The following is a 55069-nucleotide window of genomic DNA, read 5'->3' on the forward strand; positions in this document are numbered from 1 at the left end:
AGAGGAAGACGTGCTCTTTCCTCCCGCGCTCATCGCGCAGACCTGCCGGGCCGTTCGAGGCTCGAACCTGATATGCGTGCCCCAGGCGGGGCATTCGGCATACTTCGAAGCCCCGGAGGCCTTCAACCGCGAGGTCGGCGACTGGCTGCGCGCGCACATCGGCAGTTGAGGCGCCCTCCTACCACCACTGACCCATCCGGAGTTTTCTATTGGAACCCGTTCCCTTTCATTTGGCGTTTCCCGTCCGGGATCTCGCGGAGGCCCGGCACTTCTACGGCGAGGTGCTCGGCTGCCTCGAAGGCCGCAGCACGGACCACTGGATCGATTTCTCGCTCTATGGCAACCAGATCGTTGCCCATCTGTGCGAATCGGCAGGCGCATCCTCGCGCAGCGATGTCGATGGGCATGGCGTGCCTGTTCCGCATTTCGGAGTGGTCCTGTCCATGGGAGCTTTCGACGAACTGGCCGAGCGGGTGCGCCGGGCGGGCATCCGCTTCGAGCTCGAGCCGCAGGTCCGCTTCAAGGGACTGGCAGGCGAACAGGCGACCATGTTTTTCAAGGATCCCTCCGGCAACGCGCTGGAGTTCAAGGCGCTTGCCGACATGGGCCGGCTCTTTGCCAAATAGCCGCCAGAATATGGAAATACTTTTTGCAATGAAAGGGGTGGAGACGCAAACGTGGCTGTCGGCGCTGCGCACCGCCCTGCCTGCGGCCCGCATCCGGGTCTGGGCCGAGGGCGACGACGCGCCCGCGGACTACATCCTGTTCTGGAAGGAACACCCTGGTGCGCTGGCGCCGCGTCCCGGCGTCAAGGCGATTTTCAATATGGGCGCGGGCGTCGATGCATTGATACGGCTGCATCGCGAGCACGGTGACGCCATCATGCGCGACGTGCCGATCGTGCGCCTCGAAGATGCCGGCATGGCCAGGCAAATGGCGCAATGCGCCGCATACTATGCCCTGCGCTATCTGCGCCGGTTCGACCTATATGACGAACAGGCGCGGCGCGCCTTGTGGCAGCCGCTCGACGCGCCATCCGCCGACACGTTCATCATCGGCGTCCTGGGCGCGGGCAAGCTCGGCCTGCCCGTGGCCCGGACATTGGCCGACATGGGCTTTCCCGTGCGCTTGTACAGCCGCACCGAAAAAAGCCTGCCGGGCATCGCCACCTATGCGGGCACCGCCAGCCTGGAGGCCTTCGCCACCGGCGCGACGATGCTCGTCAACCTGCTGCCGCATACGCCGGACACCGAAGGCATTCTGAACGCCAGCCTCTTCTCGCGCATGGCCGATGGCGGCTACCTGCTCAATCTGGCGCGCGGAGATCACCTGGTCGAATCCGATCTTCTCGACGCGCTCGCGCGCGGCAAGCTCGCCCGCGCGGCACTCGACGTGTTCAGAACGGAGCCGCTTCCCAAGGAGCATCCATTCTGGCGGCATCCCCGCCTCGACCTGACGCCGCACATCTCGGCCCGCACCTTGATCAGCGAAAGCGTTGCCCAGGTTGCGGACAAGATCCGGCGCAGCCAGCACGGCGAAGCGCTGGACGGGCTCGATCTACAACGAGGCTATTGAATCGTTCTCGCCCGTCTGTCCGGCCGTCTCGCTCCGCGGCGCGGCCACGTGCGGCGCGGCGGCTCCCGTGGCCTGTGAAAGCAGCCAGTCGCGCAGGGCGGCGACTGCAGGGTCGCCCTGCGCGGAGGTCCGCACCAGCAGATGATATTCGCCGGCGCTGACGACCGGAGCGTCCACCGGACAGATGAGGCCGTCGCTTTCCGGCAGGTTGTCGCATATCACGCTGGGCACCAGCGCCACGCCTTTTCCTTCCTTCGCCGCCTGCAGGGTCATGAAGAAGTGGCCGTAGTCGAGCATCTCGCCATCCTCCGGCAAGCTTATGCCATGGCAGAAGAACCAGTCTTTCCAGGCATTCTTGCGGGTGGCGTTGTTGAGCAGCCGGAACTGGAGCAGATCGCGGGGGTGGCGCACCGGGCCGGCCTGTTCGGCGAGCGCCCTCGACAAGACGGGCACCAGGATATCGTCGAACAAAGGGTAGGCCTCGACTTCGTTCCAGCTCGCCGCCAGTTCCAGGTCGATGCGTGGGCAAAGCGGGCCGTATCTCTTGCCGGGAAAGCGGCCGACGCGGATGGCCATGTCCGCGCCTCTGTTCTTCAGGTTCGCCGGCTCGATGGACGAAATGACGTGGACCTCGACGTCGGGATGCAGCTCATTGAAATGCGCCAGGCGCGGCATCAGCCAGTAGGCGCCGAGCGTGGGCAGTACGTCTATCGTCAGGATCCGGTGCGATTCGGCCAGGCATTTCCTGGTCGCATCCGCGACGATGCCCAGCGCTTGCTGGATCGATTCCAGGTACTTGCTGCCCGCCTCGGTCAGCTCCACGCGCCGGGTCAAACGGATGAACAGCTTCTGCTTGAGGAAGTCTTCCAGCAGGCGGACCTGGCGTGAGATGGCGCCTTGCGTCAGATGCAGTTCCTGGGCCGCGAGCGTGAAGGAAAGCAGGCGTCCGGCGGCTTCAAAGGCGCGTAGCGCCAACAATGGGGGCAGGCGTTGCGGCATGGGGAGCTGAAATGAGTTGGCGGCGGGAGCTTGCCGATTCTCCCATCTTCCATGAGTGAAATTCAAGCGTGCAAGCAGGATAAATGGTTTGTCGCCGAATACCCGCGTCTTTAGGATGAGCACTCCCGCTTACCTGCCGCGCCCCTTGTGGAACAGCGGCACAGCTTTGGCCACAGGTACTATTCATATGAACGATGGGCAAGAACTGAGAGTCGGCATTGCCGTGCTGGGCACGATTGGCAAAGCGCTTGCCAAGGCGATCGATGCCGGAATTCCGGGAGTGCGGCTAGCCGCCGTGGCGGCGCGCAACCAGGCCGCCGCGGAGGATTGGCTGGCATCGTTGCGCCACAGCCCGCCCGTGGTGTCGTTCGACGCAATGGCCGAGCTCTGCGACGTCGTCGTGGAATGCGCTCCCGCCGCCTTGCTCGGCGACATCGCCGCCCCCGTTCTCAAGGCCGGAAAGACCATCATCGTCCTGAGCTGCGGCGCCTTACTCGAGAAGCAGGAGCTGGTCGAGCTGGCGCGTGTCCACGGCGGCCACATCCACGTTCCCACGGGCGCCTTGCTGGGCCTGGACGCGGTCATTGCCGCCGCGGAAGGTCACATCCGATCCGTGCGCATGATTACGCGCAAACCGGTGCGCGGACTGCTGGGCGCCCCGTATCTGGCAGAGCACGGCATCGACATCGACGCGATCGAAGAACCGCTGAGGATTTTTTCAGGAACCGCCCGCGAGGCCGCAACCGGCTTTCCGGCGAACCTGAACGTCGCGGTCGCCTTGTCTCTTGCGGGAGTCGGGCCGGACGACACCCATCTGGAGATCTGGGCGGATCCCGCGCTCACTCGCAATACCCATTCGATCGTCGTCGATTCCGACGCGGCCCGGCTGGAAATGACGATAGAGAACATTCCCAGCGAGAACCCGAAAACCGGACGCATCACCGCGCAAAGCGTGGTGGCCCTGCTGCGCAAATTCGGGGCGCCCCTGCGCATGGGCACATAACAGAAATGGCGCGTTACTCAACGTCGGAGCACACCATGATGAACGTCAAGACTTTCTCGAAGGCTGCCTTTACAACGATGGCGCTGGTTCTGGGCGTCTGTGCGCACGCCGAATGGCCGGAGCGCCCGATCACCCTGGTGGTGCCCTGGCCGCCGGGCGGCGGGGTGGACGCCGCGGCCAGGCTGGCGGCTCCCTTGATGTCGAAAGCGCTGGGGCAGCAGGTCGTCGTGACGAACAAGGCAGGCGCGACCGGCAATATCGGCGCCGAGTCGGTTGCCACGTCCGCGCCGGACGGCTACACGCTGCTCTGGAGTTCGCTCAGCAGCCACGCCATCAATGCATCGCTCTACCAGAACATCCCGTTCGACCTGGAGAAGAGCTTCGCGCCGATCTCCGTATTCGGCCGCATTCCGTTTGCCATCATGGTCAACCCGAGCGTGCCGGCCAACTCCGTTCAGGAACTGATCGCGCTGGCCAAGGCCAAGCCCGGTTCGCTCTCCTTCGGCTCGAGCGGAAACGGCTCGACCTCGCACCTGTTCGGCGAGATGTTCCAGCGCGCCACGGGCGTCAGCCTGCTGCACGTTCCCTACAAAGGCATCGCGCCCGAGATCGTCGACCTGGTCGGCGGCCAGATCAATATGAGCATCGAAAGCGTTTCCGCGACCCTGCCCCACTTCCGCAGCCAGAAACTGCGCCCCCTGGCGGTCGCCACGCCCGAACGCATCTCGCTGCTGCCGGACGTGCCCACCACGGACGAGGCCGGACTCAAGGGCTACCGGGCCAGCGCCACGCTCGTTGCCGCGGCTCCCGCCGGGACGCCCGCCCCTATCGTGGAAAAGCTGAACGGCGTCATCAACCGGGCGCTTGCCGACAAGTCCATCCAGGAGCAATTGCTGGGTTTGTCCATCATTACGATCAACCCGTCGCCTGCCGAGTCCGCGAAAATGATCCACGACGAGATCAGCACCTTCAGGACGGTCATCCGCGAGGCGAATATCCAGCCTTGAGGGGCCAGCTCGCGCCCTCTGCAAGACACCCGCCCCGTCCCGCTCGCGGACGAGGGCCGGTGTCGAGGAGCTCCCTCGGATCTCCTTTCGTATTCACGCGCGTCGGCCTTGCCGTCGGCGCGCTTCGACTCATCCCGCTCACTCCTGCTGCCCTGGCAACCGCTGCCAGATCTCGAAATCGAGGGTACGATTCTTCACAAGACGGGGATGCGTGAGCCGACGTCGAGAGGGCTCCGGACGTCGAGCAAACGATCGCGGCAGCCAGACGATCCCGCCGCTCCGGACGAGGACCGGCGCTCGCGGGACCATGTTGCCTGAGCGAACGGGACGATGAATCTACGCTTTTTGGAAACCTTCATCTGGCTGGCGCGGCTCCGCAATTTCCGCATGACGGCGGAGAAGCTGCACACGACGCAGGCGGCCGTGTCGAATCGCATCAGCACCCTGGAGCGGGACTTCGGCGTGCGGTTGTTCGAACGCGGCACGCGCGGCGTCACCCTGACGCAGGAAGGCACGCGCGCGCTGGCGCATGCCGAGCGCATCCTCAAGCTGGCGCAACGGATGCAGAACGACGTGGCCGACCGCAGCACGCTGTCGGGCATCATCCGCATCGGCGTCGTCGAGTCGGTCGTGCATACCTGGCTGCCCGACTTCCTGCGACGGCTCGGCGAGCTCTATCCGCGCGTCATCATCGAGTTGACCAGCGACACGGCCCTGCCACTGTGCGAACAACTGCTCAATGGCAGCCTGGACCTGAGCCTGCAAACGGTGCCAGTCGCCGGCGACGAGATCGTCAATAGCGAACTTGGCCGCTATGCCATGCAATGGGTCGCAAGCCCCGCACTGGCGCTGCCGCCCGGGCCGCTAGACCTCCCAAGCCTCGCCGCTTTCCCCATCATCAGCTTCCCGCGCAATTCGGTCGGCCATCGCGCAATGGAAGAGTTGTTCGCGGAGGTTTCCGTCGACATCGTCCGCATCAACTGCATCGCCTCGGTGGCGGCGATGATCCGCCTGGCCCAGAGCGGCTTCGGCGTGGCCGCGCTGCCGCCGGCCGTGATCCTGCGCGAACTGGAGGAAGGGACGCTGCGGCTGTTGCCGGTGGAGCAGGCGTTCCCGGAGTTCTCGCTGATCGCGTCCTGCCGAAGCGGGCCCGAGCATCTGCTGCTGGATGCCATCGTGCGCCTGGTGCGCGAAGTGTTCCGCGACTATGCCGCCGGCGCCCCGGCCGGGTTCGTGTTGCCGCCGGCCGCCGGCTGGTCCTGACCGCCGTGCCGCGCAATCGCCCACAAGAATTATCGATGGGCGGCGGACAAATTAACTTGTTGGACACCCGGGACGCGACTTCCTATTCTGACCCGGCGTATTCGTTCCTGCGAAGCCACGGGGCCCGCATGGCGATGCGCCGACATCGAATAGGAGGCGCCGAATGGGTGCAAGGCGGTTTCACGAGCAGAAATGGCTGATCGACAGCGTAATCGCGACGGTCGGCCTGGACTGGGACCAATTACGGATGGCCGTTACGGTTGCGCCCACCGGGTTCGAGGGGATGGGCGACTGGAACGTCATGGCCAAGACCGTCCACCGCTATGACGAAATCACGCCCTGCTTCATCGACGGCGCCGAACGCCGCGAAGTGCGGGCGCGTCAGGCACTGGCGCGCCGGGACCTGGTCACGGCGCGGGAATCCTTCCTCGTGGCGTCTCTCTACTTCGGGCTTGCCCAATGGCCCATCGATAGCGTGTCGCCGCTCAACATCGAGCTGGGCCGCCGCAAAGTCGATTGCTACGCCCAATTCGCGGCGCTGGCCAACCGGCGCATCGAACGCGTCGAGATCCCGATGGGCGATCACACGCTGCCCGGCTGGCTGCACCTGCCGCCCGGGGTCGAAGGGCCGTGCCCGGTCGTCATCATGCTGCCCGGCATGGATACGCTCAAGGAACAGCTGGCCTGGGCTTACGGCGACAAGATTCTCGAACGGGGAATGGCAGCGCTGGCGATCGACGGCCCGGGCCAGTACGAAGCGCGGCTCAGCGGCCTGACCGTCACCGCCGACAACTTCGGCGACGCCGGGAAGGCTTGCGTGGCATGGATAGACCGGCGCCCGGATCTGGACTCCGACCGCATCGGCGTGTTCGGCCGAAGCTTCGGCTCCTATGCCGGCACCGTGATGGGCAACGCCATCGCCGACCGCGTGCGCGGCGTGGCGGTAGGACTGCCCTGCCACGAACCCGGGTTCTTCACCATCTTCGAAGAAGCCTCTCCCACCTTCAAGAACCGCTTCATGTTCATGGCGGGCTATGAAGACGAGGCGCAGTTCGATGCCTTCATCAGGGGGTTCGACCTGCGCGCCAAAGTGGGTTCGCTCACCTGCCCCTACCTGGTCGTGGGCGGCGATCTGGACGAACTCTCGCCGATCAAGCACACCTACGAGCTGGCGCGCCACGTGCCAGGTCCGGTGGAGCTGGTCATCTACCAGAACGAACGGCATGCGCCCGGCCGCGCGCCTTCCGCCCAGCTCGGTCCGCACTGGTACTCGATGATGGCGGACTGGCTGGCGGCGCGCGTGCGGGACGGCAGCCCGCAAGCCGACAGCCGCTTCCTGTACGTCAAGTCTTCGGGCGAAACCGAGGAACGGCCCCTCCCCTGACGTTCAATGTTCTGGAGTACATGCATATGGCAATCAAGCAAGTGATCGTGGCCGGCGCCGGACCGGTGGGCATGCTTTGCGCGTTCCGGCTCGCCCGCGCCGGCATCCCGGTGACGGTGTTGGAACGTGGAACCGATCTGGCTGAAGATCTGCGCGCCTCGACCTGGCATCCACCTACCCTCGACATGATGGAAGAACTGGGCCTGGCGGACGACATCATCCGCATGGGCCTGATCGCGCGGTACGTCCAGTACCGGGATCGCCGCTCGGGAACGGTTGCCGAGTTCGACATGGATCTGCTGCGCGGCGAGACCGGACATCCCTATCGCGTGCAGTGCGAGCAGTTCAAATTCACCCGCCTGGTCTACGAACGGCTGTCTGCGTTTCCCCATTGCCGGGTACTGTTCGGCGCGCGCCTGACAGGCTTCGAGCAGGATGCCGATAAGGTGACGGTAATCATGGATCGTGGCAACGGCTCCGAAAGGCTGGAGGCGGACTACCTGATCGGTGCCGACGGCGCGTGGAGCACGGTGCGCCGCGTCGCCGACATCGAGTTCGAGGGCATGACCTATCCGGAGCGCTTCTATGTGGCCACCACCGCCTTCGAGTTCGCGGACGTCCTGCCGCGCCTGTCCTACGTCAACTACGTGGCCGATACCGAAGAATGGTTCCTGCTGTTGAAGGTGCCGGGATCGTGGCGCTGCCTGTTCCCGACCAGGGTCGACGAGACGGACGAAGAGGTCGTTTCCGATGCCCGGACGCAGGCGCGTCTGCAAGGCGTGCACCCGCGCAACGAACCCTACCGGACGCTGCACCGAACGATCTATGCCGTGCACCAGCGCGTGGCGCGCAAGTACCGGCAGGGACGCGTCGTACTGGCCGGCGACGCCGCGCACATCAACAACCCATTGGGCGGCATGGGCATGAATGGCGGGCTGCATGACGCGATGAGCCTGTGCACCGCCCTGGAACGGATAGACCGCGCCGAGGCGGACGAGTCGGCGCTGGACGGCTATGAGCGGCAGCGCAGGCCGATCGCGATCGAATACATCAACGCCAGCACCCAGCGCAACAAGAAGGTGATGGAAGAGCGCGACCCCGAGGCTCGCCGCCGCAGTCAGGAAGAGATGTGCCGCCAGGCGGAGGACTCCGTCCGGGCCAAGGAATTCTTGAAGAAAAGTTCGATGATCGACGCCCTGCGCGCCGCGGGGCAGCTTCGCTAGCTTCACCCGTTTCCTATCTTTGCGACATTGGAGAAGTCCATGAACGTGCTGAAAACGATGTTCGCCGTCTGCCTCATGATGTTGGCGCCGCAATTGCATGCGCAGTCCTGGCCCACGCGGCCCGTGCGGGTCATCGTCCCGTTCGCGGCCGGCGGCAATACGGATTCGATCGCCCGCCTGACCGCCGAACGGCTGTCGAAGATCTTCAACCAGCAATTCATAGTGGAAAATCGCGCCGGCGCCGGCGGCGCTATCGCTGCCGAGACCGTGGCCCGGGCCGAACCCGACGGCTATACGCTGTTTCTGTCGTCGATCACTCAGGTCTCGGTGCTGCCCTTTCTTCAGAAAGTCAGCTACGACTCGGTGAAAGATTTCGCGCCGGTCAGCATCATCGGCAGCAACGGCCTGATCCTTGGCATCTCGGCCTCGCTGCCCGTCAGCACCTTTCCGGAACTGATCGAGTACATCCGCAAGCAGCCGACCCGCTTTCCCTATGCGACCGCCGGCGTAGGCGCGCTGTCCCATCTCGCGGTGGTCGAACTGGCGCGCCGGGCAAAGCTCGAGGTGCAGGACGTCAACTACAAGGGCGGCGCGCTGGCGATGGCCGACGTGCTGAGCGGCCAGGTGCCCCTGTACTTCGGCAACCTGTCCGACTACATGGGCCATGCCGGCAATCCGAGGCTCAAGCTGCTGGCGACGTCGTCCAGCCGGCGCACCCCCAAGTTTCCCGAGTTGCCGACCGTGGCGGAGGCCGGCTACCCCGGTTATGAAGTCGTGACGTGGAACGGCCTGCTCGCGCCGGCCCACACCCCCGCCCCGATCATCGACCGGCTCGCGCGCGAGATCCAGGCGCTGACCCGCGAGCCGGAATTCATCGCCGGCCTGGACAAACTGGGCGTCGATCCGGTCGGCAACACGCCGGCGCAGTTCGCCGAAACCATCCGCGCCGACATGAAGCTCTACCAGACGCTGCTGCAGCCGGCAGGCAACTGATTCAGGGAGACTCGCATGCCGGTCAACAAACACCACGACGAGTTCCATACGCTTGACATGTCGACGGGGTGGGAGATCCCGCCCGGCTACCCGGCGGGAATGGAGCAGAAAATCATCTCCGGCGCTCTCGACGAAGCAAAACGTCGCGGCACGCGTACGCGGCTCCTGCGCTTCGCGCCGGGCGTATTCACGACTGCGCCGTTCGTTCACGACTACTGGGAAGAGGTCTATCTGCTCAGCGGCGACCTGACCGTCGGCAGCGATGCGAACGGGGAAGGAGGAACGCCGTTCGCCCCGAATACCTATGCCTGCCGCCCGCCCGGCGCCTATCACGGGCCGTTCAAGTCTCATGGAGGCTGCATGCTTATCGAGATCCATTACTACGACCCGGTCTGACCGGACCTTCATCGAAATGCTTATTCCGCACACACTCGAAAGCCTGGCCGCCGCGCTCGCTCGCGGAACGCTGCGCAGCCGGGATCTGGTCGAGGATTGCCTGGCGCGCGCGGCCGATCCCGACGGCGAAGGCGCCCGCGCCTACGTGCGCCTTAACCCCGAACAGGCGCGGCGTGCCGCCGACGAGGCCGATCGCCGCCGCCGTATCGGCTCGCCGTCTGAGCCGTACGCCGGCATCCCGATTTCGGTGAAGGACTTGTTCGACGTCGAGGGCGAGGTCACCATGGCGGGTTCCGTCGTGCTGCGAGGCCAGGCGCCCGCCCGCGCCGATGCGCCGAGCGTGGCGCGATTGCGGCGTGCCGGCTTCATCATTCTCGGACGCAGCAACATGACGGAGTTCGCCTACTCCGGACTCGGGCTGAACCCCCACTACGGCACACCGCGCAATCCCTACGACCGCCGAAGAGGGCGCATCCCGGGTGGGTCGTCCTCCGGCGCGGCCGTATCCGTGGCCGACGACATGGCGGCTATCGGACTGGGCACGGATACCGGCGGATCGTGCAGGATTCCCGCGGCGCTGTGCGGCCTGACAGGCTTCAAGCCGACCTCGGCGCGCATTCCCCTGGACGGCGTATTGCCGCTTTCTCCCAGCCTGGACAGCGTCGGAACCATAGGCCGCTCGGTCGACTGTTGCGCGGCCGCCGACGCCATCCTGGCCGGCGGCGCGGTCCCTCCCATTGGCATCGCGCCGCTGGCCGGCCTGCGCATCGGCGTGCCCCGGACCATCGTCCTGGATGACCTCGATGCCGACGTCGCGGCGGCGTTCGATCGCGTGCTGCGCCGCTTGGGCCGGGCCGGCGCGATCGTGGTCGACGCAGCTTTCGGCGAATTCGCCGAGCTGGCCGCGATCAATGCCAACGGGGGCCTGCCGGCGATCGAGTCGTATGCGATGCACGGCGCCCAGATGCAGCGCGACGGCGACCGATACGATCCTCGCGTCCGCGCGCGCATCGAACTCGGCGCGGGACAGGACGCCGGGGCCTACCGCGCCCTGCAAGACCGGCGCGCCGACTGGCAGCGGCGGGTAGGCCGGCGCATGGCCGATTTCAACGTCATCGCGATGCCGACCGTGCCCACAGTGGCGCCGGCTTTCGACGAAGTGGCGGAGGATGGCGATTACACGCGCATCAACCTGCGCATGCTGCGCAATCCGGCGATCGTGAACTTCCTCGACGGCTGCGCCATTTCGCTGCCGTGCCATCGCGCCGGCGACGCGCCGGTAGGCTTCACGATAGCGGCACGGGCCGGCCAGGACCTCCGCTTGTTCGCCATCGCGCGGGCGGTGGAATCGTTGCTGAGAGACTGAGCCGCTACGCAGCGGCCAAGCACTATGCGGCCAGGCCGCCCCCTTTCCTCCGGAGCCTCCCATGCGTTTTACCGTACAAACCCAGGCAGGACCGCGGTCGCTCGATATCGACATCGACCGCCTCGTCATCGCCGGCTGGACCGGCCGCGACGTCCAGGCCATGGAACACCACATCCAGGAACTCGAAGCGCTGGGCATCCCGCGCCCGGCGCGCACGCCCATGTTCTACCGGGTCGCCGCCGCCCGCCTGGGCGTCTTCGACAGCGTACAGAGTCCAGGCGAAGCCAGCAGCGGCGAAGTGGAATTCATGCTGCTGCGCCATGCCGGCCGCGTCTACGTCGGCGTGGCCTCGGATCACACCGATCGCGAGGTCGAAGCCTACAGCGTCACCGTATCCAAGCAGATGTGCGACAAACCATGCGCCGACACCCTCTGGCCTTTGGAAGAAGTCCACGCGCATTGGGACCGTCTGCTGTTGCATTCGTGGATCCGCGAGCACGGACGGATGACTCGCTACCAGAGCGGACCGGCCACCACGATGCTGGATCCCGCCGCGCTGCTCGAGGACATGGCCGGCTTCGAGCCGTTCGAGAACGGCACGGCGGTTCTGGGCGGCACGCTGGCGGCCATCGGCGGCGTGCGGCCCAGCGAGCGGTTCGAGTTCGAGCTGGAAGACCCGCTGCTGAAGCGAAGTATCCGGGGCGGCTACGACATCGTCCCATTGCCCTTGAGGGGATGAGCGACCCGCTCATAGCCCGTTCTCGACCATGCGCAGCAGCCGCCCGCCCAGCGCTCCGCGCACGGCTGGCGGCGCACGGCGCAGCGGCCCGTCGATGATCAGCAGCGCCAGGCCATGCACCGACGACCAGGCCAGGAACTCGGCGCCCGGCCGCCGGTCCGCGGGCAGCACGCCGGCCTGCACCATCGCGTCCAGCGCGTAGCTCAGCAACTCGAAAGGGTTGAGTCCCTTCTCGGCGGTGCGCGCCGGATCCGCCGGCACTTCCACGTCGAATGCGCCGAACGCGAATGCCGTGCGAAACCACCCCGTCTCCGTCTGCGCGAACCCCAGGTAGCCACGCCCCACGCCGGCCAGCATGGCGCGTGCGCGCTCGGCGGGGTCGTGCAATGCCTCGGCCTTCCGCAACTCCTCCTCGATCGCCTGCGCCAGCGCGCCCAAGGTAGCGGCGCGCACCGCCTCGAACAGCGCCTGATGGCTGGCGAAATGGCGGTATGCCGCGTTCGGCGCCACACCTGCGCGGCGCGTGGCCTCGCGCAGCACCACCGCCTGCGGCCCGCCTTCTCGCGCCAGCGCCAAGCCTGCTTCGACCAGCGCGGCGCGCAAGTCGCCATGGTGATAGGTCTTGCGGGGACCGGGCGAGGCGGGAGAGGCGGTGGCCATGGATGTTCCGGATACGAGTAACTACTTACAAAGAAAGCAGGCTTTCGATGTGGACAGCGTCCATTTTAGCCTCTAGGATATGTGAACATTGTCCACATATCCACCCAGGGGGGTGCGGCGCGTGATCGGACCGGCCGCCCGTCAGCAGGAGACGCCCATGCAATTCGTTCCCTACTTGAACTTCGACGGCGATTGCGCCGAGGCCATGGCTTTCTACGCCGAACTGTTCGGCGGCCGGGTCGTGCACCAGTCCACCTTCGGCGAGATACCGCCCGGCTCGGGCATGCCGCCGCTGCCGGAAGCCGCCAAGAACCGCCTCATGCACGCCCAGCTGCAGGTGGGCCAGCAGACCATCATGGCCTCGGACACCCTGCCCGCCACACCGGAGCAGCCTGCCGAGGCATGCGCGGGCGGCTACCTGAAGCCGCAGGGCATGTGGGTGTCCATCTGCGTGGACAGCGCCGCGGAAGGCCAGCGCGTCTTCGACGGCCTGGCCCGCGGCGGCCAGGTGGCCATGCCGTTCCAGGCCACGTTCTGGTCATCCGGCTTCGGTATGGTTACCGACCGCTTCGGCACGCCGTGGATGGTCAACGTCGCCGTTCAGGCCTGAAGATCAAGGAGACCCACATGTCCACCGGAACCATCCATCTCCATCGCGTGCTGCGCACCACGCCCGACAAGCTCTACCGCGCCTTCGTGAATGGCGCGGCCCTGACCAAGTGGCTGCCGCCCTACGGCTTCGTCTGCCACGTCCATCAGTTCGACGCCCGCGTCGGCGGGGGCTTCAAGATGTCGTTCGAGAATTTCACGACCGGCCACAGCCACTCCTTCGGCGGCCGATACCAGACTCTGGAACCGGGCAAGCTCGTCCAGTACACCGACACCTTCGACGACCCCAACCTGCCCGGCGACATGCATGTGACGGTGAAGCTGCGCGAGGTTTCCTGCGGCACGGAAATCCACATCGAGCAATCCGGCATTCCCGAAGCCATTCCCGTCGAGGCGTGCTATCTCGGCTGGCAGGAATCGCTCGCGCAGCTCGCCCACCTCGTCGAACCCGATATTCCCGAATAAAGGAGATCCCCATGCACTACGTCGATGGTTTCGTCGTGCCGGTGCCCCGCGCCAATCTGGACGCCTATCGCGCGCTCGCGCAAAAAGCGGGCGAGGTATGGCTGGAGCACGGTGCCTTGCAGTACTTCGAATGCGTGGGCGACGACGTGCCGGCCGGCAAACAGACCTCCTTCCCCCAGGCCGTACAGCTCAAGGACGACGAGGTGGCCGTGTTCGCGTGGATCGTCTACGCGTCGCGCACGGAGCGCGACCGCATCAACGCGCTGGTGATGCAGGATGCGCGTATCGCCTGCCCGCCCGAGAACCTGCCCTTCGACGGCATGCGCATGTTCTGGGGCGGCTTCACCGGGCTGGTCGAGCTGGGCTGGGGCAGCGCGCCGGACGCCTGAACGCCCCGTGGGAAATGCCATGAGCCACCCCTATCGCTGGGTCATTGTCGCGGTCGGGGGCCTGCTGGGCTGCGTCGCCGCCGGCGCGATGTTCTCGCTCCCCGTTTTCCTGCGGCCGATGGCGCAGGACACCGGCTGGTCCGTCACCGGCATATCGACCGCGATGACCATCGCTTTCCTCGCCATGGGCGCGGCCAGCCTGGCCTGGGGCAGCCTGTCCGACCGCTACGGCCCCCGCCCGGTGGTGCTGGCGGGATCGGTCGTGCTGGCGGCGAGCCTGGCGCTCGCCAGCCGGGCGACGTCGCTGGGCGGGTTCCAGCTTCTGTTCGGCCTGTTGGTGGGCGGATCGATCGCCGCGATCTTCGCGCCGATGATGGCATGCGTCACCGGCTGGTTCGACACGCAGCGCAGCCTGGCCGTCTCGCTGGTTTCTGCCGGCATGGGCATGGCGCCGATGACCATGGCCCCGCTCGCCGCCTGGCTGGTTACCGCCCAGGGCTGGCGCGGCGCGATGCTGGCCATCGCCGGCATCGTGGCGGCGCTGATGATCCCCGCCGCGCTGCTGGTGCGCCGGCCGCCGGCCCTGGAGGCCGCGCAGGCCGGAATGGCCGTGGACGAGCGGCCGGCGGACATGGCCGTCGCCCACGCGGTGCGCTCGCGGCAGTTCGTCCTCCTGATGCTGGCGAACTTCTTCTGCTGCGCCACGCATTCGGGGCCGATCTTCCACACGGTGAGCTATGCCGTGACCTGCGGCATCCCGATGATCGCCGCCGTCTCGATCTACAGCATCGAGGGGCTGGCCGGCATGTTCGGCCGCATCGGCTTCGGCCTCGCGGGCGACCGCTTCGGCGCGCAGCGCGTGCTCGTCGTCGGCCTGCTGGCGCAGGCCTTCGCCGTGCTGGCTTACGTGTCCGTCAGCCGGCTCGGCGGCTTCTATGCGGTAGCCGCGGTGGTCGGTTTCATCTATGCCGGCACGATGCCGCTCTATGCCGTGATCATCCGCGAGAATTTCCCGATGAAGATGATGGGCACCATCATCGGCGCCTCGGCGATGGCCGGCAGCCTCGGCATGTCCACGGGGCCGCTGCTCGGCGGCTTGATCTATGACCGCATGAGCAGCTACACGCTGATGTACGTCGGCTCGTGGGGCATGGGGCTGGCGGCGATGCTGGTCCTGATGGCGTTCCGGCCTTTTTCGAGGAGCAGGAGCGCGGCGGTGGGCGCTGGATAAGGCTTGGTGCGGAAGCGCCCAGGCCGGCGCGATCAACGCGCCGGGCTCACCGGAAACGACGCGAAGAAACGCTTGCCGGCCGGGTCCTCGTAGGCATTCACCGTGTAGCCCGTCTTGGTGTCGGTGATCGCGGCGCCCAGCAGCCGGCCCTGCGGCTGTCCGGTGGCGGGATCGCGGGCCACCGCGCCGTCGATCTCCACATACGATACGAAAGACGCGGCAGCCAGATCGTCGGTCACCGCCACGCCGTGGTCCTGGCTGGGCACGGTGAACACGGCGCCCGGCGGATTGGCGGCGGGCTGGTTGCCTGACCCGCCCGGGTTGTAGACGGCGGCATAGGCGCCCGACGAGGGCAGCCGAACCTCGAAGATCCGCGCCATGGCCGCCAAGTCGCCGGACAGGATGACGTCGTACTGGTTGTCGTGGTCTTCCACGTAGCCGGCATCGTAGCGCTCCTGCCGCAAACCGGTATCCGCCAGCCCGACCACGCGCACCGTGCCGTAGCCGTCTATCGCATAGCTTTTGTCCACCTCCGCCAGCTCCACCACATTGCCGGACCGGTCTCTGGCCTTCAACAGGAAAAAACGGCCGTAGTCGTCGGGCCGGATGCTGGCAATGCCGTCGGGCGAAAAACCGGCGCTCGTATAAATGCGCACACGGTATTCGGCCTGCTCGCCGTAGAGATCCTCGCCGCTGTTCGCGGCGGAGTTGGGCTGCGACTGCGGCCCGCCCTCGCCCAGGCCGGAATAGAGATTGAGCTTGGCCGCCACCATGCGCGGGCCGTTGCCCGGCACATAGGGGTTGCCGCTTTCGATGCCCAGCCCAGCCGCCGGCACCAGGCCTTGCGGGGTGACGAACATCATGGGCGTGTCGGCGTCGACGACGTCCACCCGCGTCGGATACTCCGCACCGGGCTGGCCCGGCGCCACGCGATTGCCCCAGTAGCCGGTCAGCACCACGGTCTGGCGCTCGTTGTATTCCAGGTTGGGGATGAAGCTCGCGGTGACGGGCGTGACCGTCCGGCCGTCGTTGAGCGTGACGCGGAACGCCTCGGGGCTGACCGAGGCAGGCAGCACCGGATGGCTGAACACCACCGGAATGGTATCCGCCAGCAGCACGTCCACGCCGTAGAGGGCGCGGAACGCGGCGACACCCACGGCCGAATAATAGGCACGCGCGGGAGCACCGAGATCGGGATCCAGATCCTGCCATGCCACGTTGTGGATCTGGGCGGCCATCCGCGCCTCGCTGCCGGTGCCGACGAGCCCGGGCACGCCCATGTAGCCGTCGAAACCATAGTTGGCTGTGATGATGCGCGGCTGTCCGCCGTAGAAATCCGCCCCCAGCACGATATTCGTGGCCAAGGCCGGCGAGCTCGGCACTTGGTCGGCGTTGACCGTGGCGAGGTATGCCTGCAGCGGCGCGGCGAGTTCGCTGTACACCAGGCCTCCGCGGGGGTCGGGGTAAGGCGGATCGTTGCTGCTGCCTTCATCGCCGCCGCAGGCCGCCAGTGCCAGCGCCGCCGCGACGCAGGCGGCGAGCCGGTTCGAGCCGGGCGTCCTGCGCCAGGAGCCATGGACGCCACGGTTCGTCTTGTCTGGGCACACGATGAGACTCCATTGTGAGATAGGAACGAGGCCCGCTGCCGACAGGCCGGAGCGCCCGCGGCGCTTTCGGCACATTTTGTGCTGACGCACGGCGCCGGCGACATACCATGGACATGGTATGTCGCCCGCCTCCCCGCCTTCCCCGGAAACTTGGCATAGTGGCGGCTACCCCTACAAGGCGCATCGCATGAAAAAGATCGGATTCCTTTCGTTCGGCCATTGGACGCCCTCGCCCCAATCGCAGACTCGCTCGGCGGCGGACGCGCTCCTGCAATCCATCGATCTGGCCGTGGCGGCCGAGGAACTCGGGGCCGACGGCGCCTATTTCCGGGTGCACCACTTCGCCCGCCAGCTCAGTTCGCCCTTTCCCCTGCTGGCTGCCGTCGGCGCGAAAACCCGCCGCATCGAGATCGGCACCGGCGTGATCGACATGCGTTACGAGAACCCGCTCTACATGGCCGAGGATGCGGGCGCGGCCGACCTCATTGCAGGCGGCCGCCTGCAGCTCGGCATCAGCCGAGGCTCGCCCGAGCAGGTGATCGACGGCTGGCGCTACTTCGGCTACCAGCCCGGCGAAGGCCGGACAGGCGCCGACATGGCGAGGCAGCACACAGAGGCCCTGCTCGGCGTCTTGCAAGGCAAGGGCTTCGCCCAGCCCAGCCCGCGCCCGATGTTCCCCAACCCGCCCGGCCTGCTGCGCATCGAGCCGCATTCGGAAGGCTTGCGCGACCGCATCTGGTGGGGCTCGAGCTCGAACGCGACCGCGGCCTGGGCCGCCAAGCTCGGCATGAACCTGCAGAGCTCGACGCTAAAGGACGACGAGACGGGCGAGCCATTCCACGTCCAGCAGGCTCAACAGATCCGAGCCTACCGCGAGGCCTGGAAAGAGGCCGGCCATGCACGGGCGCCCCGCGTCTCGGTAAGCCGCAGCATCTTCGCGCTCGTGAACGAGCAGGACCGGATGTACTTCGGGCGCAGTGGCCAGGAAGACGACTCAATCGGATTCATCGACGATAAAACCCGCGCGATCTTCGGCCGCAGCTATGCCGCGGAGCCGGACCGGCTGGTCAGGCAGCTCGCGCAGGACGAAGCCATTGCCGAGGCCGACACTTTGCTGCTGACGGTGCCGAACCAGTTGGGCGTCGACTACAACGCGCATGTCATTGAATCGATATTGACGCTTGTGGCGCCGGCGTTGGGGTGGCGGTGAAGCGGCCGACGGCCCCTCCTCGTCGAAACCACCGCATCTAAATGAGAATTATTGTTAACATAAAGGGTTTAATACGCTGACTCATTCTCCTATTCGCCATGCCCCGCCCACCCGCGCCCAAGAAAGGCTGGCTCGCCCATTACAGCGAGCTGGTTGCGGCGTGGAGGCGCAAGAATCCACAAGATGGCGAAGATGCGATGCAGGATGCCGTGGTGGGCATGTTGGAGAATGGCTTGATCGCTGTCGAGAACCCTCGTGGATATTTGGCGCGCAGCATCTCGAACGGACTGGTAGACCGCTATCGTCGGCGCAGCGCGATAGACTTCCAACCGCTGGAGGAGTTGGACGAAAATGAACACCCCGCCGTCCAGGACAGCCAGACATCCCTCTATACGAAGGAAGTGCTGGATGCGTTGATGGCCGCGCTGGAAGAGTTGCCGCTCAGTTGCCAGAAAGTCTATATACGGCATCGCCTGGAAGGCTGGAGCCATGCCGAAATTGCGGCTGACCTGGGCATTTCCCGCAGTATGGTCGAAAAACATATGAATCGCGCGCTGCTGCACATTCATGAGAGGTTACAAAAATACTCCCCCTATTGATTGGGGTGTCGACCCCTCCCAAACGTCTTAAATGATGAGAGGGCACAAAACTCCAGACTTCAGCATGCTGTACAGCGTAGCGGCCGCTAATGACCCTTGACGACCCAAACTCCTCCAACGATTTGCGCAAAGATGCCGTGCGTTGGCTCACGCGGATGCATTCGGGCGAGGCGACGCGCGAGGAAGTCGATGCCTGCGCGGCTTGGCGCCGTGCCGATCCCGAGCACGAACGCATGTATCGCAGCGTGGAGTTCTTCTGGCAGGCATCAGGCCATCTTCCCGAGAAAAAATGGCGTGCCATCCTGGCGCGGGAAGAAAACGCATCGCCCAAGCCGAGATCGTTCTCGCGGCGTGAATTCGGATGGGGGCTGGCCGGCGCCTGTGCCGCAGCCCTTGCGGCAGTCGCTGTGCCTCAGCTTCGGCCGTCGCGATTGGAATACCAGCACACGGCAAGCACCCGGCCTGGGGAACGCCGCGATATCGCGCTGCCCGACGGTTCGGTCCTGAATCTGAACGTGGACACGCATTTGGAAGTCGCGTTCTATGAGAGCCAGCGAGTTGTTGCGCTGACGAGAGGCGAAGCGTTCTTCAGCGTCAAGTCCGACCCGGGCAGAGCCTTCCTCGTCAAGGCAGGCGATACCGTCGTAAAGGTGACGGGAACCCGGTTCAATGTCCGGCATGACGCCGGCGGCGTGCGGGTAGGCGTGAAGTCCGGTTCTGTCAACGTGTCCGCGGGGCCTTGGTGGGACAAGTCTCGCCGTGACCTGATCGCCGGCCAGACCGTTGCGATTGGAGCGGACGAACAAGTCAGCGAGGTAGCAACGGCCTCCATTGCGAACCTTACCGCCTGGCGAGAAGGCAAGATCGTGTTCGACAATGCGCCGCTGGCGCAAGTGGTCGAGGAAATGAGCCGCTACTTGCCGCGCCCGATCCGGCTGGATGCCCCCCATCTGCGCGACTTCCGTGTGGCGGGGGTGTTCAACATCGACAATCCCCAATCCATGATGATGGCGCTGCCGGCCATCGCGCCGGTCCGATTGAGCCAGTTGTCCGACGGGCGCGTCTCCGTCCGAGCGCGATAGGCGCACAACGGGATTCCGTTCCTTGATGGCGTGCCCCTGGTCGCCGACAGGCGCGCCGGCCGCATGCCTTCGTCCTTCCCGCACCGAAGTTACAAAATAGTTCTCGTTTCCATTGGGGCGATCCACCCGGGTATCCGTCTTTCCTAATGAGGGGGATGGTTTCTGCACATGCGGACATGCCCTGGGCGGAAATTTGGCAAAGGGTTGCGGCGCAAGTCCGCCAAAGCCCATGACCTGGAAACGGAATACGGTGAAGAACCAAAGACGATACCAATCTCGTGTCTCGCGCACTTCCACGGCCCTGGGGACGCTATCGATCTCGGTCGCGATGGCGTTTGGCATTGCATTGCCCGAGGCGAAAGCACAGGACGCCGCAGTCCAGATCAACCTTCCTGCGCAGCCTCTCGGCCAAGCGCTGCTTCAACTGGGAAGAGAGACCTCTCTGCAAATCTTTTATCCCCAGCAACTCGTGCAGGGCTTGCAGGCACCCGCTGTCTCGGGACACCTGACGCCGGAGCAGGCGCTGCGCCAACTGTTGCAGGGCACAGGCATCAATTATTCCTGGCAGGGCGACAGCGTAATCCTTTCGCGGCTGGCATCGGGAGAAATATCGCAGCTGGCGCCGGTGACCGTCATCGGCTCCTTGCCGGGGGCCTTGCCGCCTCCCTATGCGGGCGGCCAGGTAGCCACGGGGGGGCAAGTTGGAATGCTCGGCAATCGGGATGTGATGGACACGCCGTTCAGCCAAACCAGCTACACCAACAAGACGATTCAGGACCAACAGGCGCGGACGGTTCAGGATGTATTGAACAATGATCCCTCCGTCGTAGCGAGCACTTCGAGCGGCACCCCCCACGATTACCAGGTCATCCGGGGATTTGGGGGTTATGGAACCGACGGAACCCGCACCCTCAATGGCTTGGCCGGTATGGCACCGCTGTTTTTCCCATCGTCCGACTACATCGAACGCGTGGAGATTCTAAAAGGCCCAAGCGCACTCCTGAACGGCATGACGCTTGCGTCCGCAGCGGTCACCGGCGCTATTGGCGGCTCGGTCAACCTGGTCACGAAGCGGGCAACGAATGAACCGATCACGCAGCTGACCACGCGCTATGTGTCGAAATCCCAAATTGGCACGCATCTCGACGTCGGCCGTCGTTTCGGAGCAAGCAAAGAATTCGGTATCCGATTCAACGGATCCATCGACGGCGGTCATACGCCAGTCGATGGGCAACGCTCGAAACTCGGCGCCGCGGCGCTCAACCTCGACTATGCCGGCGAACGTGTCCGGCTGTCAGCAGACTTTGCCCATCAATCCCAAACGCTGGATCCGAATGGGGTATACATCCAGGCTCGGTCCGTAGCCGGCTCGCTATCATCTTTTCCCAGCGCGCCAAACTCGACAGTGAGCCTCGTTCCTTCCGGGTCGGAATATAAAACCAAATCAACCATGGGCATGGTACGAGGCGAAGTCGATATACGCGAGGACGTCACAGCCTATGCCGCCATAGGCAAGCAGACTTCAGAAACCGACTTGAATGGCTACGAAAAGGTCCGGCTGCTCGACGGTACCGGCCGATACAGTATCGCGCGGGAAATACAACACTATTCGCGGGATATCCTATCCATGCAAGGCGGCATTCGGGCCAAAGCGAATACCGGCCCGGTAAATCATGCTTTGAGCCTTAACCTGTCGCGGTCGGAACTTACATACAAACGCGCAGAGTCCGAAGGATCCGCTTCGGTCATAGATTCCCTATACAACCCTGTATTTCCACTCCTGCCCTCTGTTGCGGATCCCGGCGATCCCAGGAAGAGCTCCCAGACGAGGGCGTCCAGCATTGGCTTTGCAGACACCTTATCCATACTCGACGAGCGTATCCAGTTCATGGCTGGAATTCGCTATCAGGAAGCGGGTATCAAGGATTTCAATCTCACGACAGGACTGCAATCCTCGAAATACGACTCCCATGCCTGGACTCCTGCGTTCGGGCTGGTCGTCAAGCCGTGGGAAAACGTTTCGCTCTATGCCAACTATATCGAGGATCTGAGAGCAGGAACCACCGTCGGCACGACGTACGCCAATGCTGGCGAGGTATTACCGCCGTACGTCAGCAAACAGCACGAGGCCGGCGTCAAAGCCGACTGGGGCCAGGTGACGACGACATTGGCGGTATTCCAGATCGCCAAGGCTGCTTCAATTTCCATAGACGATCCCGCGGGCGGGGCCCCGACATTGGCGCAGAACGGAGAAGAGCGCAATCGCGGCATCGAACTGAACGCCTATGGCCAACTCATGCCCGGCGTTCGCCTGTTGGGCGGGCTCACCCTGCTCGACGCCCGGCTGACCAAGACCGAAGGCGGTACTCTCGACGGCAAAAGGAACGACACCGCTCCGAAAGCCCGCGCGGTGATTGGAGCGGAATGGGACACGCCCTTCATGGAAGGGCTGACCCTCATCGGTCGCCTGACCCATACTGCCGATTCCGTTGTCTCGACCTCCTCCGGCGTCACTATTCCGTCATGGACCACGGTAGACCTTGGCGCACGCTATACCTTCAGTTCTCCCTGGAACAAAAAGCCGGTCACTGTCCGTTTCAATGTCGATAATGTCTTCGACAAAAACTACTGGGCCGGCACTTATGCGTCCGGCTTCGTGTACCGAGGCCAGCCGAGAACCTTTCGCCTTTCGGCAACATTCGCTTTCTGAACCATGATCGTCGTTCTCGCGCTGACGCTGATCATTCTCGGTTGTGCGTGCCTTTACCTCGCCAGCCCGAATCAAAAATGGCGTTCGCGGCCTCTCCCGCGGACGCCGCTTCGGGGCGCTGGCGGTCTGCTGCTGGTGGCCGGCCTTGCTGCATGGGTCGCGGCGTCGCGGCCCTTGTCCGGTTTCTTCGTCACCCTGCACGTTGCGATGGTATGCCTGTTCGCCTTCCCCTACATCGCCGCGCTTCGCGCACCTCGGCGGAAGGACTGACATGGCGAGCGAAATCCGCCCCGACTGGTGGGCAAAGGCCAGCGCCGGGGCCATCCTCGGACTGGGCCTGGCGCTCTCGCTAGTCGGCCTTTACGCCTATCTGGGGCCGGGGGGCATAGATGCGCCGGGTGGGCGCTACTCGCTGATGCGCTATCTGGAGGCGTTCGTCTGGATCGCGGTGTTCGGCTTTTGCTTCCTGTTTCGCAGCGGTCGTTCGGCTTGGGCGTGGCTCGGCGCTGCGAACCTCATCGCCTTCGCGGCGCTTTTTGCTTGCCGCTTCCATTTCTTCGCGTGAGGACACGCATGATCCGCGCCGATATCGTCAAGCTCTACAAGACGGTCCACACATGGACCGGCATCACTTGCGGCTTTGCCCTGTTCATCGCCTTCTATGCGGGCGCGCTCACGATGTTCAAGGAGCCGATCGCGCGTTGGGCGTCACCGCCCGCCGTAGGCGTGGCAGCGGTTCCTTTGGACGATGCGCCCCGTCTCCTGGAGCTGGTTGCCGCGGCGCATCCCGAAGCGCGGGAGGAAGGGATCAAGCTGCATCTGTGGGGACATGAGAACGAACCTGCGCGAGTGACGTGGGAAGAGGACGCGCCGCATCAAGAAGGGCACGCTCACGAACACGTGCATTGGTGGGCGACGCTCAAGCCTGACGGCACGCTACTGGCGAAGCAGGAGGAGCCGTCCGAACTGGCGGATTTCATCAATCACATCCACATGCGCGTCGGGATTCCCGAACCGTGGGGATCCTATTTGATGGGGGTGATCTCGCTGCTCTACGGCGTGGCGCTGATCTCCGGTGTAATCGTGCTGCTGCCGTCGCTCATAAAGGATTTGTTCGCGCTGCGCGTCGGCAAGAATCTCAAGCGGATGTGGCTGGATGCCCACAATATCGTCGGAATCACAGCGCTCCCATTCCACATCGTGATGGCGATAACCGCGACCGCATTGAGCTTCAGCCACGAAATCTGGTCCATGCAAGAAACTGTCATTTTCGGCGGCAAGCAAGCCATCTTGGACGATCGCGATAACGAGCCATACAGAGCGCCAAAGCCGATCGGCGAGGCGGCTGAAATGATGGCGCCCTCACAGTTGCTCCAGAAACTCAAAGTGCAGGCCCCCGATTTCGAGCCCCGCTTCATGATTTTCAAGAATATCGGAGACAAAGCCGCTTCGGTGAGAGTCCCCGGAGCCGAGCGTGGCTATGTCGGAGATACCCATCTTGGGGGCGTCATGCTCAGCGCCGTGACCGGCGAATCGCTCAAAGACAGCACACGTCCATCGCGTCAGGATCCGGATCGTCGAGCGTCGGAGACGTTCTACGGCCTGCACGCGGGGCAGTATGAAGGGGCGACGATTACGTGGGCATACTTCTTCCTGGGCTTTTCCGGCGCGTGGCTGTTTTATAGCGGCAACCTGCTTTGGATCGAGACACGCCGCAAGAAGGTTCGCAAGGGCGGCGACGCCGAACAGTCGCGCTCGACGCGCCTTTTGGGCAGCGCAACGGTAGGCGTTTGCCTCGGCTGCGTGGTTGGCCTCTCGCTCACCATCGTTGCCGCCAAGTGGCTGCATGGCCGCGTCGCCGATCTCAATCATTGGCATGAATATATCTATTACGCCGCGTTCCTCGCCTCGGTCGCCTGGGCCTTCGCCTGGGGCGCGGCGCGCTCGGCCGTGCACCTGCTGTGGCTGTCCGCCGCTGCGACGATCGCGATCCCGCTGACCACGCTGGCTGCGCTGCTTCTCCCGACGCTCGGCATGTGGGCGCACGGCAGCGCCGCGACCATCGGCGTTGATGTAGTCGCCTTCATCGCCGCGCTCTGCTTCGCCTGGATGGCGGTCGCTACCACCCGCCGGATCAGGAACGGCCCTGCTGACAGCATCTGGTCCATCCGAAAGGCTGGCCTGGGAAGGGACTCAAAACGTTCTGAATAACAATAGAAAAAGGGCCGAAGCTTTCGCTCCGGCCCTTCTACTTACAGGATGATGTGATCGGTGCGGGGACACGCACGATGGAGGTCACTTCGGCGTCGGTGCGGGTCGCCCATTGGCGAAATTGCGTGGCGCGCGCGGAACTGACCCGGTAGCCGATGGAAATGACGGCATCGAGGTTGTAGTGTTTGACGCGGCGGCGCACCCGGCGCGTGCCTTCTTCCTGAACTACCGAGAAATCCTCGGTAGTTGCCGCCTCAGCCAATTCCGCCTCGGCGTAGACGTTTTTCAAGTGCAAGCTGATGTTGTCGGTCGAGGTATCGAACAACGCCGCCATCTGTCGTTGCGTCAACCATACCGTGTCCTCGTCCAGCGATACTTTCAACTGGACTTGGCCATCGGCGGACTGGTAGAGGGCGATCTGGGATTCAGGCATGGGGAAATCTTACCGTTTCCCCTGACCGCCCGGCGATGGCTCGGGCACCGAGCCAATGGCTACCGCACCGGGTCGTCAGCCTGCCAGGTGGCATCCAGTTCCTGCCGAACTCGTGCCAGCAGCGCATCCGCCTGGCTTTGTCATTCGCGTAGACCAGCGTGACCAAGGTGGCGGGGTGAACCTGCATGGTATCGCACAGGCTGACCAGCTTCTCCCAGGTTGGGCTTTTCAGGCCGCGTTCCAGGGTGCTCATGTAGGTGCGGCTCGACGCGCCGGTGATGTCTTCCTGAGCTAAGCAGCGCGCCTTGCGGATGGTCCGCAGCGCCCGCCCCAAGCCGTCTTGTTCCGCCATCCCGTGCCATCCCCAAAAATCAAGATGACACCCGCATGTCTCCTATAGGACTACAAACTATAGATGACATTTTAGAAGCTGGGCGATGCGCGCCTGTTCTCCTTGGCGCTCCCGAACTTCCTTCGGGTCCAGGCCGTTGGCACGTTGGCTGTTTGCCTCGTATGCCTTGCCTCGTGCTTGTGCCAGCGTCACCGCCGGGTATGGCTCCATGCCGAGCTTGCCGTCCCGCTCGTAGCGGTAGACCCAGGCTTTGCCCGTGTCCCGCACACGCAGGAACAGGTTGTCGCCGTCGTTCAGGAAATGCTCTTTCGGGCCAGGCTTGGCGGCCCTGATTTGCGTCTCGGTTAGCAGTCCCATGATGACCTACCCGTACCCCCAGAGGGCGTTTTTCACGAGATCACTCTAGGGTACGGCTTGGGGTACGGGCAAACGTGGGATGTAACGGCACGACTTGGGACGTTATGGGTGAGGTTTTTCTTCTAAGTCCCTGATGCACAAATGAAAATGCCCAGCTTTTGGGGCTGGGCACCGAATCCTTGGTGGCCTGGGGCGGAATCGAACCACCGACACGCGGATTTTCAATCCGCTGCTCTACCAACTGAGCTACCAGGCCTCTCGATCAAGCGCTTTTCACTGCGCCCCTCAGAGAACGCAGGATATTACACACTTTCCCCGCGCTTTGCAAAGCGGCATGGCGCAAGCACCCTCCTTCCCCCGTGTGGCCGCCACGCCGCGCGACCAACCGCCGCATGGGGGGTTGCCGCGCTGGCCTATATAATGCTCAGTGGTCCTCCTTCTCCGGCCTTGCCTTTTCCATGTCCGTCGACGTCCTGACTTTCGGCCTCAATCACGTTTCCGCCCCGGTATCGGTGCGGGAACGCGTGTCGTTGCCGGGAGATCTGCTGCGGCCGGCGCTGGAGGGGTTGCGGGTGGCGTTCGGGGGCGCGGTGCGCGAGGCGGCGATCCTGTCCACCTGTAATCGGACGGAGATCTACTGTGCGGCCGAGCCGGGCGTGGCCGAGCATCTGCCGGCCTGGCTGGCGGACTACCGGCAGTTCGACAGCCACTCGCTGCAGTCGCATCTGTATCGCCATCGCCAGGACGACGCGGTGCGCCATGCTTTCCGCGTGGCCAGCGGGCTGGATTCGATGGTGCTGGGCGAGCCGCAGATCCTGGGGCAGATGAAGGAAGCGGTGCGCACGGCCGAAGAAGCCGGATCGATGGGCACGCTGTTGCACCAGTTGTTCCAGCGCACGTTTTCGGTGGCCAAGGAGGTTCGTTCGCAGACGGCGATCGGCGCGCAGTCGGTGTCGATGGCGGCGGCGTCCGCGCGGCTGGCCGAGCGGGTGTTCGGCGATCTGTCCGAGGTCCGGGTGCTGCTGATCGGCGCGGGCGAGATGATCGAGCTCTGTGCGACGCATCTGGCCGCCCATCATCCGAAGCGGATGGTGGTGGCCAATCGCACGGTGGAGCGCGCCGAGACGCTGGCGGGCAAGTTCGCGGCGGGCGCGATGCGGCTGTCGGAGCTGCCGGAGCGGCTGGCGGAGTTCGACGTGGTGGTGTCCAGCACCGCCAGTTCGCTGCCCATCCTGGGCCTGGGCATGGTGGAACGCGCCACCAAGACGCGCCGCCACAAGCCGATGGTGATGATAGACCTGGCCGTGCCGCGCGACATCGAGCCGGAAGTCGGCCGGCTCAACGATATTTACCTGTATTCCGTGGACGACCTGGGCCGGCTGGTCCAGAGCGCGTCCGACGCCCGCAAGGCGGCCGTGGTGCAGGCCGAGGCCATTATCGAGACGCGCGTGCAGAATTTCATGCACTGGATGGATACGCGCGCCATCGTGCCGGTGATCCAGGGGCTGCACCACTCGGCCGACGCGATCCGCCAGGCCGAGCTGGACCGTGCGCGCAAGGCGCTGGCGCGGGGCGACGCGCCCGAGCAGGTCCTGGAGCAGCTCGCGCACGGGCTCACGCAGAAGTACCTGCACGGCCCGCTGTCGGCCCTGAACCACAGCGAGGGCGCCGATCGCCAGCAACTGCTGTCCTGTATCCCGCGCCTGTTCGGGCCGCGAAGAACTTGAACTCATAAATGAAAGCATCGATGCGAGCCAGGCTCGAGCAATTGAGCCGCCGCCTGGCCGAACTGGACGGCCTGCTTGCCGCCCCCGAAACGGCGAGCGACATGGACACGTTCCGCAAGCTCTCGCGCGAGCGCGCCGAAATCGAGCCGGTGGCCAGCGGCTTCCAGCAGTACGAAGCCACCGAGGCCGACCTGGATACCGCGCAGGAAATGCTGGGCGATCCCGACATGAAGGCGCTGGCCGAGGAAGAACTGCGCGCCGGCAAGGCCCGCCTGGAGGAGCTGGAAGGCGAGTTGCGCATTCTGCTGCTGCCGCGCGACCCGGACGACAGCCGCAGCCTGTTCCTGGAAATCCGCGCGGGCACGGGCGGCGACGAGAGCGCGTTGTTCGCCGGCGACCTGCTGCGCATGTATACGCGCTTCGCCGAGCGCTGCCGCTGGCAGGTGGAGATCATGTCGGCCAGCGAATCCGAGCTGGGCGGCTACAAGGAAGTAATCGCGCGCATCGCCGGCGACGGCGCCTACGGCCGGCTGAAGTTCGAGTCGGGCGGCCACCGCGTGCAGCGCGTGCCGGCCACCGAGACCCAGGGCCGCATCCATACTTCGGCCTGCACGGTCGCCATCATGCCCGAGGCCGACGAGGTGGGCGAGGTGGACATCAACCCCGCCGACCTGCGCATCGACACCTTCCGCGCCAGCGGCGCGGGCGGCCAGCACATCAACAAGACCGACTCGGCGGTGCGCATCATCCACTTGCCCACGGGCATCGTGGTCGAGTGCCAGGACGACCGTTCGCAGCACCGCAACCGCGACAAGGCCATGAAGGTGCTGGCCGCGCGCATCAAGGACAAGGAACAGCGCGAGCGCCAGGCCAAGGAAGCGGCCCACCGCAAGAGCCTGGTGGGATCGGGCGACCGCTCCGAGCGCATCCGCACCTACAACTACCCGCAGGGCCGGATCACCGACCACCGCATCAACCTGACGCTGTACAAATTGCAGAACGTGCTGGACGGCGACCTGGACGATCTGATCTCGGCCCTCGCCGCGGAGCATCAGGCGGAACTGCTCGCCGCGCTGGGCGAATAGCCGCAGGCGGGATGGTCGAATGACGGGTTCTTGCGCGCGCGAACTCATTGCCTCCAGCGGGTTGCCGCGCCCGGAGGCCGGGCTGCTGCTGCAACGGGCGGCGCGGGTGTCGCGCACCTGGCTGATTGCGCATGACGACGAGCCGCTGCCCGAGGACGCGGTGCGCCGCTTCCAGGATTGGGCGGCGCGGCGGCGGGCGGGGGAACCGGTGGCCTACCTGCTGGGCGAACGCGAGTTCATGAGCCATGCCTTCACCGTGACGCCCGCCGTGCTGATCCCCCGGCCCGAGACCGAGCTGCTGGTGGAAACCGCGCTCGCGCACCTGGCCGGCAGGCATGCCCCGCGCGTGCTGGACCTGGGCACGGGCAGCGGCGCCATCGCCGTTTCCATCGCGCTGGCCCGCCCGGATGCGCACGTCACTGCCACCGATTCATCGGCCGAGGCGCTGGCCGTCGCCGCCGGCAACGCCCGGCGGCTGGGCGCTCGCGTGGATTTCCGGCAGGGGAGCTGGTATGACGCGCTGCGCGACACGCCCGCCCTGCCCTTCGACGTCATTGTTTCCAACCCGCCGTACATCGCTTCCGGCGACGTCCATCTGTCGCAGGGCGACCTGCGCTTCGAGCCGCCCCAGGCGCTCACCGACCGCGCGGACGGCCTGCAGGCGCTGCGTGCCATCGCTTCAGGCGCCCGGCCCCATCTGGCGCCCGGGGGGGCGCTGTGGATGGAGCACGGCTGGGACCAGGCCGAGGACGTGCGCGACATGCTGCGGACCGGCGGCTTCCAGGAGGTCGCCAGCCGCCGGGACCTGGCCGGCATAGAAAGGATTTCCGGCGGCGAGCATCCCGGGTAGCCTGGCGCGGCCTGGCCGGAAAGGCCGAAGCGAACACGCCGGCGCGGGCCCCTGGGGCCAGGACCCGGCAAGGCCTCCCGGACCGTCATCGACTGAAACACCGCCGCGACGCCGGGCCCCGCGCCCCGCGGCCAGGAAACCTATAATCGTATTCATCACCCTCTTCTCCCTGCGAGGATCGCCATGAGCGACGTGCAAGAATTCATCCGCCAGACCGTCACCGACAACCCCGTCGTGCTCTTCATGAAGGGCACCGCACAGTTCCCGCAATGCGGTTTTTCCGGCCGCGCGATCCAGCTGCTCAAGGCGAACGGCGTGCGCCAGCTGGCCACGGTCAACGTCCTGGAGGACGACGCCGTGCGCCAGGGCGTCAAGGAATATTCCAACTGGCCCACGATTCCGCAGCTCTACATCAAGGGCGAGTTCATCGGCGGCTCGGACATCCTGACCGAACTGGACGAATCGGGCGAGCTCAAGCAGTTGCTGGCCGACGCGGGCGTCCTGGCCTGACGGCACAAGGCTGCGCCGCGGGCGCCGCCGCAGCGAGAGCGCCATGAAGATCTACCTGGCCGGACCGGACGTTTTCCGCCCCGATGCCCAGGCCTACGGCGCCTGGCTCAAGCAGCTCTGCGCCCGTCACGGCTTCGAGGGGCTGTTTCCGCTCGACGCGCCGGCTCCCGCAGGCAGCGGCCCGGCCGCCGCGCAAGCCATCCGCGACGCCAACCTCGCCTTGCTGGACGGCGCCGACCTGGTGATGGCGAACCTCGCGCCGTTCCGCGGCCACGAACCGGACTCGGGCACGGCGTTCGAGGTCGGCTATGCCGCGGCGCAGGGCAAGCCGGTCTGGGGCCACCTCGACGACCGCCGCACCGTCGCCCAGCGGGTGTCCCGCCGCAACCGGCCGGACGGCACGCCGGAAGATGCCGACGGCTACCACGTCGAGAATTTCGGCCTGGCGCTGAACCTGATGCTGGCCTGCAGCGCCACGCTCGTCCGCGGCGGCCCCGAAGCCTGCCTGCGCGCCATGGCCGCGGCCCGCCTGAACGCTTCCGATATGGAGACAGAATGAATTTCCTGCGCAACGCGATCCTGGGCCTGCTGATGGCGGGCACGCTGCACGGCGCCCCCGTCCTGGCCGCCGATGCGGCCGCCATCGAAGCGGAGAACCAGGCAATCAAGAGCTTGCTGACCGCCATCGAGAACAAGGACTATCAGCAGTTCGTCGAACCCGGCACGAGCGACTTCGCCAAGCTGGACCCGGCGCAGTTCCAGGCCGTGGCCGAGCAGATCGGCCCGCGGCTGCATGCGGGCTACCAGGTCCAGCGGCTGGGCGACTACCGCCAGCAGCGCTACGTGTTCTCGCTCTGGAAGATCAGCTTCAAGGACGGCGGCGACGAGCTGGTCGGCACGCTGAACCTGCAGGACGGCAAGGTCGGCGGCTTCGTGCTGCGCTGACGCGCGAAGCCGTGCCGGCGCTCAGGCCTGCCGCATCGCGCGGACCGGCAGGCGCCGCACCCAGAACAGATAGACGGACAGCGCCGCCAAGGTGCAGAACGCCATGACGCCGGTGATGGCGCGGGCGCTGTGGCCGTCGTAGAGCAGCGTCACCACGATGCCCGCCAGCGCGCCCACCGCCATCATCACGCAGCTGACCACCGCCGATGCCACGCCGGCCATTTGCGGCAGCGGCTCCACCGCCGCATGCGTGGCGTTGGGCGCGATCATGCCGAACGAGAAGGTGTTGACAACCAGCAGGGGCACCAGCGTCCATGCCGACAGGTTGTCGGTGAACCCCAGGATGGCCACGAGCACGCTGGTCGTGCTCGACAGCGCGAGCCCGATCGTGAGCAGCTTGTGCGGCGACACGCCCAGCGCATTGAGACGGCCGTTGATCAGCGACGCGGCCATGATGCCGAAAGCCGTCGTCGCGAAGACGCCCCCGAACGCCTGCGGCGACATGCCCAGCAGTTGCATCATCAGCAGCGGCGAGCCGGAGATATAGGCGAACTGGCAACCGAAGGTCAGCGCGTTGACCAGCGTATTGCCCAGGCACACGGGATTGCGGAGCACCTTCAGGTAAGTGCGCAGCAGCGAGGCGACCGAGCCGCGCGCCGCCACGGTGCCCGCCGGCCGGCTTTCGTCCATGCCGAAATACACCGCCAGCGTCGTCGCCGTCCCGGCCAGCGCCATGACCGCATAGATAGAGCGCCAGCCGACGAAATACATGACCCAGCTTCCCAGCGTGGGCGCGATCATCGGCGCAACGATGCGCATGGATGCCACGTAGGACAGCCTGGCTCGCGCCACCGAGCCCTGGAACAGGTCGCGCACGATGGTCAGCGACATGACCGATCCGGCGCCCGCCCCCACCCCTTGCAGGATCCTGAACAGCAGCAGCGAGGACAGGCTGGGCGCCACTGCGCACGCCGCGCTGGCCAGCGTGAACAGCACGCCGCCGCCCAGCACGATCGGCCGGCGCCCATAGCGGTCGGCCAACGGACCATAGGCGAGCGGCGCGACCGCGAAGCCGATCAGGAACAGGCTGAGGGTCAATGCCGCCGCCGAAGGCGAGACGTTCAGGTCGCTGCCTATCGCAGCCAGCGCGGGGAGCGCCATGTCGGTGGAGAGAGCCGGCAAGGCCGACAACGAGGCCAGCAGGAAAACGAATGCCGCGGAGTCGGGACGTATGCGCATGGGCGGCAGTTTACCCCGCGTCGGCCGCCTCCACGATCCTCCCGGACTCGACATGCAGCACGCGGTCGCAGAATGCGAGCGTGCTGTCGCGATGGGAGACGACGATGACGGTCTGCCCGGCCGGCAATTGCTGGAGCACCCCGACCAAAGCCGCCTCCGCCTCGGAATCCAATGCGCTGGTGGGCTCGTCCAGCATGAGCACTTCCTTGCTCTGGTAGAGCGCGCGGGCGATGCCCAGGCGCTGCCGCTGCCCGCCCGACAGCCTCAGCCCCCCTTCTCCGCACAGCGTCTCATAGCCCTGGGGCAGCCGCGAGATCGCCTCGTGCAGGCAGGCCAGTTCGGCCGAGCGGCGCACCCGCTCGTCGTCGATGTCTTCCGGTTCGATGCCGAAGGCGATGTTATGGCGGATGCTGGAACTGGCCAGGAAAATGCTCTGCGGCACGTACGCGATCTTTCTCTGCCACAAGGGCAGGTCGCCGGCCTCCAGCACCCGGCCGTCGACGCGGCGCTGGCCCGACTGCGGCACCAGCAAGCCCGACAAGAGATCCAGCAGCGTGCTCTTGCCGGCGCCGCTGGGGCCGACCAGGCCGAGGCGCTCGCCCTTGCGGATCTCCAGGGTCTGCCCGTCGATCACGGGCTGCCGCCGTCCGGGATGGCAGTAGCTGGCGTCGTAGAGGCCGAAACTCTCCTGGAATTCCAGCCTGCCCGGGCGCGGCGCCATGGCGGGCACGACGGCGACGGCGTCCAGGACGTCGCGCAAGGCGGGCAGCGCGCCGTTCAACGTTGCCCAGCCGACGTAGATCTGATGCAGCACGGGCAGCAGCCGCTGGGTGGCGATGACGAACACTCCCAGAATGGGAATGATCATGCCGGAGGGCACGGCCGCCTGGGCCAGGCCGTAGGCCAGGCCGATGGCCAGCAGCATGCCTATCGTCTCGACCACGTAGCGCCGGGACTGCGCCAGCGTATTCGCTTCGGCCTGGGCGGTGCGGAACCGGGCCTCGAACTGGCCGTACGCCTGAACGTGGCTGCGCTGCTGTCCCGACAGCAGGACGTCGCGGATGGCGCCCAAACTCTCCTGGGCAGCCTGGAGGGCGCGGCCGTGGCTGGAGGCGATGCGCTGGCCCGCCTCCAGCAACCGGCGCCGCGACAGCACGGCGATTCCGGCATAGATCAGGCCGAACGCCAGCGACAGCCCGCACGCGATGGGCGCGCTGACCGCCAGCAGAAAGCCGACGATGGCGATCGCGATGACCGAGGACGTCGAGATCAGTATGCAGGGCACCACGACCTGCGACGCCACCATCGTGATCTTGTAGGACAGAATGCTGATGATGCTGCTGGAATGGCGTTCGGTGTGCGAGGCGAACGGCAGGTGCAGCGCGTGATCCAGGCATGCCAGCGCCAGGTCGTGGCCCACCGCCTGGGCGGCATGCTGCAGGCGGGACACCAGGCATACGCGCAGGATACCCGTGGCGAGCGCCGCCATGGCGAGCGTCAGGACGCCCGCCTGCAGCACGCGGCCGGGCTCCATGGCGGCCAGGGCCGGCGCCCACGCGATCACCTTCCCCCACTGCGACAGGCTGGCGGGATCGACCAGCATGACCAGCACGGGCACGACCGAGCCGATCGTCAGCACCTCGGTTGCCGACACGATCAGCGCGAGCAGCAGCAGCTGGGATATGCGGCGGCGATGGCGCGGCGACATCCAGCGCCACAGCCTCAGCACGAGCGCCAGCGTGGTCTGGACCGACCGCGGCGGCTGCCGGCTCATACGTCTTTCCCTTGCGGCGTACGGTGCTGCCGGCGCAGGGACACGATGCGGCGGGTGTGTTGCCACGTCCACGCCCCGACTCTTGCCAGGGTGGCGGGCGGGAAGTCGATCGACGCGCCCACGCTGGCCCAGAACGAGGCGCCGTTGTGGCGCGCGACCTGCGCCGGCTCCACCACGCGGGAACGCAATTGCGCCGTCAACTGATGCCGTATCGGCCGATGCATGAACTGGCCGGGCTGATCCCATGCCCCCGGGGTGCGGTAATACAGCCAGAACGATCCCGGCCTGCCCCGCCTGACCCCCCGGGCCAGCGCGAGCGCGGCGCGGCGGTCGAAAACGATGGATTCGGGCGCCTGCTCCGCCACGGTCTGCAAGGCGACGCGCACCGCGTCCGGCACCGAGAACTCGCTGACGAACGATTGGAAGCGGGCGGCGTCCAGCACCGGGCGCTGGACGAGTATCGACAGGACATCGACCGCCCACCGGCCGTCGTAGTTCACCGACGGGGTCATCAGTCCGTGCGCCAGGACATGCGCGAGATTGTGCTCGGCGCAAGGTATCGAGAACCTGCCCTTGGCATGGTCGATGGTGCGCGCATCGGCGGCCATCTTCTCGACGCTCGACTGCCTCAGGGCCCAGTTGTGCAGGTACCAGTGCACGTCGAACTCGAACTTCTCCGGACTCAGCAAGGTCACCGAGCGCAGCGTGGCGCCCTTCTTGACCATGCCTTGCTCGGCGAAAAACCGCAGGGCCTCTTGCGGCCGGTGCTGGAGCCCGCCGAGCAGGACGTCGATATCGGCCATGGGCCTGGCTCCCAGCCCGTGCGGATTGGTGAGTGCGGCCGCCACGCCCTTCAGGAACACGCATTCGCCGAAGCCGGCATCGAGCAGGGCCCGGCGGAATTTCTGCGCGCGGTCCAGCAGCAGGTGATTGCGATAGAGCGTGTGCTTGTAGGCGCCCCGCACCCGGGATTCCGCGAACGGGCTGAGCGCGCCCGCCGGAAGGCGGCGGGAGATCAGCGGCAGCATGCGATTCTGGCCATCCGTCAGGGCATCCTCCTGGATCGCTCGCTCCAGCGTCTCCAGGTTGCGGGCGGACAGCTGTGCCGAGAAACACAGTTCGAGCAGCGCCCGCTGGGTGTCCCGATCTCCGACGCCGAACAGGGAAATCATGGCTGGCCTCGCTTGCGTTCCAGGTGCGCGCGCACGACGGCCAGGTAATCGCGGCTCCCCGATGCGGAAAGCGTATGGTTGTTGCCGTGAATGCGGCGGCGCAGGAACAAGGCTTCGGAGCGGGCGCATACGGCCCCGGCCGCCAGCGACCGGGACATCAGATCGACGAATTCGCCGCTGGCAAGGCTTGCGTCGAAATGGCCGACCCGATCGAGCAGGCCGCGCCGCATCACGGTCGAACCGACCAGCATGGCCGCCTGCGTGGCCGGCAGCACGTAGCGCCGGCGCGCGTCGGCGGCCATCTCGGGGGAGTGGAAGTGCTCGACCTGCCCCGCAACGATCGAGGCCTGCGGCATCGCTTGCAGCGCGGCAAGAATCGTGGCCTGGCGGCCTGGCGGCCATAGGTCGTCGCTATCGAGGAACTGGATCAGTTCGCCCTGCGCCATGGCCAGCCCGGCGTTGCGCGCGCCGGCGGCACCGGTATTGCGGGGCAGGCGCTGGTAGCGGATGCGCTTGTCGGGCAGTTGCCGCACGGCCTCGGCCGTTCCGTCCGTGGAGGCGTCGTCGACGACGATGATCTCGTCGCCGTCCGCCAGTTGCTCCAGCGCGGACGACAAGGCCTCGGCGAGGTATGCCTCGGCGTTGTAGGCGGGCACGATGACGCTGGACTTCATGGACGGCGCTCCAACTTGGCCTTGATGATCTGCAGCAGTTCCCGGTTGGACGGCTCGGTCCGGGCCGACGCATTGTCGGCATGCACGCGGCGATGCAGCACGGTTTCCGGGAGCATGATTTCGATGCTGTCCGATGCCCGCGCGCGGGCGAACCAGTCCACGTCGTCGCCGAAGCGGTATTTTTCGTCGAGCGGACCGATCTCGCGGAAACGCGCGGCGCGGATCAGCATGGCGCTCAGCACATAGCCCGGCTGCGGCGCCTCTGCCCACTTCGGCTTGAACCAGCGGGGGTAGCTGTCCAACCCGTCCAGGAAGAAATCCATTTTACCCAGCACGTACCCGGCCTCCGGCCGGCTTTCGAATGCTTCGCCCTGTACCGCCAGCTTGCCGGCGTCCCAGACGTCGTCCTGGTCCAGAAAGCCGAGGTACTCGTGGTTCGCCCGGCGCACGCCTTCGTTACGGGCGCACGCGACGCCCCCGTTGGCCGGCAGCGCCACGTACCGGATCGCCGGGTGGCGCCGTTCCAGCTGCCGGCAAAGCGCATCGCTGTCGTCCGTGGAGCCGTCGTTGACCAGCCATATCTCCAGTTGCGCCGGCGGCGCCGACTGCTCCAGGATGCTGGCGACTGCCCGTTCGAGGAACCGCGTGCCGTTGAAGACCGGCACGACGACGGAAAGACTGCGGATGGCCATCACGACTCCATGAGAGCTTGAATGCGCCGCGCCGCGTCGGCCATGCCGGCCGCCCCGCGGGCGATGGACAGGTCGGCGTAGGGCGCCGCCTCGTAGACGCGCTTGGCCATGGCGAGCGCCCGGCCGGCCCAGTACGGCGCCTGCTGCACGCTGCTCAGCGCGAAATGCATGAATGCGGGCGAGCGGGGGCCGGGCCCGGGCCCATTCTCCGGCGCCAGGCTGAGCCCGGCTATGGCGGCCAGCATGAAGCTCCCGGCCAGCGGACCGGGTTCGCCCGCACGATTGGCCAGCAGTACCTGTTTGCCGCTCAGGGGATCGGTCTCCCAGCGCTCGTAGCCCTGCCGTGCGCCGAGCGCCAGCGGCGCGCTCGGATGCAGCTTGAGCGTGCGGTAGGCGGCATGGACGCGGCAGCTCCCGTCGGCCCGGGGCTCGGCGAGGACATAATCGTCTCCCGCCGAAACCAGCCCGTTCTCCAACAGGCGAAGCGTCGTCGTGGATTTGCCCGATCCGCCCGGCCCGGCCAACAGGATGCCCCTGCGGCCCGCCTGCGCCACGCTGCCGGCATGCAGCAGCACGGCCTGCGCTTGCAGGGCGAGCAGATGCACGAAACTCTTCAAGGGCGAATATCGTTCCCAGGGCGGCAGACGGGCGCAATCCTCCGCGTAGAACACCGCGACGCGATGCTTCGCGTCGAATGCCTTGACCGCCCCCCACTCCTGCTCGGGCAGCAGCACCCGGTGCGAGGCGCTCTCCCGCGCCCGCTGGAAACACGCGCGAACTTCGCCGCCCGTCAGGCGCAGGGGCGGCAGCATCCGCTCATGGCGCTTGTCCAGGCACCAGATACGGAAGGCGCCCGGTTTGCCCGGCGCGGCCGGCGCCGCGTCGTGGAACGCCCGGTGAATGTCGGCGAATCCGGAATCCGGAGCGACGACCAGCTCGAACGCGACCGGACCGGTGCGGACCTCGTAAACGGCCCAGGAATCGTCCGTCCGATCGGCGTCCGCCAAGCGGCCGGCCAGTTCGTCAAACCACTGCGCGACCTCCATGGCCTCAGGCCGGCTTCTGCGGCCAGCCCGCCACCACGTCCGTCTCGTGTATCGGATCCAGTCCGAGGATTTCCTGCATGTCGGCATAGACCGCCATCGTCAGGTCGGCGGGGTCGTCCACGTCGATAGCGGGCGCGGCCACGCCTTCGCGGACGGGCACCGCGGCCAGTATCTGTTCGTCGAGCGCCTGCTGGACCAGGCGCCCCAGCGCTTCCCTGACGGGATCGCTCCAGTCATTCGCGCTGGCCAGCGCTTCCGGCGTCACGCCGTCCATCAACGCGCGCCATACATCGACCGCCTTGCCCCGCAGGTTGTAGTAGTTGCCGACGTCGAGATTGATCACGATCGTTTCGTCGCCCACGATCTCGGCGATGCAGGGGGGAGACCGAAGCACATAAGAACAGAAGAAAGTCATGGTGCGGTATTTCCAATACGACAAATCACGATATCAAACGGCCGTGCCGCTCCGCCGCCGCAGGATGGACGCGTGCAGGACCTGGCACAGGCCCAGATGCCGCGTCGGCACGTGGCGGGTCATGTTGGAGGCATGATTCCGGTACATCAGCCCGATCTCGGGCACACGCAGGATCTCGCAGCCGGCATCCCGCAGGCGCAGGAAAAAATCCTGGTCCTCGCTGAAGCGCAGCGCCGGATCGAACCCGCCGTGGCGCTCGAACACCGCCCGCGAGAAAGTGCTCGCACCGAGGTGGAACAGATGGCGCGCCGCCTGCTCTTCCTCCGAGAAACGGCAGCGGGAAGGGTCCGACCCGGCCTCGAAAACATAGCGCGTCTTGCCCATGACCGCCGCCGCACCGCGATGCCGCGCCAGTTCGCGGCAATGCGCATCGAGACGCCCTTGCGGCCACCAGTCGTCGTGGTCCAGGAACGCGATCCAGCGCCCCCGCGCCGCGGCGAGCCCCAGGTTGCGCGCCGCGGCGGGACCGACGCCCTGCGCGGCCAGGCGCACGCAGGCATGGCGCGACTGGAACGTATCCAGGATACCGGCGGTGCCGTCGGTCGAACCGTCGTCCACGACGATCAGTTCATCTGAACCGGACCAATTGGCGGTAATGCTGTCCAGTGCCTGCGGCAAGAACGCCGCTCCGTTCCGGACCGGCAGGACGATGGAAACGCGCACAGGCTCCTGGCGCATCACCGGGGACACTCCCGAGTGACTGTTTGCAGCATGGAATCGACGCCCTAGTGCTCTCGTTCGCCGCAGGCTTCCAGATGTAACCGTACGGATCCGGTTCGCATGCTATCACAGCGAGGGCGCGGCCGACGTGAGCGCGCTCATCGAACGGGCCGCGCAAGACGCCCGAGGGCGCACCCCGCCATTCGGCACCATGGTGGTGCACCGCACAAACCTGGACGCGCCACGGCGCATCGAATTGCGGCGGACACGGATCGAGATAGAGGTCTCTCGGGCAACTCCGCAACCTGCCCATACGACGGCGCACCAAGGCCATCGGGTTCTCGGCGAGATCGCCCGATGCCCATGGCACGCCTATTGCTTGAGTGAAGTTGCCGGTCCATTCCGACCGGTCCGATCTGCAGCAGGAACAACGGCGTTCCGCAGCGTCGAAAGCATTCCGCTTTTGGCGCGCGGAGCGCTTTTTTTATCGCCGGGCCCCCAAGGCAACGGTGTCCTCCCGGGACAGCGCAGCGTGGGGCCTTTTACCTGGAGCTCTGGATGAAACCGATCACCAATGACACGACTTGCTCCGCCAGCGCGGCCGAGCCGGCATGTGCGGCCCCGAGGCGGCGCCGGCTGCTGGGCGCTTCGGCCGCGGCCGGCCTCATGAGCCTGGTGGATCCGCTGGTGCGGGCCGGCGCCTGGGCGGCGGGCTCGGACGCCCCGGAGAAGACCGACCTGAAGATAGGCTTCATCCCGCTGACCGACTGCGCCTCCGTGGTCATGGCCGCGGTGCTGGGGCTGGACAAGAAATATGGCATCAAGATCACCCCGGTCAAAGAAGCCTCGTGGCCGGGCGTGCGCGACAAGCTGGTCAACGGCGAGCTGGACCTGGCGCACGTGCTGTATGGCTTGATCTACGGCGTGCACCTGGGCGTGGGCGGACCGAAGAAGGACATGGCCGTGCTCATGAGCCTGAACAACAACGGCCAGGCCATCTCGCTGTCCCGCAAGCTCAAGGACAAGGGCGTCCGCGATGCCGCCTCGCTCGCCCGGCTGATGCAGTCCGAGAAACGCGAATACATCTTCGCCCAGACCTTTCCCACCGGCACGCACGCCATGTGGCTCTACTACTGGCTGGCCGCCGGCGGCATCAATCCCATGCGCGACGCGAAAGTCATCACCGTCCCGCCGCCGCAGATGGTCGCCAACATGCGCGTGGGCAACATGGACGGCTTCTGCGTGGGCGAACCCTGGAACGCGCGCGCCATCATGGACAACATCGGCTTTACCGCCACCACCTCCCAGGCCATCTGGACCGACCATCCCGAGAAGGTGCTCGGCACGACCGCCGAATTCGCGCAGCGCTATCCGAATACGGCGCGCGCGGTGACAGCCGCCGTCCTGGAAGCGGGCAAGTTCATCGACGCGTCCGCCTCCAACCGCCGCAAGACCGCCGAGACCATCGCCGCCAAGTCTTACGTCAACACCGACATGGACGTGATCCTGGATCGCATGCTGGGGCGCTACTCCGACGGCCTGGGCAAGACCTGGGACGATCCCGACGCCATGAAATTCTTCAACGACGGCGCCGTCAACTTCCCCTATCTCTCGGACGGCATGTGGTTCCTGACCCAGCACAAGCGCTGGGGCCTGCTCAAGAGCCACCCTGATTACCTGGAAGTGGCCAGGCAGATCAACCGCATCGACATCTACAAGCAGGCCGCGGCCGCCGCCGGCGTCCCGCTGCCCAAGTCCGACATGCGCTCGTCCAGGCTCATGGACGGCGTGGTCTGGGACGGCAAGAACCCGGCCGCCTACGCCGACAGTTTCAAAGTCAAGGCGTAGTCCGCGCCTGCCCGCCAACCAGGAGTCTCCGCCATGACCGCCACGGCCCGCTCTCTCGCCTCTTCTTCCGGACCGGATGCCGCCCCCGCCGCGGCCGAGGTCATCGACCTGCACCCGGGCCCGGCCACCGCTTCCGCGAAGCCCAGGCGTGCCACGCCGCTGCTGGCCCGCATCGATGCGCGCGCGCTGTGGGAGGGGTTCGTCAAGACCGTCGCCGGCCCCTGCCTGGGCTTCGCGCTGCTGGCCATGGTCTGGCAGCTCGTGGCCGCCGCCATCCCCGAGATCCCGTCTCCCGGCACGACGGCTCGCGCCGCGCTGGCGCTGTTCTCCGATCCGTTCTACGACAATGGCCCGAACGACCAGGGCATAGGCTGGAACCTGCTCTCGTCGCTGCGGCGCGTGGCCATAGGCTTCGGGCTGGCGGCGCTGGTGGGCATTCCGGCGGGCTTCATCCTGGGCCGCTTCGCCGCCGTCAACGCCGTGTTCTCGCCCCTCATCAGCCTGTTGCGCCCGGTCTCGCCGCTGGCGTGGCTGCCGCTCGGCCTGCTGCTGTTCAAGGCCGCCAACCTGGCGGCCATCTGGGCGATCTTCATCTGCTCGATCTGGCCGATGGTCATCAACACCGCGGTCGGCGTGAACCGTGTCCCGCAGGACTACATGAACGTGGCGCGCGTGCTCAAGCTGTCCGAATGGAAAATCATGACCCGGGTGCTGTTCCCGGCGGTGCTGCCATACATGCTGACGGGCGTGCGGCTGTCCATCAGCACCGCCTGGCTGGTGATCGTCGCCGCCGAGATGCTGACCGGCGGCGTCGGCATAGGCTTCTGGCTGTGGGACGAGTGGAACAACCTGAAGGTCGAGCACATCGTCATCGCCATCTTCGTCATCGGCGTGGTCGGCCTGCTGCTGGAAACCCTGCTGACGCAGCTCGTAAAGCGCTTCACGTATTGATCCCATGCCCAAGGAGCCATGATGGAAAAATTCCTCAGCATCGAAAACGTGGGCCAGGTCTTCAAGACGCGCAAGGGCGATTTCGTCGCGCTGCGCGACATCGACCTGGCCGTGGCCAAGGGCGAGTTCATCTCGCTGATCGGCCATTCCGGCTGCGGCAAGTCCACCCTGCTCAACCTGGTCGCCGGCCTGACGCGCCCCACCTCGGGCGTGCTGATCTGCGCGGGCAAGGAGATCGCAGGTCCCGGGCCGGACCGCGGCGTGGTGTTCCAGAACCATTCGCTGCTGCCCTGGCTGAGCTGCTACAAGAACATCCACCTCGGCGTCGAACAGGTGTTCGGCGCCAGGGAAGGCAAGGAGAAGCTGCGCGAACGCACCCTGGCCGCCCTCGACCTGGTCGGGCTCGCGCATGCGGCGCACAAGCTGCCGCACGAGATATCCGGCGGCATGAAGCAGCGGGTAGGCATCGCGCGGGCGCTGGCCATCGAGCCCGACGTGCTGCTGATGGACGAACCCTTCGGCGCGCTCGACGCCCTGACTCGCGCCCATCTGCAGGACGAACTGCTCGGCATCGTCGCCAAGACCCGCAGCACGGTCATCATGGTGACCCACGACGTCGACGAGGCGGTCCTGCTGTCCGACCGGATCGTGATGCTGACCAACGGTCCGGCCGCGACCATAGGCGAGATACTGGAAGTGGACCTGCCCCGGCCGCGCGACCGCATCGCGCTGGCCGAGGACGAGCGCTACCATGCCTGCCGCACGGCGGTCATCGACTTCCTGTACCGCAAGCAGAGCCATCCGGCGGCCCGCCATGCGGCCTGACACCCCGACGAAACCCGGCCCCGTGGCCGCCCCACCATCGCCCTAGTCCGCCGCATGCCAAGCGTCCTGCTCGTGAACGACACCGACAAGCCCATCGCTGAATTGCGCGAGGCCTTGCAGCGGGCCGGCTACGAGATCCTGGGCGACGTGGCGCACGCGCGGGCGCTGCTGCATGCGGTCGAGACCCAGCGCCCCGACGTCATTCTGATCGATACCGATTCGCCCACGCGCGACACGCTCGAGCAGCTGGCCGTGATGAACGCCGCCGCGCCGCGGCCGGTCGTGATGTTTTCCGACGTAGCGGATCAGGACATGATCCGCGCCGCCATACGCGCCGGCGTGACGACCTACGTGGTGGACGGCATGGCGCCGGAAAAGCTCGCTCCCGTCCTGGAAGTCGCCTGTGCGCGCTTCGACGAAGAAGACAAGCTGCGCCGCCGCCTGGCCGAGGTCGAACAGCAGCTCGCCGACCGCAAGGCGGTCGACCGGGCCAAGGGCTGGCTGATGGACAGGCGCGGCCTTTCCGAGGCCGAGGCCTTCGAGCTGTTGCGCAGCCAGGCCATGAAACAGGGCGCGCGGCTGGGCGACGTGGCGCGGCAGCTGCTGTCGATGTCCGAACTGCTGAAATGATCTTGCACGCCCTATGACGGATATTCCGATGCCGCTTCCCCCTACTCCAACGGCGCACCCCGGGCATGTGGTGGCCGGTTCCGATGCGCCGGAAAAACGCCGGTTGCGGGTGGGCTTCATCGCGCTGACCGATTGCGCGCCGCTGGTCATCGCCGTCGCCCGAGGCTACGACCGCAAGTACGGCCTGGAAATCGTCCTGGAGCGCCAGCCGTCGTGGGCCGCCGTACGCGACAAGCTGCTGTCCGGCGAGCTGGACGCGGCCCATGCCTTGTACGGGCTGGGCTACGGCGTGCAGCTGGGCGTGGGCGGACCGCAGCACGACATGGCCATGCTGATGTCGCTGAACCAGGGCGGGCAGGCCATCACGCTCGCGCGGGCGCTGGCGCCCCGGGTCCGCAGCGGCGCCCAACTCGCCAGGCTGGTCCGCGCCTCGGCCGAACGCTACACCTTCGCCCACACCTTCCCCACCGGCTCCCATGCCATGCTGCTGTACTACTGGCTCGCGGTCCACGGCATCGATCCACTGCGCGACATCCGCAGCGTGGTCATCCCGCCGCCGCAGATGGCCGAACACCTCAGACGCGGGGAAGTGGACGGCTACTGCGTGGGCGAACCCTGGAATGCCCTGGCGCAAAGCCAGGGCAAGGGCTACACGATCGCGCTGACCTCCGAGGTCTGGCGCGACCATCCGGAGAAAGTGCTGGCCTGCACCCGCGACTTCGCCGACCGCCATCCGCACGCCGCGCGCGCGCTGATCATGGCGCTGCTGGAGGCTTGCCGCTACCTCGACGTGCCGGCCAACCGCGAGGAGGCCGCATCCTGGCTGGCCTTGCCGGACTACGTCGACGCCCCGCGCGACGTCATCGCGGCACGCCTGCTGCCGGGCCGCGATCCCCATGCCGGCGTGCCCGGCATCCGTTTCTTCGCCGACGGCGAGGCCAACTATCCCTACCTGTCGGACGGCATGTGGCTGCTCACCCAGTACCGCCGCTGGGGCATGCTGCGCGCCGCGCCCGACTACGCCGGCGTGGCCCGTGCCGTCAACCGCCTCGATCTGTACCGGGAAGCCGCGGCGCAGCTGGGCATTGCCGCGCCGGCCGGCCCGTCGCGTTCGAGCATGCTGATAGACGGTAAGGTCTGGGACGGCAGCGCCCCGGCTGCCTACGCCGACAGCTTCGCCATCCACGCCTGATCCGCGCCGGCGCCGCCCCGCGCCAGTGCAACGCGCCCGCGAACGCGCACCAGGCCAGTGCGGCGAACCGGACCCTCCCCGCGGCAAGCCGTCCCGCACCCTGGCCAGGCCGCCCAGGCGGGCGGGAAACGCGATCCGGCATTGCCCGGCACGGCATTTGCTTAATCGAGGATGCGGACGCGCGAGCGCCGCTCAGACAGTACGCCAGGCCGCGGCGCATGCCGGCGGCCCGGCCCCAGGACAACGGCGTCCCCTTGCAGCACGGCTGCGGCGGGACGCCGTTTTGTTTTTCCGGAACAGTCAGACGAGTCGCACATGATGAACAGACCGAAACTGGTGGTAGTGGGCAACGGCATGGCGGGCATACGCACGCTGGAGGAATTGCTGGCGCTGGCGCCGGATCGCTACGAGATCGCGGTGTTCGGCGCCGAGCCGCACCCCAACTACAACCGCATCCTGCTCTCCCCCGTCCTCGCCGGCGAGCAGGATTTCCAGGACATCGTGCTCAATCCGTACTCGTGGTACGAAACGCATGGCATCGCCCTGCGCACCGGCACGGCGGTGACGCGCATCGACCGGCGCCGCCGCGTGGTCGCCGCCGCGGACGGCAGCGAAACCCCCTACGACCGTCTGCTGCTGGCCACCGGCTCCACGCCGTTCATCCTGCCCATTCCCGGCAAGGAGCTGGACGGCGTCATCAGCTACCGCGACATCCACGACACCCAGCTGATGATCGAGGCCGCGCAGAGCAGGCGCCGCGCCGTGGTGATAGGCGGCGGCCTGCTCGGGCTGGAGGCGGCCAACGGGCTGAAGCTGCGCGGCATGGACGTGAGCGTGGTGCATCTGGGCGAATGGCTGCTCGACCGCCAGCTCGACCGGAACGCCGGAAAGATGCTCGAAGCCTCCCTGGCGGCGCGCGGCCTGTCCTTCCTGCTCGGGCGCTCGACCGCCGAGATCCTGGGCGACGACGCCGGCCGCGTGCGCGGCGTGCGCTTCAAGGACGGCGAGGAGGTCGATGCCGAGCTGGTGGTGATGGCCGTGGGCATACGGCCCAACGCCGCGCTGGCCGAGTCGGCGGGGCTGCACTGTCGCAACGGCATCGTCGTCAACGACGTGCTGCAGACCTTCGACCCGCGCATCTACGCCGTGGGCGAATGCGTCAACCATCGCGGCACGGCCTACGGCCTGGTGGCGCCGCTGTTCGAGATGGCCAAGGTCGCCGCCAACCACCTCGCCGAACTGGGCTACGGCAGCTACAAAGGCTCGGTGCTGTCCACCAAGCTCAAGGTCACCGGCATAGACCTGTTCTCGGCAGGCGACTTCGCCGGCGGCGCCGACACCGAAGACATCGTGCTGTCCGATCCTGCGGGCGGCGTCTACAAGCGGCTGGTGATCCAGGACGACAAGCTGGTGGGCGCCTGCCTGTATGGCGACACCGTGGACGGCGCCTGGTACTTCAAGCTGCTGCGCGAAGGCCGCCCCATCGGCGAGCTGCGCGACCGGCTCATGTTCGGCGAATCGAGCGTGGGCGATGCCGGCGTGCAAGGCCAGAGCCGCGCCGCGTCCATGCAGGACAGCGACGAGGTGTGCGGCTGCAACGGCGTCTGCAAGGGCACCATCGTCCGGGCCATCCAGGACCAGGGCCTGTTCACGGTGGACGACGTCAAGAAGCACACCAAGGCCGCCAGTTCGTGCGGCTCGTGCACCGGCCTGGTCGAACAGATCCTGATGAACACGCTGGGCTCCAACTTCCAGGAAACGCCCAAGAACCGCGCGGTGTGCGGCTGCACCGACCACGGCCACGAGGCGGTGCGCCGGGCCATACGCGAGCACAGGCTGCTCAGCCACGCCGAGGTCTACCGCTTCATGGAATGGCGCACGCCCAACGGCTGCGCCACCTGCCGCCCCGCCATCAACTACTACCTGATCTCGACCTGGCCGCGCGAGGCCGTGGACGACCCGCAAAGCCGCTTCGTCAACGAACGGGTCCACGCCAACATCCAGAAAGACGGCACCTTCTCGGTGATTCCGCAGATGAAGGGCGGCGTCACCAATGCATCGGAACTGCGCCGCATCGCCGACGCGGCCGAGAAGTACCGGGTGCCCATGATCAAGGTCACCGGCGGCCAGCGCATCGACCTGCTCGGCGTGAAGAAAGAAGACCTGGTCCCGATGTGGAAGGACCTGGGCATGAACTCCGGACATGCCTACGGCAAGTCCATCCGCACCGTGAAGACCTGCGTGGGCATGGAATTCTGCCGATTCGGCACGCAGAACAGCACCGCCATGGGCATAGAACTGGAAACCATGCTGGCCAATATGTGGAGTCCGCACAAGGTCAAGCTGGCGGTGTCCGGCTGCCCGCGCAACTGCGCGGAATCGGGCATCAAGGACGTGGGCGTGATCGCGGTGGACAGCGGCTGGGAGATCCACGTGGGCGGCAACGGCGGCATCAAGACGGAAGTCGCGCAGTTCCTGGCCAAGGTCAGGACCGCCGAGGAGGTCAAGGAATACGCCGGCGCCTTCCTGCAGCTCTACCGCGAAGAAGCCTGGTACCTGGACCGCACGGTGCACTACATCGCGCGCGTGGGCCTGGACTACGTCAAGCGCAAGGTGGTGGACGACGCCGCCAACCGCAAGGCGCTGCACGAACGGCTGCTGTATGCGCTGGAAGGGCTGCGCGACCCGTGGGCCGAGCGCGTGGCCGGCAAGGCCCGGCGCGAATACATCCCCTTGAAGCTGGTTTCCGAAGAGGTCGCATGATGAACGCCAACGACACGCTCGCCTGGATCCGCCTGTGCCGGGTGGACGACATCCCGCCGCTGGGCAGCCGCGTGGTCGAACGCGACGCCGGCAATCTGGCGCTGTTCCGCACTGCCCAGGACCGGGTCTTCGCGCTGCTGGACCGCTGCCCGCACAAGCAGGGCCCGCTGTCCCAGGGCATCGTGCACGGCGAATCGGTCACCTGCCCGCTGCACGGCTGGAACATCGGCCTGGACGATGGCCAGGCCAAGGCGCCCGACCAGGGCTGCGCGCGCCGCTTCCCGGTTCGCGTCGAAGCCGGCGTGGTTTATGTGGAAGGTCCCCCCCTACGCGCTGACGCGCGCCCCCCAGGGGGCGGCACCGGCGGACTGGCGGAGCCAGATCCGCTGTGCCCTGGATCGGGCGGTGCGCTTGCACCGACGGTTGGCGACGCTCAGCGCAATGGTTAATTGAAACTGGGGAGTCCACCATGGGCGAGTTGCGCACTACCGCGTCCACTTGTTGCTATTGCGGCGTCGGCTGCGGCGTGCTGATAGACAGCGACGGCGAACGCATCGTCGGCGTGCGCGGCGATCCGGATCATCCGGCCAACGCCGGCAAGCTGTGCTCCAAGGGGCTGTCGCTGGCGCTGACGGCGCAAAGCGACGCGGGGCGCGCATTGCTGCCCTCGTGGCGGCCCCGGCGCGGCGAGGCGCTCCAGCCGATCGGCTGGGACGAGGCCTACGATCACGTCGCCGCCCGGCTGGCCGCGATCGTCCGGCGCCACGGGCCGGACGCCGTCGCCTTCTATGTCTCCGGCCAGTTGCTGACCGAGGATTACTACGTCTTCAACAAGCTGGCCAAGGGCCTGGTGGGCACCAACAACATCGACACCAATTCGCGGCTGTGCATGTCCAGCGCGGTAACGGGCTACAAACTCGCCCTGGGCGCGGACGGTCCGCCCACCTGCTACGAAGACCTGGACCATGCGCGCACGGTACTGCTGGCCGGCAGCAACATGGCCTATGCGCACCCGGTCCTGTACCGCCGCCTGGAGGCGGCGCGGGCCGCCGATCCCGAGGTGCGCTGGATCGTGGTGGATCCGCGCCGCACCGATACGGCGGCGATGGCCGACCTGCACCTGCAGATCCAGCCCGGCACCGACGTCGCGCTGTTCAACGGCATGCTGCACCACCTCATCTGGGAAGGCTGGCTCGACCCGGCGCACATCGGCCTCCATACCGAAGGTTTCGACGAGGTCAAGCGCTTGGTGCGCGACATGCCGCCGGCGGCTGCGGCGGCGCTGTGCGGCATCCGCGAACAGGACCTGTGCCAGGCGGCCGAATGGTTCGCCCGCAGCCCTGCCTCGCTGTCGCTCTATTGCATGGGGTTGAATCAATCCAGCCATGGCACCGACAAGAACCTGGCCCTGATCAACCTGCACCTGGCCACCGGCCAGATCGGCCGGCCGGGCGCCGGCCCGTTCTCGCTCACCGGCCAGCCCAACGCCATGGGCGGGCGCGAAGTGGGCGGCATGGCGACCATGCTGGCGGCGCACCGCGACATCGGCAACGCCGCGCACCGCGAAGAAGTCGCCGCTTTCTGGCAGGTCGGCGACCTATCCGCCCGGCCCGGCCTGACGGCCGTCGATATGTTCGACGCCCTGGCCGATGGGCAGGTCAAGGCGGTGTGGATCACCTGCACCAACCCCGTCCATTCCCTGCCCAACATCGAGGTCGTACGCAAGGCCTTGCGACAGGCCGAACTCGTGATCGTGCAGGAAGCCTATGCCGATACCGACACCGTGGCCTACGCGGACGTGCTGCTGCCCGCCGCCAGCTGGGGCGAGAAGGAAGGCACGGTGACCAACTCGGAGCGGCGCATCTCGCGCGTGCGCCCGGCCGTCGCGCCGCCCGGCCAGGCGCGCGCCGATTGGCGCATCGCCGCCGACGTCGGGCGGCGCATGCAGGCGCTGCTCAAGCCGGGCACGCCCGAGCTGTTTCCGTACACCGGCCCGCGCGAGATTTTCGACGAGCATCGCGCGCTGACCGTGGGGCGCGACCTGGACATCGGCGGGCTGGACTACGCGCTGCTGGACGCCGCGGGCCCGCAGCAATGGCCGCTTCCCGCCGGCCAGGTTCGCGGCCAGGCGCGGCGCTACACCGATCACCGCTACGCGACGGCCTCGGGCAAGGCGCGTTTCCAGCCCACCCCGTATCGCCCGGTGGCCGTGGCCACCAGCGCCCGCTATCCCTTCCACCTGACCACCGGGCGCCTGCGCGACCAATGGCATGGCATGAGCCGCACCGGCCGCGTGGCGCGCGCGTTCTCGCACGCTCCCGAGCCGACGCTGGACATGCATCCGGACGACGCGGCGCGCCGCGGCCTGGCCGAGGGCGACCTGGTGCGCGTCGCCAGCCGCGACGGCCAGCTCGTGCTGCCGCTGCGCCTGACCGACGAACTGCCCAGCGGCAGCCTGTTCGCCGCCATGCACTGGAGCGGCCGCTTCATGAACAGCGGCGGCATCAACGAGATCAGCAACGCGGCGGTGGATGCCAAATCCTTCCAGCCCGAGTTGAAACACAGCGCGGTGCGCGTGGAGAAAGCCGAGCTGGGCTGGCGCGTGCGCGCCGCGATCCTCGTGGCCGATCAGCGCGATATGGTGGAACGGCGCAGCCGGCTGCAGAGCCTGCTCTCGGCCTGCGGCTATGCCAGCCTGGGCCTGCGCGGCGACGAATCGCGCGCGGCGCTCGCCCTCACGGCCGCGCTGGCCGCACCCGACGAGGCATGGCTGGCGGCCCTGGCTGCCGCGCTCGGCATGGACGCCAGCCCGGATGTCCTGGAATACCAGGACCGGCGCCAGGGCGTGCGCAAATGCGCCCGTTGGCGGTCGGAGCGGCTGGACGCGTTCCTGCTCGCCGGCGACGCCGCCCACGCCGACGCGCTGGCGCAGCGGCTGCTGGACCCCGCTCCCTGGACGGGCTCGCGGCTGCGCGTGTTCACGCCCGACGCCGCCCCTGCGGTCCGGGACCGCGTCGTCTGCCAGTGCAAGAGCGTTTCCGAATCGGCCATACACGCCGCCGTTGCGCGAGGCGCGGACGTGGCCGCCCTCAAATCCACACTGGGCTGCGGCACGGTCTGCGGCTCGTGCGTGCCGGAACTGACGCGCATGTGCGGCGGCGCCCGGCTCTCCGCATGAACGCCGCCATCACGGCAAGGACACGGACATGAAACCAGGACGAGTGATACTGATGGGCGCCGGTCCCGGCGACCTGGACCTGCTCACGCGCAAGGCGGTGCGGGCATTGCTGGCCGCGGACGTGCTGCTGCTGGACGAACTGGTCTGCGCCGACCTCGTCGAACTGGCGCCGCGGGCGCGCGTCATGCGCGTGGGCAAGCGCGGCGGCTGCCGCTCCACCCCCCAGGACTTCATCCAGCGGCTGATGCGGCGCTATGCGCTGCAGGGCAAGACCGTCGTGCGGGTCAAGGGCGGCGAGGCCCTCCTGTTCGGCCGCGCGGGCGAGGAAATCGCGTTCCTCGAGGCGGCCGGCATCGAGGTCGAACTGGTCAACGGCATCAGCGCCGGCCTGGCCGCCGCCACCTCGCTGGGCATTTCGCTCACCCACCGCGGCCACTGCGACGGCGTCAGCTTCGTCACCGCCCACACCCATGACGGAACGGGGCCGGACTGGGCCGCACTGGCGAAGAGCCGCACCACGCTGGTGATCTACATGGGCATGCAGCGCATCGAGGCGGTCTGCGCCGCGCTGCTTGCCCACCTGCCCGGCGGCACGCCGGCCGCCGTCGTGCAGTGGGCTTCGACGCCGCGCGAGGCGCGGCTGGTCACACGGCTGGATACGCTGGCCGGCGCGGCCCGCGAGGCCGGGATGGCCAGCCCGGCGGTCATCCTGGTCGGGGATGCGATCGGCCAGGCCCGGCGGCGGTCAACGGCGGGCGCCGAGCCAGCCCAGCGTGTCCTCGGTGCGGCCTGAGGGCACGTATTCCGCCCCGACGAAGCCGTCGTAGGGCATGGCCGCTATCGCCTCGAACACCTTGGCGAAATGGATCTCGCCGGTGCCCGGTTCGTGGCGCCCGGGATTATCGGCGAACTGGATGTGGCCGATGCGGGCGCAGTGGCTGCGCAGGGTGCGGATCAGGTCGCCTTCCATGACCTGCATGTGGTAGATGTCGTACTGGAGACGCAGGTTGGCGCGCCCGACGCGGTCGATCAGCTCGAACGCGGCGCGCGAGGTATCGATCAGGTAGCCCGGCCGGTCCACGGTATTGACGGCTTCGGTCACCACGCCGATTGCCAGCTCGCCCATCACGTCGGCCGTGTGCGCCAGGTTGGCCGCGAGCGTGTCCAGGCAGCGCTCGCGCTCGTGCTGCGGGTCGGGACAGCCGGCCAGCACGTTGATGGTGCGGGGCCGGAGCACGCGCGCCACCTCCGCCGCCTGCCGTACCGCCTCGCGGTACTCGGCCTCGCGGCCCGGCACGCCGGCCAGCCCTTGCCCGCCTGCCATCAGATCGCCGGCGGGCACGTTGCACAAAGCCAGTTCGACCCCGGCTTCCTGCAAGGCCCGCTGCCAGGCGGCGGCATCGTGGTCGTATGGAAACTGCACCTCGACCGCGTCGAAACCCGCGCGCCGCGCAGCAGCCGGCCGCTCCAGCTCGGGCACTTCGGTGAACAGCATGGACAGGTTGGCGGAAAAACGGAGCATGGCGGGAGCAACCAGTAGAAAAGCGTTCAGGACTCCTCGGGAAAACCGCGCAGGAAGAATCTGCGCGCCTGCCCGAGCAGGAAATTGAGCACCAGGCCCAGCAACGATATCGCAATCAGCGCCACGAACATATCGATCGTGATGAAGCTGCGCGAGGCGATCACCAACTGGTGGCCGAGCCCGTCGGTGGACGTGATCATTTCCGCGAGGAACACCACCACGCAGGAGATGACCAGGCCGATCCGGCATCCGGTCAGGATCGAGGGCATGGCGGCAGGCAGCACCACCGAGGTGGCGATGCGCGAGCGCGGCGTGCCGGCCGCCAGCGCGGACCATATCAGTTTGGGCTCTACCGTGCCGGCGCCGTGCAGCGTCGCCAGGAGGATGGGAAAAGCGGCGTCGGCCACCACCAGCGCGATCTTCGAGGCGTGATCGAAGCCCAGCAGCAGGATGAAGGCCGGATACAGCGCGACCTTGGGAATCGGCCCGAGCACGCGCACCAACGGGGTGACGATGGCCTTGCCCGCGCGCGTGCGCGCCCCGGCCAGGCCCAGCCCGACGCCCAGCACGAGCGCGATGAAGAAGCCCGCGAACAGGCGCAGCAGCGTGACGCCCACATCCGCCAGGAAGTCCGGCGACGCCATCTGCTCGGCAAAGCGCGCCGCCACGTCCAGCAGGCTGGGCAGCTGGTTCGGCGTGACGCGCCCCGACATCGCCAGACCCTGCCATCCCGCCAGGAGCAGCAAGATGGGAATGGCCCCGATCCAGGAGGGAAAACGCCGGCCGCGGTTCATAGTGAACCCGCCGCGGCGTCGGACTGGCGGTCGGCCCAATGGGTCAGGCGCGCGCGCGCCGACTCGAAGCACACGTCCAGCAGGATGCCCAGGGCGCCGATGACCACGATCATGGCGTAGACCAGTTCGTACTGGGCCATGTCCATGGCATTGAACAGGATGTTGCCGGCGCCGTCCTGGCGCGCGATCATTTCGCTGGTGATCATGGTGATCAGACCCATCACGATGCCGGTGCGGCAGCCGGTCAGCACTTCGGGCAAGGCCGCGGGCAGCACGACGCGCACCATGCGCTGCAGGCCGTTCATGCCCATGGCCGCCGCCGACCAGAGCATTTTTTCCTCGACCGCCCGCGCGCCCTGGTAGCTGTGATACAGCAGCGGCAGGCTGACGCCCAGGAACACCACCAGGATCTTGGAGGCATCGCCGACCCCGAGCCACAGCATGATCAGCGGCATCAGCGCCGCCTTGGGGATGGGATACACCACCATCAGCAGCGGGTTGAGCAGGGATTCGAGCAGCGCCGACCGGCCCATCATCAAGCCGATGGGCGCGGCCACCGCGAGCGCCAGCGCGAAGCCGATCACCATGCGCCGCAGCGAACCGAGGATGTCGAGCAGCGAGTCGCGGTCGGCCAGGATGGCGGGCAGTTCGCGCATCGCCTGGCCGGCGGTGGGCAAACCGGCGTTGTCGTAGAGCAGCGCGGCGGCCTGCCAGGCCAGCAGCAGCGCCAGGCACACCAGCAGCGCGGAGACGCCGGGCAGGCGCAACAGGGATTTCACGGCGCCGGCTCCTCGTCCGCGCGGTTGTCGATCATCGCCTCGATGTCGATCACGTACTGCTGGTAGCGCGGGTTGAGCAGCAATTCCGAGCGTATGCGCGGACGCGGCAGGTCTATCGTGACGATTTCCTTGATGCGGCCGGGGGACTGGGTCAGCACCACGACGCGGTCGGACAGGTAGACGGCCTCCTCCACGCTGTGGGTGACGAACAGCACGCTCTTGCGGTCGCGCTCCCAGATGCGCAGCAAATCGTTCTGCAGCCGGTTGCGCGTGTGCGCATCGAGCGCCCCGAAAGGCTCGTCCATCAGCAATACGGCCGGATCGTAGGCGAGCGTGCGCGCGATCGCCACGCGCTGCTTCATCCCGCCCGACAACTGCTTGGCATAGAAATGCTCGTAGCCTGACAAGCCGACCATCGCCAGCAGCTCGCGGGCGCGCGCCTCGGCCCGGGCGCGGGGCACGCCTTGCTGGCGCAGTCCGTAGCCGACGTTGCCCAGCACCGTCTTCCACGGAAACAGCGCGAACTCCTGGAATACCGGCCCGCGGTCGGTGCCCGGCCCCGTTACCGGCTTGCCGTCGATCTCGACGCTGCCCGCGCTCTGCCTGACGAAGCCGCCGACGATGTACAGCAAGGTGGACTTGCCGCAGCCCGACGGCCCCAGGATGGAGATGAATTCACCATCGGCCAGGTCCAGCGAGATGTCGGACAGCGCGACGTGGCTGCCGCCCTTGCCGACGGCGAACACTTGCGAAACGTGCTTGATAGCAATCATGGGAATCTTCCAGGCCGGAACCCCGGCGGGGCTCCGGCTTCTACAGCGGAAACGCTACTTCATCGGCGCGTGGATGTCGCCGTTCTGGAATGACGACACGCTCACCTTCGCCGACATCAGGCCGGTCTCGGTAAAGCTGTCGAGCAGGCTCTGGATGGCGGGGAAGTCCGGCGCCATGCCGGGATCGCGCGCGAAGTCGTTCGCCTTGAGCAGATAGGTGTCGAGCACCGGCACGGGCGCCCTGGTCACCTGCGACACGATCTTCAGAGTCTCGTCGCGGTTGGCCAGCACCTTGCCCATGGCGGTGGTGAGGTCGCGGATGTAGGCCTTGACCGCCTCGGGATGCTGGTCGATGAATTCCTTGCGGCAGGATTCCAGGATGTGGACGAAATTGGGCTGCTGGTCGGCCACCGAGAACAGCTTGCGCAGCCCGCCCTTGGCCTCGGCGCGGGCGGCGAAAGGCTGGTTCAGCACGCCGATGTCGACGCGCCCGGAGCGGATCGCGTCTTCCGAGGGCGCGAAGCCCGTCTCGACGATCTTGACGTCGGTCTTGGGGTCGATGCCGTTCTTCTTGAGCATTTGCACCAGCGGCGCGTAGACGCCCGCGCCGATCACCGATACGCCGATGCGCTTGCCCTTGAGGTCCTTGACGGACTTGATCGGCGAATCGTCTTTGACCGCCCAGTACACCGAGAAGCTGCCCGGTTTCTCGAACACGTGCTGCGCGATCACCGAGGTCTGCACCTTGGCCTCGATCAGGCCCTGGCCGATGGACAGCGGCGTCTGCGTGCCGCAATCGACCGCCTTGGCGGCGAAGGCCTGCATTACCGGCGAAGTGCCCTGGAACTGCACCCACTCGATCTTGTACTTGCTGCCGATCTGCGGGAAATCCTCGGGGCGCTTCATGAGCCAGTACTTCGCCTCTTCGGCGGGGATCAGCCAGCCCACGCGGATCGCTTGCTGAGCAGCGGCGGGAAGGGAGCAGGCCGCGACGGCGCCGGCCAGGGCGATTGCTGCGAGTTTCTTCATGACGGACTCCAGACGGGTGCGTTGAGGGCGTTCAGGCGGGCTTGCCGCCCAGTTTGTAGATCTCGAGCGCTTC

General features: G+C 66.7%; 57 protein-coding genes, 1 tRNA gene and 1 pseudogene (2 of these 59 cut by a window edge). 38 read left to right on the forward strand and 21 right to left on the reverse strand.

Going from position 1 to position 55069, the window contains the following annotated elements; all coding sequences use genetic code 11:
* The 3 genes in view from PIGHUM_RS15845 to PIGHUM_RS15855 are tightly spaced (at most 40 nt apart) and all read left to right on the forward strand, a layout consistent with a single transcriptional unit that may run on beyond the window.
* Positions 1 to 169 carry the 3' end of an alpha/beta fold hydrolase gene (locus tag PIGHUM_RS15845; protein ID WP_124080541.1) on the forward strand. It extends 602 nt beyond the left edge of the window, so only the last 169 of its 771 coding nucleotides appear in the window; the start codon falls outside the window, past its left edge; the stop codon is at positions 167 to 169.
* A gap of 40 nt (positions 170 to 209) precedes the next feature.
* Positions 210 to 626 (forward strand): VOC family protein, encoded by a 417-nt coding sequence (locus PIGHUM_RS15850; RefSeq protein ID WP_124080542.1) that lies wholly within the window; start codon positions 210 to 212, stop codon positions 624 to 626.
* Between the two features lie 10 nt (positions 627 to 636).
* Entirely contained in the window at positions 637 to 1575 is a 939-nt protein-coding gene (locus tag PIGHUM_RS15855; RefSeq protein ID WP_124080543.1) for a 2-hydroxyacid dehydrogenase, read from the forward strand.
* Here PIGHUM_RS15855 and PIGHUM_RS15860 read toward each other — a convergent pair.
* Positions 1558 to 2574: a LysR substrate-binding domain-containing protein gene (locus PIGHUM_RS15860; protein WP_124080544.1), complete on the reverse strand. Its 1017-nt coding sequence runs from the start codon at positions 2572 to 2574 to the stop codon at positions 1558 to 1560. The genes PIGHUM_RS15855 and PIGHUM_RS15860 overlap by 18 nt on opposite strands.
* A gap of 187 nt (positions 2575 to 2761) precedes the next feature.
* Here PIGHUM_RS15860 and PIGHUM_RS15865 point away from each other — a divergent pair, with 187 nt between their 5' ends.
* From PIGHUM_RS15865 to PIGHUM_RS15905, 9 genes are all read left to right on the forward strand, one after another.
* Positions 2762 to 3577 (forward strand): aspartate dehydrogenase, encoded by an 816-nt coding sequence (locus PIGHUM_RS15865; RefSeq protein ID WP_124080545.1) that lies wholly within the window; start codon positions 2762 to 2764, stop codon positions 3575 to 3577.
* A 35-nt stretch (positions 3578 to 3612) separates the two neighbouring features.
* Positions 3613 to 4584: a Bug family tripartite tricarboxylate transporter substrate binding protein gene (locus PIGHUM_RS15870; protein ID WP_160142307.1), complete on the forward strand. Its 972-nt coding sequence runs from the start codon at positions 3613 to 3615 to the stop codon at positions 4582 to 4584.
* A gap of 330 nt (positions 4585 to 4914) precedes the next feature.
* Positions 4915 to 5847, forward strand: coding sequence for a LysR family transcriptional regulator (locus PIGHUM_RS15875; RefSeq protein WP_124080547.1), 933 nt, complete (start codon positions 4915 to 4917; stop codon positions 5845 to 5847).
* Positions 5848 to 6010: 163 nt separating this feature from the next.
* Positions 6011 to 7231: an alpha/beta hydrolase gene (locus PIGHUM_RS15880; RefSeq protein WP_124080548.1), complete on the forward strand. Its 1221-nt coding sequence runs from the start codon at positions 6011 to 6013 to the stop codon at positions 7229 to 7231.
* A gap of 26 nt (positions 7232 to 7257) precedes the next feature.
* Positions 7258 to 8454 carry an FAD-dependent oxidoreductase gene (locus PIGHUM_RS15885; protein ID WP_160142308.1) on the forward strand — a complete coding sequence of 399 codons (1197 nt, stop codon included), beginning with the start codon at positions 7258 to 7260 and terminating at the stop codon, positions 8452 to 8454.
* A 39-nt stretch (positions 8455 to 8493) separates the two neighbouring features.
* Positions 8494 to 9447, forward strand: coding sequence for a Bug family tripartite tricarboxylate transporter substrate binding protein (locus PIGHUM_RS15890; RefSeq protein ID WP_124080550.1), 954 nt, complete (start codon positions 8494 to 8496; stop codon positions 9445 to 9447).
* 15 nt (positions 9448 to 9462) lie between these two features.
* Positions 9463 to 9843 carry a cupin domain-containing protein gene (locus tag PIGHUM_RS15895; RefSeq protein ID WP_124080551.1) on the forward strand — a complete coding sequence of 127 codons (381 nt, stop codon included), beginning with the start codon at positions 9463 to 9465 and terminating at the stop codon, positions 9841 to 9843.
* 16 nt (positions 9844 to 9859) lie between these two features.
* A complete protein-coding gene (locus PIGHUM_RS15900) occupies positions 9860 to 11209 on the forward strand; it encodes an amidase (protein WP_124080552.1) in 1350 nt (449 codons plus the stop codon).
* Between the two features lie 61 nt (positions 11210 to 11270).
* Positions 11271 to 11948, forward strand: a complete 678-nt coding sequence (locus PIGHUM_RS15905) for a DUF2848 domain-containing protein (protein WP_124080553.1) — start codon at positions 11271 to 11273, stop codon at positions 11946 to 11948.
* A gap of 9 nt (positions 11949 to 11957) precedes the next feature.
* Here PIGHUM_RS15905 and PIGHUM_RS15910 read toward each other — a convergent pair whose 3' ends face one another.
* Positions 11958 to 12608 carry a TetR/AcrR family transcriptional regulator gene (locus PIGHUM_RS15910; RefSeq protein ID WP_124080554.1) on the reverse strand — a complete coding sequence of 217 codons (651 nt, stop codon included), beginning with the start codon at positions 12606 to 12608 and terminating at the stop codon, positions 11958 to 11960.
* Positions 12609 to 12765: 157 nt separating this feature from the next.
* On the opposite strand from PIGHUM_RS15910, the gene PIGHUM_RS15915 reads away from it, so the two are divergent.
* Genes PIGHUM_RS15915 through PIGHUM_RS15930 form a run of 4 tightly spaced genes read left to right on the forward strand, consistent with a single transcriptional unit; the run spans position 12766 to position 15302 of the window.
* Positions 12766 to 13218 carry a VOC family protein gene (locus PIGHUM_RS15915; protein WP_124080555.1) on the forward strand — a complete coding sequence of 151 codons (453 nt, stop codon included), beginning with the start codon at positions 12766 to 12768 and terminating at the stop codon, positions 13216 to 13218.
* Positions 13219 to 13235: 17 nt separating this feature from the next.
* Positions 13236 to 13682, forward strand: coding sequence for an SRPBCC family protein (locus PIGHUM_RS15920; RefSeq protein WP_124080556.1), 447 nt, complete (start codon positions 13236 to 13238; stop codon positions 13680 to 13682).
* A gap of 11 nt (positions 13683 to 13693) precedes the next feature.
* Positions 13694 to 14071: a DUF1428 domain-containing protein gene (locus tag PIGHUM_RS15925; protein WP_124080557.1), complete on the forward strand. Its 378-nt coding sequence runs from the start codon at positions 13694 to 13696 to the stop codon at positions 14069 to 14071.
* A 19-nt stretch (positions 14072 to 14090) separates the two neighbouring features.
* Positions 14091 to 15302 (forward strand): MFS transporter, encoded by a 1212-nt coding sequence (locus PIGHUM_RS15930; RefSeq protein WP_124080558.1) that lies wholly within the window; start codon positions 14091 to 14093, stop codon positions 15300 to 15302.
* A 32-nt stretch (positions 15303 to 15334) separates the two neighbouring features.
* Here PIGHUM_RS15930 and PIGHUM_RS15935 read toward each other — a convergent pair whose 3' ends face one another.
* On the reverse strand, positions 15335 to 16909 hold the full coding sequence (locus tag PIGHUM_RS15935) for a hypothetical protein (protein ID WP_124080559.1): 1575 nt from the start codon (positions 16907 to 16909) through the stop codon (positions 15335 to 15337).
* Between the two features lie 118 nt (positions 16910 to 17027).
* On the opposite strand from PIGHUM_RS15935, the gene PIGHUM_RS15940 reads away from it, so the two are divergent.
* From PIGHUM_RS15940 to PIGHUM_RS15970, 7 genes are all read left to right on the forward strand, one after another.
* Positions 17028 to 18119 (forward strand): LLM class flavin-dependent oxidoreductase, encoded by a 1092-nt coding sequence (locus PIGHUM_RS15940; protein ID WP_246013236.1) that lies wholly within the window; start codon positions 17028 to 17030, stop codon positions 18117 to 18119.
* Between the two features lie 98 nt (positions 18120 to 18217).
* Positions 18218 to 18718: a sigma-70 family RNA polymerase sigma factor gene (locus tag PIGHUM_RS15945; protein WP_124080560.1), complete on the forward strand. Its 501-nt coding sequence runs from the start codon at positions 18218 to 18220 to the stop codon at positions 18716 to 18718.
* Between the two features lie 89 nt (positions 18719 to 18807).
* The gene (locus PIGHUM_RS15950; protein ID WP_124080561.1) at positions 18808 to 19800 is read left to right on the forward strand and encodes a FecR family protein; all 993 of its coding nucleotides are present in this window, start codon (positions 18808 to 18810) and stop codon (positions 19798 to 19800) included.
* A 250-nt stretch (positions 19801 to 20050) separates the two neighbouring features.
* Positions 20051 to 22510, forward strand: a complete 2460-nt coding sequence (locus PIGHUM_RS15955) for a TonB-dependent receptor (RefSeq protein ID WP_160142309.1) — start codon at positions 20051 to 20053, stop codon at positions 22508 to 22510.
* A gap of 3 nt (positions 22511 to 22513) precedes the next feature.
* Positions 22514 to 22780 carry a hypothetical protein gene (locus tag PIGHUM_RS15960; RefSeq protein ID WP_124080563.1) on the forward strand — a complete coding sequence of 89 codons (267 nt, stop codon included), beginning with the start codon at positions 22514 to 22516 and terminating at the stop codon, positions 22778 to 22780.
* A gap of 1 nt (position 22781) precedes the next feature.
* Positions 22782 to 23075: a hypothetical protein gene (locus PIGHUM_RS15965; RefSeq protein WP_124080564.1), complete on the forward strand. Its 294-nt coding sequence runs from the start codon at positions 22782 to 22784 to the stop codon at positions 23073 to 23075.
* Positions 23076 to 23083: 8 nt separating this feature from the next.
* A complete protein-coding gene (locus PIGHUM_RS15970) occupies positions 23084 to 24721 on the forward strand; it encodes a PepSY-associated TM helix domain-containing protein (protein ID WP_246013238.1) in 1638 nt (545 codons plus the stop codon).
* Positions 24722 to 24758: 37 nt separating this feature from the next.
* Here the strand turns inward: PIGHUM_RS15970 and PIGHUM_RS15975 are convergent, their stop codons facing one another.
* From PIGHUM_RS15975 to PIGHUM_RS15990, 4 genes and pseudogenes are all read right to left on the reverse strand, one after another.
* Positions 24759 to 25154, reverse strand: a complete 396-nt coding sequence (locus tag PIGHUM_RS15975; protein ID WP_124080565.1) for a virulence RhuM family protein — start codon at positions 25152 to 25154, stop codon at positions 24759 to 24761.
* 59 nt (positions 25155 to 25213) lie between these two features.
* Positions 25214 to 25506, reverse strand: a pseudogene (locus tag PIGHUM_RS15980) (helix-turn-helix domain-containing protein).
* A 57-nt stretch (positions 25507 to 25563) separates the two neighbouring features.
* On the reverse strand, positions 25564 to 25863 hold the full coding sequence (locus PIGHUM_RS15985; protein ID WP_124080566.1) for an Arm DNA-binding domain-containing protein: 300 nt from the start codon (positions 25861 to 25863) through the stop codon (positions 25564 to 25566).
* A gap of 180 nt (positions 25864 to 26043) precedes the next feature.
* A tRNA-Phe gene (locus PIGHUM_RS15990) sits at positions 26044 to 26119 on the reverse strand.
* A 202-nt stretch (positions 26120 to 26321) separates the two neighbouring features.
* Between PIGHUM_RS15990 and hemA the strand changes: the two genes are divergently transcribed.
* The 6 genes from hemA to PIGHUM_RS16020 all read left to right on the forward strand — a co-directional run bounded on the left by hemA (position 26322) and on the right by PIGHUM_RS16020 (position 30980).
* Positions 26322 to 27590 (forward strand): glutamyl-tRNA reductase, encoded by a 1269-nt coding sequence (gene hemA, locus PIGHUM_RS15995; protein WP_124080567.1) that lies wholly within the window; start codon positions 26322 to 26324, stop codon positions 27588 to 27590.
* 8 nt (positions 27591 to 27598) lie between these two features.
* Positions 27599 to 28675, forward strand: coding sequence for a peptide chain release factor 1 (gene prfA, locus PIGHUM_RS16000; protein WP_124080568.1), 1077 nt, complete (start codon positions 27599 to 27601; stop codon positions 28673 to 28675).
* 19 nt (positions 28676 to 28694) lie between these two features.
* Positions 28695 to 29525, forward strand: coding sequence for a peptide chain release factor N(5)-glutamine methyltransferase (gene prmC, locus PIGHUM_RS16005; protein WP_124080569.1), 831 nt, complete (start codon positions 28695 to 28697; stop codon positions 29523 to 29525).
* 183 nt (positions 29526 to 29708) lie between these two features.
* Entirely contained in the window at positions 29709 to 30035 is a 327-nt protein-coding gene (gene grxD, locus PIGHUM_RS16010; RefSeq protein ID WP_124080570.1) for a Grx4 family monothiol glutaredoxin, read from the forward strand.
* A gap of 43 nt (positions 30036 to 30078) precedes the next feature.
* Entirely contained in the window at positions 30079 to 30594 is a 516-nt protein-coding gene (locus tag PIGHUM_RS16015) for a nucleoside 2-deoxyribosyltransferase (protein ID WP_124080571.1), read from the forward strand.
* Positions 30591 to 30980, forward strand: a complete 390-nt coding sequence (locus PIGHUM_RS16020) for a hypothetical protein (protein ID WP_124080572.1) — start codon at positions 30591 to 30593, stop codon at positions 30978 to 30980. Before PIGHUM_RS16015 ends, PIGHUM_RS16020 begins: the two co-directional genes overlap by 4 nt.
* Before the next feature lie 21 nt (positions 30981 to 31001).
* Here the strand turns inward: PIGHUM_RS16020 and PIGHUM_RS16025 are convergent, their stop codons facing one another.
* The 8 genes from PIGHUM_RS16025 to PIGHUM_RS16060 are packed head-to-tail and all read right to left on the reverse strand — an operon-like array spanning position 31002 to position 38730.
* Positions 31002 to 32219: a multidrug effflux MFS transporter gene (locus PIGHUM_RS16025; RefSeq protein WP_124080573.1), complete on the reverse strand. Its 1218-nt coding sequence runs from the start codon at positions 32217 to 32219 to the stop codon at positions 31002 to 31004.
* A gap of 10 nt (positions 32220 to 32229) precedes the next feature.
* Positions 32230 to 33993, reverse strand: a complete 1764-nt coding sequence (locus tag PIGHUM_RS16030) for an ABC transporter ATP-binding protein (protein WP_160142310.1) — start codon at positions 33991 to 33993, stop codon at positions 32230 to 32232.
* Positions 33990 to 35165: a nucleotidyltransferase family protein gene (locus tag PIGHUM_RS16035; RefSeq protein ID WP_160142311.1), complete on the reverse strand. Its 1176-nt coding sequence runs from the start codon at positions 35163 to 35165 to the stop codon at positions 33990 to 33992. The genes PIGHUM_RS16030 and PIGHUM_RS16035 overlap by 4 nt, the downstream gene beginning before the upstream one ends.
* The gene (locus PIGHUM_RS16040; RefSeq protein ID WP_124080576.1) at positions 35162 to 35839 is read right to left on the reverse strand and encodes a glycosyltransferase family 2 protein; all 678 of its coding nucleotides are present in this window, start codon (positions 35837 to 35839) and stop codon (positions 35162 to 35164) included. Before PIGHUM_RS16040 ends, PIGHUM_RS16035 begins: the two co-directional genes overlap by 4 nt.
* Entirely contained in the window at positions 35836 to 36531 is a 696-nt protein-coding gene (locus tag PIGHUM_RS16045; RefSeq protein WP_124080577.1) for a glycosyltransferase family 2 protein, read from the reverse strand. Before PIGHUM_RS16045 ends, PIGHUM_RS16040 begins: the two co-directional genes overlap by 4 nt.
* The gene (locus PIGHUM_RS16050) at positions 36531 to 37577 is read right to left on the reverse strand and encodes a phosphoenolpyruvate carboxykinase (ATP) (protein ID WP_124080578.1); all 1047 of its coding nucleotides are present in this window, start codon (positions 37575 to 37577) and stop codon (positions 36531 to 36533) included. Before PIGHUM_RS16050 ends, PIGHUM_RS16045 begins: the two co-directional genes overlap by 1 nt.
* A gap of 4 nt (positions 37578 to 37581) precedes the next feature.
* Entirely contained in the window at positions 37582 to 37992 is a 411-nt protein-coding gene (locus PIGHUM_RS16055) for a hypothetical protein (protein ID WP_124080579.1), read from the reverse strand.
* A 33-nt stretch (positions 37993 to 38025) separates the two neighbouring features.
* On the reverse strand, positions 38026 to 38730 hold the full coding sequence (locus PIGHUM_RS16060) for a glycosyltransferase family 2 protein (RefSeq protein WP_124080580.1): 705 nt from the start codon (positions 38728 to 38730) through the stop codon (positions 38026 to 38028).
* 540 nt (positions 38731 to 39270) lie between these two features.
* On the opposite strand from PIGHUM_RS16060, the gene PIGHUM_RS16065 reads away from it, so the two are divergent.
* The 9 genes from PIGHUM_RS16065 to cobA all read left to right on the forward strand — a co-directional run bounded on the left by PIGHUM_RS16065 (position 39271) and on the right by cobA (position 50892).
* Positions 39271 to 40560 (forward strand): CmpA/NrtA family ABC transporter substrate-binding protein, encoded by a 1290-nt coding sequence (locus tag PIGHUM_RS16065; RefSeq protein WP_124080581.1) that lies wholly within the window; start codon positions 39271 to 39273, stop codon positions 40558 to 40560.
* A 33-nt stretch (positions 40561 to 40593) separates the two neighbouring features.
* On the forward strand, positions 40594 to 41511 hold the full coding sequence (gene ntrB / locus PIGHUM_RS16070) for a nitrate ABC transporter permease (RefSeq protein ID WP_246013239.1): 918 nt from the start codon (positions 40594 to 40596) through the stop codon (positions 41509 to 41511).
* Positions 41512 to 41529: 18 nt separating this feature from the next.
* Positions 41530 to 42336 carry an ABC transporter ATP-binding protein gene (locus PIGHUM_RS16075; protein WP_187697799.1) on the forward strand — a complete coding sequence of 269 codons (807 nt, stop codon included), beginning with the start codon at positions 41530 to 41532 and terminating at the stop codon, positions 42334 to 42336.
* 54 nt (positions 42337 to 42390) lie between these two features.
* Complete coding sequence (locus PIGHUM_RS16080; RefSeq protein WP_124080582.1) at positions 42391 to 42966, forward strand: ANTAR domain-containing response regulator; 576 nt, start codon at positions 42391 to 42393, stop codon at positions 42964 to 42966.
* A 28-nt stretch (positions 42967 to 42994) separates the two neighbouring features.
* Complete coding sequence (locus tag PIGHUM_RS16085) at positions 42995 to 44158, forward strand: CmpA/NrtA family ABC transporter substrate-binding protein (protein WP_222929265.1); 1164 nt, start codon at positions 42995 to 42997, stop codon at positions 44156 to 44158.
* 318 nt (positions 44159 to 44476) lie between these two features.
* Positions 44477 to 46921: a nitrite reductase large subunit NirB gene (nirB, locus tag PIGHUM_RS16090; RefSeq protein WP_124080613.1), complete on the forward strand. Its 2445-nt coding sequence runs from the start codon at positions 44477 to 44479 to the stop codon at positions 46919 to 46921.
* Positions 46921 to 47370: a nitrite reductase small subunit NirD gene (nirD, locus tag PIGHUM_RS16095; protein WP_124080614.1), complete on the forward strand. Its 450-nt coding sequence runs from the start codon at positions 46921 to 46923 to the stop codon at positions 47368 to 47370. The genes nirB and nirD overlap by 1 nt, the downstream gene beginning before the upstream one ends.
* 20 nt (positions 47371 to 47390) lie before the next feature.
* Positions 47391 to 50099: a nitrate reductase gene (locus PIGHUM_RS16100; protein WP_124080584.1), complete on the forward strand. Its 2709-nt coding sequence runs from the start codon at positions 47391 to 47393 to the stop codon at positions 50097 to 50099.
* Between the two features lie 28 nt (positions 50100 to 50127).
* Positions 50128 to 50892, forward strand: a complete 765-nt coding sequence (gene cobA / locus PIGHUM_RS16105; RefSeq protein WP_124080585.1) for a uroporphyrinogen-III C-methyltransferase — start codon at positions 50128 to 50130, stop codon at positions 50890 to 50892.
* Here cobA and PIGHUM_RS16110 read toward each other — a convergent pair.
* The 6 genes in view from PIGHUM_RS16110 to PIGHUM_RS16135 are tightly spaced (at most 54 nt apart) and all read right to left on the reverse strand, a layout consistent with a single transcriptional unit that may run on beyond the window.
* The gene (locus PIGHUM_RS16110; protein ID WP_124080586.1) at positions 50845 to 51621 is read right to left on the reverse strand and encodes a hydroxypyruvate isomerase family protein; all 777 of its coding nucleotides are present in this window, start codon (positions 51619 to 51621) and stop codon (positions 50845 to 50847) included. The two genes, cobA and PIGHUM_RS16110, sit on opposite strands and share 48 nt — an antisense overlap.
* Positions 51622 to 51647: 26 nt before the next feature.
* Positions 51648 to 52415 (reverse strand): ABC transporter permease, encoded by a 768-nt coding sequence (locus tag PIGHUM_RS16115; protein WP_124080587.1) that lies wholly within the window; start codon positions 52413 to 52415, stop codon positions 51648 to 51650.
* Positions 52412 to 53194, reverse strand: a complete 783-nt coding sequence (locus tag PIGHUM_RS16120; protein WP_246013240.1) for an ABC transporter permease — start codon at positions 53192 to 53194, stop codon at positions 52412 to 52414. The genes PIGHUM_RS16115 and PIGHUM_RS16120 overlap by 4 nt, the downstream gene beginning before the upstream one ends.
* Complete coding sequence (locus tag PIGHUM_RS16125) at positions 53191 to 53967, reverse strand: ABC transporter ATP-binding protein (RefSeq protein ID WP_124080588.1); 777 nt, start codon at positions 53965 to 53967, stop codon at positions 53191 to 53193. Before PIGHUM_RS16125 ends, PIGHUM_RS16120 begins: the two co-directional genes overlap by 4 nt.
* Positions 53968 to 54021: 54 nt before the next feature.
* The gene (locus PIGHUM_RS16130; protein ID WP_124080589.1) at positions 54022 to 54996 is read right to left on the reverse strand and encodes an ABC transporter substrate-binding protein; all 975 of its coding nucleotides are present in this window, start codon (positions 54994 to 54996) and stop codon (positions 54022 to 54024) included.
* Between the two features lie 31 nt (positions 54997 to 55027).
* A protein-coding gene (locus PIGHUM_RS16135) for an NAD(P)-dependent oxidoreductase (RefSeq protein ID WP_124080590.1) crosses the window boundary here: on the reverse strand, positions 55028 to 55069 show its 3' portion. 840 nt of this gene lie beyond the right edge of the window; the window shows 42 of its 882 coding nt (coding positions 841–882); its start codon lies off the right edge, out of view; the stop codon is at positions 55028 to 55030.

This window comes from Pigmentiphaga humi, assembly GCF_900606115.1.
Classification (GTDB): Bacteria; Pseudomonadota; Gammaproteobacteria; order Burkholderiales; family Burkholderiaceae_B; genus Pigmentiphaga; species Pigmentiphaga humi.

Excerpts from the sequence above, each read along its gene's own strand:
- PIGHUM_RS16060 (WP_124080580.1), bottom strand. The coding sequence starts at position 38,730 with ATGCGCCAGGAGCCTGTGCGCGTTTCCATCGTCCTGCCGGTCCGGAAC.
- hemA (WP_124080567.1), top strand. The coding sequence starts at position 26,322 with ATGTCCGTCGACGTCCTGACTTTCGGCCTCAATCACGTTTCCGCCCCG.
- PIGHUM_RS16075 (WP_187697799.1), top strand. The coding sequence starts at position 41,530 with ATGATGGAAAAATTCCTCAGCATCGAAAACGTGGGCCAGGTCTTCAAG.
- PIGHUM_RS15900 (WP_124080552.1), top strand. The coding sequence starts at position 9,860 with ATGCTTATTCCGCACACACTCGAAAGCCTGGCCGCCGCGCTCGCTCGC.
- PIGHUM_RS16125 (WP_124080588.1), bottom strand. The coding sequence starts at position 53,967 with ATGATTGCTATCAAGCACGTTTCGCAAGTGTTCGCCGTCGGCAAGGGC.
- PIGHUM_RS16015 (WP_124080571.1), top strand. The coding sequence starts at position 30,079 with ATGAAGATCTACCTGGCCGGACCGGACGTTTTCCGCCCCGATGCCCAG.
- PIGHUM_RS15860 (WP_124080544.1), bottom strand. The coding sequence starts at position 2,574 with ATGCCGCAACGCCTGCCCCCATTGTTGGCGCTACGCGCCTTTGAAGCC.
- PIGHUM_RS15985 (WP_124080566.1), bottom strand. The coding sequence starts at position 25,863 with ATGGGACTGCTAACCGAGACGCAAATCAGGGCCGCCAAGCCTGGCCCG.
- PIGHUM_RS16080 (WP_124080582.1), top strand. The coding sequence starts at position 42,391 with ATGCCAAGCGTCCTGCTCGTGAACGACACCGACAAGCCCATCGCTGAA.
- PIGHUM_RS15970 (WP_246013238.1), top strand. The coding sequence starts at position 23,084 with ATGATCCGCGCCGATATCGTCAAGCTCTACAAGACGGTCCACACATGG.
- PIGHUM_RS15880 (WP_124080548.1), top strand. The coding sequence starts at position 6,011 with ATGGGTGCAAGGCGGTTTCACGAGCAGAAATGGCTGATCGACAGCGTA.
- PIGHUM_RS15915 (WP_124080555.1), top strand. The coding sequence starts at position 12,766 with ATGCAATTCGTTCCCTACTTGAACTTCGACGGCGATTGCGCCGAGGCC.
- PIGHUM_RS16040 (WP_124080576.1), bottom strand. The coding sequence starts at position 35,839 with ATGAAGTCCAGCGTCATCGTGCCCGCCTACAACGCCGAGGCATACCTC.
- PIGHUM_RS15960 (WP_124080563.1), top strand. The coding sequence starts at position 22,514 with ATGATCGTCGTTCTCGCGCTGACGCTGATCATTCTCGGTTGTGCGTGC.
- PIGHUM_RS16020 (WP_124080572.1), top strand. The coding sequence starts at position 30,591 with ATGAATTTCCTGCGCAACGCGATCCTGGGCCTGCTGATGGCGGGCACG.
- PIGHUM_RS15905 (WP_124080553.1), top strand. The coding sequence starts at position 11,271 with ATGCGTTTTACCGTACAAACCCAGGCAGGACCGCGGTCGCTCGATATC.
- PIGHUM_RS15925 (WP_124080557.1), top strand. The coding sequence starts at position 13,694 with ATGCACTACGTCGATGGTTTCGTCGTGCCGGTGCCCCGCGCCAATCTG.
- PIGHUM_RS15890 (WP_124080550.1), top strand. The coding sequence starts at position 8,494 with ATGAACGTGCTGAAAACGATGTTCGCCGTCTGCCTCATGATGTTGGCG.
- nirD (WP_124080614.1), top strand. The coding sequence starts at position 46,921 with ATGAACGCCAACGACACGCTCGCCTGGATCCGCCTGTGCCGGGTGGAC.
- PIGHUM_RS16030 (WP_160142310.1), bottom strand. The coding sequence starts at position 33,993 with ATGAGCCGGCAGCCGCCGCGGTCGGTCCAGACCACGCTGGCGCTCGTG.
- PIGHUM_RS16050 (WP_124080578.1), bottom strand. The coding sequence starts at position 37,577 with ATGGAGGTCGCGCAGTGGTTTGACGAACTGGCCGGCCGCTTGGCGGAC.
- PIGHUM_RS16035 (WP_160142311.1), bottom strand. The coding sequence starts at position 35,165 with ATGATTTCCCTGTTCGGCGTCGGAGATCGGGACACCCAGCGGGCGCTG.
- PIGHUM_RS15875 (WP_124080547.1), top strand. The coding sequence starts at position 4,915 with ATGAATCTACGCTTTTTGGAAACCTTCATCTGGCTGGCGCGGCTCCGC.
- PIGHUM_RS16055 (WP_124080579.1), bottom strand. The coding sequence starts at position 37,992 with ATGACTTTCTTCTGTTCTTATGTGCTTCGGTCTCCCCCCTGCATCGCC.
- ntrB (WP_246013239.1), top strand. The coding sequence starts at position 40,594 with ATGACCGCCACGGCCCGCTCTCTCGCCTCTTCTTCCGGACCGGATGCC.
- prmC (WP_124080569.1), top strand. The coding sequence starts at position 28,695 with ATGACGGGTTCTTGCGCGCGCGAACTCATTGCCTCCAGCGGGTTGCCG.
- PIGHUM_RS15910 (WP_124080554.1), bottom strand. The coding sequence starts at position 12,608 with ATGGCCACCGCCTCTCCCGCCTCGCCCGGTCCCCGCAAGACCTATCAC.
- PIGHUM_RS15975 (WP_124080565.1), bottom strand. The coding sequence starts at position 25,154 with ATGCCTGAATCCCAGATCGCCCTCTACCAGTCCGCCGATGGCCAAGTC.
- PIGHUM_RS16130 (WP_124080589.1), bottom strand. The coding sequence starts at position 54,996 with ATGAAGAAACTCGCAGCAATCGCCCTGGCCGGCGCCGTCGCGGCCTGC.
- PIGHUM_RS15945 (WP_124080560.1), top strand. The coding sequence starts at position 18,218 with ATGCCCCGCCCACCCGCGCCCAAGAAAGGCTGGCTCGCCCATTACAGC.
- PIGHUM_RS16025 (WP_124080573.1), bottom strand. The coding sequence starts at position 32,219 with ATGCGCATACGTCCCGACTCCGCGGCATTCGTTTTCCTGCTGGCCTCG.
- PIGHUM_RS16100 (WP_124080584.1), top strand. The coding sequence starts at position 47,391 with ATGGGCGAGTTGCGCACTACCGCGTCCACTTGTTGCTATTGCGGCGTC.
- PIGHUM_RS16065 (WP_124080581.1), top strand. The coding sequence starts at position 39,271 with ATGAAACCGATCACCAATGACACGACTTGCTCCGCCAGCGCGGCCGAG.
- PIGHUM_RS15920 (WP_124080556.1), top strand. The coding sequence starts at position 13,236 with ATGTCCACCGGAACCATCCATCTCCATCGCGTGCTGCGCACCACGCCC.
- PIGHUM_RS15895 (WP_124080551.1), top strand. The coding sequence starts at position 9,463 with ATGCCGGTCAACAAACACCACGACGAGTTCCATACGCTTGACATGTCG.
- PIGHUM_RS15865 (WP_124080545.1), top strand. The coding sequence starts at position 2,762 with ATGAACGATGGGCAAGAACTGAGAGTCGGCATTGCCGTGCTGGGCACG.
- PIGHUM_RS15965 (WP_124080564.1), top strand. The coding sequence starts at position 22,782 with ATGGCGAGCGAAATCCGCCCCGACTGGTGGGCAAAGGCCAGCGCCGGG.
- PIGHUM_RS16045 (WP_124080577.1), bottom strand. The coding sequence starts at position 36,531 with ATGGCCATCCGCAGTCTTTCCGTCGTCGTGCCGGTCTTCAACGGCACG.
- PIGHUM_RS15855 (WP_124080543.1), top strand. The coding sequence starts at position 637 with ATGGAAATACTTTTTGCAATGAAAGGGGTGGAGACGCAAACGTGGCTG.
- grxD (WP_124080570.1), top strand. The coding sequence starts at position 29,709 with ATGAGCGACGTGCAAGAATTCATCCGCCAGACCGTCACCGACAACCCC.
- PIGHUM_RS16110 (WP_124080586.1), bottom strand. The coding sequence starts at position 51,621 with ATGCTCCGTTTTTCCGCCAACCTGTCCATGCTGTTCACCGAAGTGCCC.
- prfA (WP_124080568.1), top strand. The coding sequence starts at position 27,599 with ATGAAAGCATCGATGCGAGCCAGGCTCGAGCAATTGAGCCGCCGCCTG.
- PIGHUM_RS15885 (WP_160142308.1), top strand. The coding sequence starts at position 7,258 with ATGGCAATCAAGCAAGTGATCGTGGCCGGCGCCGGACCGGTGGGCATG.
- PIGHUM_RS15930 (WP_124080558.1), top strand. The coding sequence starts at position 14,091 with ATGAGCCACCCCTATCGCTGGGTCATTGTCGCGGTCGGGGGCCTGCTG.
- PIGHUM_RS15940 (WP_246013236.1), top strand. The coding sequence starts at position 17,028 with ATGTCGCCCGCCTCCCCGCCTTCCCCGGAAACTTGGCATAGTGGCGGC.
- PIGHUM_RS16085 (WP_222929265.1), top strand. The coding sequence starts at position 42,995 with ATGCCGCTTCCCCCTACTCCAACGGCGCACCCCGGGCATGTGGTGGCC.
- PIGHUM_RS16115 (WP_124080587.1), bottom strand. The coding sequence starts at position 52,415 with ATGAACCGCGGCCGGCGTTTTCCCTCCTGGATCGGGGCCATTCCCATC.
- cobA (WP_124080585.1), top strand. The coding sequence starts at position 50,128 with ATGAAACCAGGACGAGTGATACTGATGGGCGCCGGTCCCGGCGACCTG.
- PIGHUM_RS15950 (WP_124080561.1), top strand. The coding sequence starts at position 18,808 with ATGACCCTTGACGACCCAAACTCCTCCAACGATTTGCGCAAAGATGCC.
- PIGHUM_RS15870 (WP_160142307.1), top strand. The coding sequence starts at position 3,613 with ATGATGAACGTCAAGACTTTCTCGAAGGCTGCCTTTACAACGATGGCG.
- nirB (WP_124080613.1), top strand. The coding sequence starts at position 44,477 with ATGAACAGACCGAAACTGGTGGTAGTGGGCAACGGCATGGCGGGCATA.